Raw genomic sequence first — 57671 nt, forward strand, 5'->3', positions numbered from 1 at the left:
ACATCATGGTTTATCTGGCGGTCGCCGCCGTGCCGCTGGTCCACCTGTTCCTCTACCGCAGCCGCGCCGGTCTCGTCCTGCGCGCGGTGGGGGAGAACCACACGGCCGCCCATGCGCTGGGCTACAAGGTCCTGCGCATCCGCTTTTTCGCCGTGCTGTTCGGCGGCGCCATGGCCGGGCTGGGCGGTGCCTTCCTGTCGATGGACTACACGCCGATGTGGGCGGAGAACATGACTTCGGGCCGCGGCTGGATCGCGCTGGCGCTGGTGGTCTTCGCCACCTGGAAGCCGGTGCGCGCCATGCTCGGCGCCTGGCTGTTCGGCGGCGTCACCATCCTGCAGCTGCATGTCCAGGGGCTGGGCATCGACGTGCCGTCGCAGCTCTTGTCGATGCTGCCGTATCTGGCTACCGTTCTGGTCCTGGTGCTGATTTCGCGGGACGTCGCCCGCATCCGCCTGAACGCGCCGGCCTGTCTGGGAAAACTGTTTCATCCCGATGCTTGACGCGTCGTTTTGAAAACGAAACAAAGCCCATATCTCACGACATCAAGAATAAGGAGCGTCGACGTGAACAGAAGGACGATGGGCAAGACGGTGCTGGGTCTGGCCGGTGCCGCGATCGCGCTGAGCGTGGGGCTGGGTGCCGGCATGGGCTCCGCCTTCGCGCAGGAGAAGCTGAAGGTCGGCTTCGTCTATGTCGGCCCGGTCAGCGACCATGGCTACAGCTATCAGCACGACCAGGGCCGTCTGGCCGTGGAGAAGGCGCTGGGCGACAAGGTCACCACCACCTTCGTCGAGAATGTGCCGGAAGGCGCCGACGCCGAGCGCGTGATCGAGCAGCTGGCGGCCAGCGGCCACAAGCTGATCTTCACCACCTCCTTCGGCTTCATGAACCCGACGCTGAAGGTGGCCAAGCGCCATCCCGACGTGAAGTTCGAGCATGCCACCGGTTACAAGCGCGCCGAGAACGTCGCGACCTATTCCGGCCGTTTCTATGAGGGCCGTACGGTGGTGGGCGCCATCGCCGGCAAGATGACCAAGTCGAACATCATCGGCTACATCGGCTCCTACCCGATTCCCGAGGTGGTCGGCGGCATCAACGCCTTCACCATCGCGCTGCGCGAGCAGAACCCGAAGGCCGAGGTCCGCGTGGTCTGGGTCAACAGCTGGTACGATCCCGGCAAGGAAGCCGAGGCGGCCAAGGCGCTGATCGACCAGGGTGCCGACATCATTGTCCAGCACACCGACAGCCCCGCCCCGATCCAGACCGCGCAGGAGCGCGGGCTGTGGTCGGTCGGCCAGTCGTCCGACATGACCCGCTTCGGTCCGAAGTCGCACCTGACCGCGATCGTCGAGGACTGGAACGGCTACTATGTCGACCGCGTGAAGGCGGTTCTCGACGGCAGCTGGAAGCCGATCGACACCTGGGGCGGCATCAGCACCGGCATGGTCGAGCTGGCCCCCTACAACCCGGCGATTCCGGCCGACGTCGTGAAGATGGCCGACCAGATCAAGGCCGACATCGTGTCCGGCAAACGCCACTCCTTCCAGGGTCCGGTCAAGGACCAGTCCGGCAAGGTCGTGATCCCGGAAGGCAAGTCCGCCACCGACGAGCAGATCCTGAAGATGGACTGGTACGTCGAAGGCGTGCAGGGCAAGGTTCCGAAGTAAGCGTCGTACGGCGCTTCCGACCGGGGGGTGATAATCTCCGGTCGGAAGCGCCGTCCGTTTTTACAGATACTCGCCCAGCAGGCGCAGGAACGGACGCGCTTCCTGCAGGACCAGGATGGTCTGGTGGAACAGGTCCTCGGGCGAGGCGTGGTGTTCCAGCCGGATTTCCGAGAACAGGATGATCTTCTGTCCGCCCTGAACGATGAAGCGGACATGCGGCAGTCCTTCGATCCCGCGCAGGACCGCCAGCAGGGCGCGGCGGCGCTCCGGAGCCTGGGCCGTGTAGGGCACGTGGCCGACATCCGCCCAGATCTGGCAGATCGAGCCGCCGCCGTCCTCCGGCCCTTCATGCCGGACGGCGACGTTGAAGGGCAGCCCGTCGGCCATGAAGGTCAGCTTGCAGGGACGGGGCGGCTTGGCGATGCCGAGAACGCCCTCGGACGTCATCTCGATCGAACCGGGATTGATGGGCAGGGCGCCGTCCGGCACTTCGGCCAGCGATTGAATGGTCTTCAGATCGGGAACGGACAAGGCGGCACGCTCGGCTTCAGGGGCAATGGAGACGACAGCATGGGCTCCGCCCGCTAAAATTCTGTAAAGGCTTGCAACGCACAGCTAGAATGGCTGTTCGCTGTGGTCTGAAAATACGAAGAAAGCAGGCGATGTCCGCCATCGATACCGTCGTCGTCCCCATCCACCGAGCCGGCTGGCCCTTCATCGCCGGTTTCGCGGTGGTCTCCCTGATCCTGGGTCTCGCCGTCTGGGCGCCGCTCGGCTGGATCGGCCTGGTGCTCACCCTGTGGTGCGCCTACTTTTTCCGCGATCCCGACCGGGTGACGCCGACGCGGCCCGGACTGCTGGTCAGCCCCGCCGACGGGCGCGTCACCATGATCGTCCAGGCGGTTCCGCCCAAGGAGCTCGGCATGGGGGACAAGGCGCTGACCCGGATCAGCGTGTTCCTCAACGTGTTCAACGTCCATGTCAACCGCGTGCCGGCCGACGGCACCATCGTGGCCGCCGAATACCACAAGGGCACCTTCGTCAATGCCGCGCTGGACAAGGCGAGCGACGAGAACGAGCGGATGGCCTTCCGCCATCGCCTGCCGGACGGGCGCGAGATCGCCTATGTCCAGATCGCCGGCCTGGTGGCGCGCCGCATCCTGTGGTGGGTCAAGGCCGGGCAGCAGGTGAAGGCGGGCGAGCGCTTCGGCCTGATCCGATTCGGCAGCCGCACCGACATCTATCTGCCCGACGGCGTCGCCCCGCTGGTCTGCGTCGGCCAGACCGCCATCGGCGGCGAGACGATCCTGGCCGACCTGGACGGGACCGAAGCGCAGCGGCAGGGGGATGTGCGGCGATGAAACGACCGCCCGTCTTCCGCCAGCAGATCTTCCGCCCACACCGGGCGCGCCGTCCCGGCCGGCCGCACCCGCGGCTGAAAGGGCTGTCGATCAACCACCTGTTGCCGAACGTCCTGACGGTGCTGGCGCTCTGCTCCGGCCTGACCGCGATCCGATTCGCCATGCAGGAGCGGTGGGAGCCGGCGGTCATCGCCATCGTCATCGCCGCCATCCTGGATGCGCTGGATGGCCGGATCGCCCGCCTGCTGAACGGGCAGAGCAAGTTCGGGGCGGAACTGGACAGCCTGTCCGACGCCATCAGCTTCGGTGTCGCCCCGGCCTTCATGATGTATCTTTGGGGGTTGAACGGCGCGGGCAGCCTGGGCTGGATCGCCGCCATGGCCTATGCCGTGTGCTGCGCTTTGCGGCTGGCGCGCTTCAACTCGCGGCTCGGCGTGGTCGACCTGCCGCCCTGGGCCTACAACTACTTCACCGGCGTTCCGGCGCCGGCCGGTGCCGGCCTCGTCCTGCTGCCGATGATCCTGGGGTTCGAGATCGGTCCGGAGTTCCCCGGCCATCCGGCCGTCATCGTGCCGTGGACCCTGCTGATCGGCGGGCTGATGGTCAGCATCCTGCCGACCTTCTCCTTCAAGGGTGCCCGGGTTCCGGCCCATTGGGTGGTGCCGGCCCTGGCCGGCGTCGGGCTGCTCGCCGCGATGATGGTCAGCCAGCCCTGGTGGACACTGTCCATCGTCGGCATCGCCTATATGGTCAGCCTGCCATTCTCCATCGCCCAGTTCCGCAAGCTGCAACGGGCTGCGGAACTTATGCGCACGGAGATCGGCGAGCCGCCGGAGATGCAGGGGACCGAGGTGCAGGCTCAGGCTTCGGAAGCCGTGACGCCCGAGGACGAGGCGCGGAAGCCGGTCTGACCGGCTTCCCCTTTTCTTATTCTGCCGCGACCAGTTCCGCAAACCGCTCGGCTGCCACAGCCGCCTCGGCAGCCAGCTCTGATACGCTGACGCGCACCACCATCGGGATTTGTCCCAGGCACCGGCCGACATGGTCGGTTTCCGCCTGGGGCAGATCGCCGATCTCCATGGCGATGTCGAGCATGTCGCCGGTCAGCCGGCTGTGCAGGGCCAGCGGGACCAGGCCGCGCTTGGCGACATATTCCAGAACGCGGGGCAGGGTGCCGGGATCGGCGTCGGCCACCAGGGAGAAGACGACCCGGCGGCCGGGTGCGGTGACACGCGCGTCCGAAGCGGACACGGGGGCGGCTTTTGAAGAATGGCTATGCGCGGAATCGGTGGTCAGGGTGCTGGACATGGCGTGATCGGGCCTTCAGACGGTTCTGCGGACTGGACGAGCGAAATCCCCGGCTCTCAAAGGAGAACCGGGCCGCTAATTCGCAGAATGCCGTCGATGCGATGCACGTTCATGGACAGGAGCCTAAGCGGCCCGCCGCCGTCCGTCAACAGGGACGAACTCGCCGAAAGATCGGACGTGTCGCGTTCGGGGAGCGCCGGTGGGGCGGCATCCCTCCTTGGTGGTGGCAAACCGTCACGTTCGAGCCGGACAGGAACAAAGTCCAGGGGATCCCGTTGAGGTTCCGCTTGTCCGTCACAAATGCTCCATCATAAGGGAGAGGGCCATGCTCGGCACCATTCTGCTCATCATCCTCATTCTGATGCTTCTCGGCGCCGTTCCGGCTTGGCCGCACAGCCGCGGCTGGGGCTATGGTCCCAGCGGCATCCTCGGCGTGCTGCTGATCGTTCTGATCGTTCTGCTGCTGATGGGTCGGATCTGATCCGCACCCTGTCGGTCTGATGCTATCTGCCCGATGGGCGGCGGGGCCGGCGGAGTGCGAACATCAGCCATCCGACCGGTCCCAGCATCAGCACCATCACCAGCCACCCGGCGCGCGGCCCGAAGGGGCAGCGCGACCCGGCCGGCGGCCGCCAGCCGCCACCCCGGCGCGACAAAGCCACATGCAGCAGCGGCAGCCCGTACAAGGCGAACAGGATCAGCCAGGGGATCGCGGCCCAGGGAATCATGGCGGAAAGATCGGCATTCATCCTCCGACGATAGCATCGATCTCCAGTCTGTTGCGACCGATCGTCACGTCATAATGCGCATGCATGCAGCCTCGGTTGCGCTGCACACAGGGCAACGAGGTTGAAGCCGGTGGGGACTTTCGGCTAGGGTCGTCGACAAGATCGTCCGAAGGGCCTAGCCATGGCACTGGAAATCGAGCGGCGCTTTCTCGTCCGCAAGGATGTCCGGCATCTCTGCCGGAATGGCGTCCGAATGGTCCAGGGATACCTGCCGTCCGACGGCGCCAGCACGGTCCGCGTCCGCATCGCGGAAGACCGGGCGACTCTCACCATCAAATCGCTGAAGCGTGGAGCGTGCCGGGACGAGGTGGAGCATCCGCTGGACCTGGATTTCGCACGCCAGCTTCTTCTCCACGGCTGCGAAGGCCGGGTGATCGAAAAGACACGCTACCGCCATCGCCAGGACGGCCTGTGCTGGGAGATCGACGTCTTCGACGGCGAGAATTCCGGCCTCGTCATCGCGGAGGTCGAGTTGGAGACCCCTGACCAGACGGTGCCGCTGCCGGACTGGATCGGTGCGGAGGTCACCACGTTGCGTGCCTATGGCAACTCCGCCCTTTCCCGTGCGCCGATCCGGCGCTGGTCCGCCGCCGCCTGAAAGGTCGCGTGTGCGGGCGCGACCAGAGCGGCGATAAGCCAGCAGAGTGGGTCAGGCCGTGCGCACCTTGTTCAGGAAACCCTGAACCTCGCCACGCAGGCGGTCGGCCTGGGTCGCGAGAGTGCGGCTGGCATCCAGAACCGCATCGGCGGCGCCGCCAGTCTTGGTGGCGGCGGTCGTCACCTCGGCGATGTTGCGCATCACCTGCTGGGTGCCTTCTGCCGCCTGCTGGACATTCTGGGCGATCTCGCGCGTGGCGCTCCCCTGCTGTTCCATTTCGAGCGCGATGTCCGTCACCGTGCCGCTGATCGCGGTCACGGCGTCGGAGATGGTGCGGATGGCCTCCACCGCGCTGGTGGTGGCGGTCTGCATCTCGGCGACCTGGGCGGAAATCTCCTCGGTCGCCTTGGCGGTCTGGCCGGCGAGGTTTTTAACCTCGGTCGCCACCACGGCGAAGCCCTTGCCGGCCTCGCCGGCGCGGGCGGCTTCGATGGTGGCGTTGAGCGCCAGGAGGTTGGTCTGCTCGGCGATCTCGCCGATCAGGCCGACAACCTGACCGATGCGCTCGGCGGCCATCGACAGACCCTCGACGATGCTGTTGGTCTGCACCGCCTTGTCGGCGGCCCCCGACGCGGTGGCGGAACTGGCGTTCAGCTGACGCGAGATTTCAGCGATGGATGCCGACAGCTGTTCCGCCGCCGCGGCGACGGTCTGCACGTTCGCGGTCGCCTGCTGCGAGGCGGTGGCGACGGCGGTGGATTTCGCGGTGGTCAGCGCCGCATCAGACGACATCTCCTGAGCATCGCGGCCCAGCGAGCCGGCCGATTCGGTCAGCGAGGTCACCACGCCCGACACCGCCTGTTCAAAGCCGTTGGCGAATTCGTTCATCGTCCGGCGGCGGTCGGCGTCGATCTGGACGCGCATCTCCTCCCGCTCGCGCTCCATCCGCCGCATCTCCAGGGCGTTGTCCTTGAAGATGGTCATGGCGGCGGCCATGTTGCGCAGCTCGTCCTTGCGGTCGCCACCGGGAATGTCGACGCTCAGGTCGCCTTCGGCGAGCCGGCCCATGGCGCCGGTCATGGCGTGCAGCGGGTGGGTGATGGCGCGGTCGATGATCCAGGCCATCAGTGCGCCCAGCAGCAGCGCCACCGCCGCACCGATGGCGATCACCATGCCGGCGCTGGCGCGGCCGGCCTCGCGATCCTCGCGCTGCAGAGTGACCAGTCGGCCAACCTGACCGCTGACCGCGGCCGATGCCTTGGCCATCGCCGCCGAAGCGTCGTGCTGCTTGGCGACGGCGGAGGACAGCGCGGTGAATTCCGAATCGAAAGCGCGGGCGGCCTCGGTGATGGCGGCGATCAGCGCCCGCCCCTCCCGATCGACCAGGACGGCACCGGCCTGTCCGGCGATGGTCAGGATCTCCTTCACCGCGGCGGCGGCCGCGACTTTGGCGTCCGCCGAGCCGGTCAGCAGGAAATCGCGCTGGGCCAGCATCGCCGATTGGGCGTCCTGCACCAGCCGCATCGCCAGACCGCGCAGCATGACGGCCTCGTTCACCTCGCTTTGGGCGTATTTCGAGGCTTCGGTCAGCGCTTCGGTCACCATGGCCTGGTTCTTCTGGAGTTCCACGGCCCGCTCCTGCACGCCGCGGGCGGCCTCGTCCAGACCGGCGGCCACGCCGACCTCGGTCAGTGCGGCGATGCCCTTGCCGTGCAGGGCGCGCACGGTGTCATGGTAGGCGCGGGCGTCGCCGGCGATCCGTGCGGCGGATTCCTCGTCATTGGTACCGACGAGGTCCTTGGCGACGGTGTCGGTGATCTGCACCAGCTCGTCCAGCGCCGCGACGATGCGGTCCGCCAGGGCCTGATCGGCGTTGCGGCGCAGATCGCTCTGCTGGCGCCGGACCTCCAGCACCCGCTCGATGACACGGTTCGCGCGCTCCGCCGTGTCCATGCTGTGGCGCAGCTCGGTGTCGGCGTCGCGCTTGCTGGCCATATTCAGGTCATAGCGCTCCGATTGCTGCTTGCCGATCTTCTCGGCGATCTCACGCAGGGCACGGGCGCGCATTTCCATGCTGGCGGTGCGGGCGTGCGCCTCACCGTCCTGGGCGACGAAATTGTTGAAGGCGGCGCGGTAGCCGTCGATGCCGGACAGCACCTCGTCCAGGAGCCGGCGTCCTTCGCCGTCGGTCAGGGCGGCGCGCGTCTGCTGCGCTTCGGCCTGCAGGGCGTCCAGCATGCCCGGGACATTGGTCGCGGCCTTGGCGTCGCGTTCGGTGACGAATCGCGCTTCCTCCAGCCGCACCGACTTCAGCCTCGTGTCGAGGTCGGCGGTATGGGCTTCCAGACCGACCCGTTCGGCGTAGGTGCTCAGGCTGTTCCAGCCGACGAACGCCACGCCAACCGTCAGGAGCAGCACGGCGGCAAAGCCAAGTGCGATCCGCGTTCCGATCGTCATGGATTATGGACTCCCCGATGGCATCGCAAGTGGCGATGCTTCTCCCCGTTCATTGGGACGATTGAACCACAGGACGCTTTATGTCCGGTTTGATTCAAGTCAGGAATCCCACTTATTTCAGAAGCGGTCGGGCATCCAGCACGGTGCGCCGCGAAATAGGCGGTGCAAACGGTCGATCATCTTTTCTTCACCATGAAGCAAACCAGCTCTCCAAAGTGTGCGAGCGCTTGCATGCCCCGTGAACAGACTGGCGAAAGCCGCGGTGCCGATCCGAGCCGGCGGATCAAGGACTTGCTCTGTTTTCGAGATATTTCCAACAGAGCTGACAACCTCAAGGTGGTGACGCTCGCAATTGCCAAAAATAGAATCATCATTTATCTCAAAAATGGCATACTCTTGTATGTCAGTTGAGTAACCTCTCGCCTCCAAGGCCATGCCGACATCGAGGGGACGGACCAGCCACTCCTCGCGGCATTCCAGCGCCACACCATCGCCGGCAAGCAGCGCAAGCGGGTCATTCGGACCGCCGCGCCATGTCACCCGGTCCACTTGAGCCCTGAAACCGGCCAGCATGGTCATGACCGGTTTCAGCGACCGCGCGGAGGGCAGGCAGAGATCGGCGACGTCGAGGCGCCGATCCAGCGGCGGCGTCACCGCGATGTAACCATCCTGATTGCGGTAAAGCTCCGACGGCTCGCAGTCCGGGCAGAGAGCGAGCGTCCACAGCGCCTCGGTCCTCTCCGGCAGGCCGTTCTGCTCCTTCAGCAGAGGTTGGCGGAGCATCGCCAACGGCACGGCGTCGAGCGGGTCCGCCGGCCACAAGCCGCTTGCGGCAGCCCCCGATTGTGCAAAGGCCGACGGCGGTGCGCTCCAGCGGCAGGTGACGCCGCCACGGCCAAAGCCGAGCCGACGGTAGAAGGGAAGGGTCGCCGGGCAGAGCACCGCCAATGCCGCCCCGGCTTGGCGTCCCTCCCTCAGCAGGGCCTGCATCAGCGCATTGCCAAATCCGCTGCCGCGCAGGGCTGGATCGACCGCCACCATGGCGATGGCCTGCACCGGGACCGGCCGGCCGCCGAACCACTGGTTCATCGTCCAAAAAGCGGCGCAGGCGGCCAGCGTGGTTCCGGTGGACCGCGGAACGCGCAGGACGCGGATGCTGTCCATGCCGAACAGGCCGGCGTAGCGGTCGAACAGGTCGCGCGACAGCCCGAAGCCGAGCCGCGCCAACCGGGCGACGGCGCTCAACTCCTCCGGCTGGGCCGGCCCGTACTCATGATGGTGGGCGATGAGGGTGACGACCGGCCTCCACTCGTTGAGCGGCCGGCGGGACCGCCGCGCGGGCTTCGTGCAGCAAGGATGCGAGCCTGTTCATATGACAATGAAACAGCGTTGGCGGCAACAGGGTGAGCGGAGGACGGTGACCGTGTGGAGAAAATGCCGTTCAGGCACCCGTGCCCGTCGCGCCGCTCAATCTCGCTGCCGCCCATCCGGCCGCCTCGCGCACCACATCGCTGACGTCCTGTGCCAGGGCCTCAGCCACCGGGCTCAGCGACGGATCGCCGCTGTTGCCGATGGCGACGAGGACATTGCGGACGAAGCGGTCGCGGCCGATGCGCTTGATCGGGGAGCCGCTGAACACCTGCCGGAAGCCGGCATCGTCCAACTGCGCCAGATCGGCCAGCCGTGGCGCGGTCAGTTCCGCACGCGGCAGGAAGGCGGGTTCAAGGGTCGCGCGGGCGAACTTGTTCCAGGGACAGGCGGCAAGGCAATCGTCGCAGCCATAGATGCGGTTGCCCATCAGCGGCTTGAGGTCGTCGGGGATCGGCCCCTTGTGCTCGATGGTCAGATAGCTGATGCAGCGCCGGGCGTCGATCTGGTAGGGCGCCGGGAAGGCGGCGGTCGGGCAGGCGACCTGACAGCGGTCGCAGGATCCGCAGCGGTCACGCGCCGGCGGGTCGGGCGGCAACTCCAGCGTCGTGTAGATTTCGCCCAGGAACAGCCAGGAGCCATGGTCGCGCGACACCAGATTGGTGTGCTTCCCCTGCCAGCCCAGCCCGGCCTGCGCCGCCAGAGGCTTTTCCATCACCGGGGCGGTGTCGACGAACACCTTCACGCCGGCCTTGGTCTGGTGCGCCAGCCATTGCGCCAGCGTCTTCAACCGGCCTTTCACGAGATCGTGGTAATCGCGGTTGCGGGCATAGACCGAGACGATGCCGCGGTCGGGATGCTCGGCCAGACGGCGCGGGTCGTCGTGCGGGGCGTAGCTGGTGCCCAGCGCGATGACGGTGCGCGCCTCGTCCCACAGCGACTGCGGATGGCTGCGCTGGTCGCTGCGCTCGGCCATCCAGCCCATGTCGCCGTGCCGGCCCTCGGCAACGAACTGCGCGAGACGCTCGCGCGCCTCCGGCCCCAGTGCTGCCGGGGCGAAGCCCACCGCGTCGAACCCCACCGCCAGCGCGCGGTCGCGGATGGCGTCCCGCAGCCGCACCGGGCCGGCGGAAGACAGCGGAGCGGGCTTAGCCGCGGCCACGGTAGGTCGGCACGTCCTGCGACGGGATCCAGACGCCCTTGGGCGGCTCCCCGGTCTGGAAGAACACGTCGATCGGGATGCCGCCGCGCGGATACCAGTAGCCGCCGATGCGCAGCCAGACCGGCGACAGTTCGTCCACCAGCCGCTTGCCGATGCCCACCGTGCAGGCCTCGTGGAAGGCGCCGTGGTTGCGGAAGCTGGTCAGGAACAGCTTCAGCGACTTCGATTCGACCAGCCAGTCGCCGGGCACATAGTCGATGACCAGATGGGCGAAGTCCGGCTGGCCGGTGATCGGGCAGAGCGAGGTGAACTCGGGTGCGGTGAAGCGCACACAGTAGGGGGTGCCGGGGTTCGGGTTCGGCACCCGCTCCAGCACCGCCTCTTCCGGCGTCCTGGGCTGGGTTGTGGAGCCGCCGAGTTGGGTCAGGCCGGCATAGATGTTCTCACTCATCGGTCTTTTCCTCCGCCACCCGCTCGGCTTCCGGCGGGGCGCTGTCCTTGTCCGCCTCCGGCGGAGCACTGTTATTACCCGCCTTCGGCGGATCGCTGTCTTTAGCCGCCTTCGGCGGGCGGCCCTGCTTCGGCGGCTTGCCGGGCTTGGCAATGGGGTCCACGGTGGCTTCGATGTCGCCCTCGTTCATGCGGGCCTCCATGGCGCCGGCGACCTCCTCGAAGGTGCCGTCCGCGATGGCCTGCCGCATCGTCCGCATCACGTCCTGGTAGTAATGCAGGTTGTGCCAGGTCAGCAGCATCGGCCCCAGCATCTCGTCCGCCTTGAACAGATGATGCAGATAGCCCCGGCTGTAGCTTCGGCAAGTCGGGCAGCCGCACTCGGCATCGAGCGGGCGCTCGTCATGGGCATGGCGGGCGTTGCGGATGTTGATGGTGCCGCGGCGGACGAAGGCCTGACCGGTGCGGCCCGACCGCGTCGGCATCACGCAGTCGAACATGTCGACGCCGCGCCGCACCGCGCCGATCAGGTCGCTCGGCCGGCCGACGCCCATCAGGTAGCGCGGGCGGTCCTTGACCATCAGCGGCTCGGTGAAGTCGAGCACGCGGAACATCGTCTCCTGTCCCTCGCCGACCGCCAGCCCGCCGATGGCGTAGCCGTCGAAGCCGATGTCGGTCAGGGCGGCGACGCTCTCCGCCCGCTGCTCCGGATAGACGCTGCCCTGGACGATGCCGAACAGGCCGTAGCCGGGCCGCTCGACGAAGGCGTCCTTGCTGCGCCGCGCCCAGCGCATCGACAGGCGCATGGAGGATTCGGCCTGCGCCTCCGTCGCCGGAAAGGGCGTGCATTCGTCCAGGCACATGGTGATGTTGCTGTCCAGCATGTGCTGGATCTGGATGGAGCGCTCCGGCGTCAAATGGTGGCGGCTGCCGTCCAGATGCGATTTGAAGGTGACGCCTTCCTCCGACATGGTGCGCAGGTCGGACAGGCTCATCACCTGGAAGCCGCCGCTGTCGGTCAGGATCGGCTTGTCCCAATTCATGAAGCGGTGCAGGCCGCCCAACTGCGCCACCCGCTCCGCCGTCGGGCGCAGCATCAGGTGATAGGTGTTGCCCAGCAGGATTTCCGCACCGGTGGAGGCCACCGCGTCGGTGGTCATCGCCTTCACCGTCGCGGCGGTGCCGACCGGCATGAAGGCCGGCGTCTCGATGGTGCCGTGGGCGGTGGTGACGCGGCCGCGCCGCGCCCGCCCGTCGGTCGCCAGAAGGTCAAAGCCGATGCCGGTCATGTTGGGTCCGTCCTGTGCAGCAGCGAGGCGTCGCCGTAGCTGAAGAAGCGATAGTCGGTGTCGATGGCATGCCCATAGGCCGCCCGCATGCGGTCATAGCCGGCGAAGGCGCAGACCAGCATGAACAGGGTCGATTTCGGCAGGTGGAAGTTGGTCCACAGGAGATCGACGATGCGGAAGCGGTAGCCGGGGGTGATGAAGATGTCGGTGTCGCCGCTGAAGGGGACCAGCGTCCCGTCCGTCCGGCCCGCCGTCTCCAGGATGCGCAGAGCCGTGGTGCCGACCGAGACGATCCGGCCGCCGGCCTTGCGAGTCTCGTTCACCGCGGCGGCGGTGTCGGCTGAGATCTCGCCCCACTCGCTGTGCATCTTGTGGTCGGCGATGTCGTCGACCTTCACCGGCAGGAAGGTGCCGGCCCCGACATGCAGCGTCACCGGCACCCGCCGCACGCCGCGCTCGTCCAGCGCCGCCAGCAGGTCGGGCGTGAAGTGCAGCCCGGCCGTTGGAGCGGCGACGGCACCCTCGCGGGCGGCGAAGACGGTCTGGTAATCGGCGTTGTCGCCCTCGTCGGCCTTGCGGCGGATGTAGGGCGGCAGCGGCATCCGGCCATGGCGGTGCAGCGCCTCCATGAGATCAGCCCCGCCGGCGGAGAAGCGCAGCCGCACCTCCATGCCGTCCTTGGCGATCACCTCGGCGCTGAAGTCATCCGCTATGACGATGGTGTCGCCGGGCTTCAGCCGCTTGCCGGGTTTGGAGAAGGTTGCCCATTCCCGTTCGCCCAGCCGCTTGTGCAGCGTGATCTCCACCGCCACCTCGCCGCGCCGGCCGTCGAGCCGGGCCGGGATGACGCGGGTGTCGTTGACGACCATCAGGTCGCCCGGCTGCAACAGCGCCGGCAGGTCCCGCACGATGAAGTCGCGCAAGGTGGAGCCCACCTCCAGCAGGCGGGCGGCGTCACGCGGCCGGACGGGATGCTCGGCGATCCGGTCGGGCGGCAGGTCGAAGTCGAAATCGGCGGTCTTCATGGGAGGGGCAAGCTATAGACTGAACCGCCCCTCGTTGTGAAGGGACAGGAACGGGACACAGTCCTGCTGGCCCGGCCCCGTTCCGATCCGCAGCCTTCTCACGCCGCGCGCAGCTGCGACAGGAACTCGGCAAGCTGACGCTCCATCGCCACCGCTTCCTGCGATAGGGTGGTGGAGGCGTTCAGCACATTCTTGGCGGCGGTGCCGGTTTCCCCCGCGGCAGCCGACACGCCGGTGATGTTGTGGTTCACGTCGCGGGTGCCGGTGGAGGCCTGCTGGGCGTTGCGGGCGATCTCCCCGGTCGCGGCGGCCTGCTGCGAAACCGCTCCGGCAATGCCGGATGATATCTCGTTCATCGATTCTATGACGCGCGTGATGCCCTGGATGTCGGAGACGGCCTCGCCGGTGGCGGCCTGGATGGCGGTGATCTGGGCGGAGATCTCCTCCGTCGCCTTGCCGGTCTGGTTGGCGAGATTCTTCACCTCGCTCGCCACCACGGCAAATCCCTTGCCGGCCTCTCCCGCCCGCGCGGCTTCGATGGTGGCGTTCAGCGCCAGCAGGTTGGTTTGCGAGGCGATGGAGTTGATCAGCTGGACCACGTCGCCGACCTGCCGGGCCGCGGCAGCCAACCCATCGACCTTGGCGTTGGCATGCCGTGCGCGTTCCACCGCCTCTTCTGCGATGCCCGTCGACTGCGATACCTGGCGGCCGATCTCCCCGACCGATGCCGACAGTTCCTCCGCCGCCGCGGCGACCGTCTCGACGCTAGCCGATGTCTGCTGGGTTGCGGCGGCGACCGCTTCCGACCGGAGATTGGTCTGGTCCGCCGTGTCGGTCATCATCTTCGCGGCCTGTTGCAGCACCCGCGCCTCGTCGGCGACCGTACGCAGAATGCCGCCTATTCTCTGTTCCAGCCGGTCGGCCAGTTGGCGCATGGCCTGGATGCGCTCTTCCTCCGCCCGCAGGTCGGCGTTGCGCTGCTCCTCCTCCAGCCGGCGTTTTTCGATGGCATTGCCTTTGAAGACGACAAGCGCCGATGCCATGGCTCCGATTTCGTCGGATCGACCTTGAGCCGGCACGATCACGGCGGTATCGCCGTCGGCCAGACGATGCATCGCGTCGGTCATGGCGGACAGTGGACGGGTGACGCCGCGCGTCATCATGATGGCGGTGCCCAGACAGGCGGCCAACCCGATCAGGCCGCCGGCAATCACCACCAGCTTCAGCGAATCGACATCGGCCCGCACGGTGTCGATCGACCGGTTCAGCTTGGCGATCTCCGCGGCGGCGGCCGTATCGGTCTTGCTGACCAGCGCTTCCAGACTGTCGGTGATGGCTTCCGCCGTCTTGTCGAACTCGCCCATCAGACGGTTGCCGCCAGCCGGACCGTCGGCGATGAACGCCTCGGCCATCCGCTTGCCGGTGTCGTAATAAGGGGCGAACGCGCCTGCCGTCTCGCGCAGCGCCTCCTGAATGTCGGTCAGGCCGAGCGTGGAGGCGAGCGCCGCGGCACGCGCGATCTCGGCCCTGAACCTTTCGGCATGCTCGGCGGCCTTGGCCGGACCGTCATCCAGCCCGTCGAGCCCGCGGGTGGCGGACACATCGGTCAGCCATTGCTGAACCTGAATGACGTGGATCTGGATTTCCTTGATCGACTTGACCAGTTCCAGACCATTTTCGGTCACGCGGTCGGACGAGCTTTCCATGGTGTTCAGCGAGTCGTGCTCCTCGCTCACCGTCATCCAGGTCGCCGCCATCGAGAACAGCAGGATGGCTGCAATCAGGGCCATTGCGATCGACAGTCTGCGCTTGATCGACATTCCTATGTTTCCCTCGCTGAAATCCGCTGATTTGGATCAGGCCGGACGAAGCGGAGGGTCGACGGACCCGCTGTCAGGCATGCTGTTTTTGAATAAGTGATCAATAACGATGCTGTCGAGCGGTTCCGTTCGCGTTCAAACAGAAAGCCATAAAAATCCGTACAGGGTTCAGAAAGATTTCCGGATGGTTTTGTCTTTATATTGATTGGTCAGTCATTGAGTGAGCGGCCGGGGGTAATTGCGATTTATTCTCAGTCCGCTGGAGGCAATCCTTGGGCCGTCAGCGCTTCCTCCTGCCGCGCCGCCAGCGCATTCACGTCGAAGTCGCGGATCAGCCCCTGGAACATCTGGTACCAGTTCAGCTCCGCTTTCAGATGCAGGAAGACCGAGCCCAGCCCGACCGCGGCGCGGTCCATGAAGACGAACTCCCGCGGGATTTCCACGCCGCCGACGCGGCGCAGTTCGGCATGGACCTTGCCCGCCGTCTCGCGGCCGTAATGGCCGCCGTTGGTCTCCTCGATCTTGCGCTGGCGGTCCTCCATGATCGGGGCATAGACGAAGCGCGCCCAGATGTTCAGCACGTCGACCAGCTCGTTCGACGGGTTGACGAAACCCCAGGTGCGGTAGGCCTCCACCGCCTGCTCGCGGTTGTCGGTGCGCAGCGCATTGTAGAGGTCGATCACGCCCTTGACGAAGCTGGGCTTGAAGACGCGGATGCAGCCGAAATCGAGCAGGTTGATCGAGCGGTCGGGCCGGACCGTGTAGTTGCCCAGATGCGGGTCGCCGTGGATGACGCCGTAATTATAGAAGGGCACATACCAGGCCCGGAACATGTTCATCGCCAGTTCGTCGCGCGCCTCCGGATGTTCGGCGACGAAGTCCAGGATCTTGCGGCCATGCACCCATCCCATGGTCAGCAGCCGCTTGCTCGACAGCTCCGGCACCACGTCCGGCACATGGACGCCGGGCGTGCCGGCCAGCATGGACTGATAAAGGCGGGTGTGCTTCGCCTCGCGCTCGTAATCCAGCTCCTCGCGCAGGCGGGCGCCGATCTCCTTCTGGATCTGGCGGGTGGAGATGGCGCTGTCGGTGCGCTCGAAGATCGCGAAGATCAGGCCAAGCTGCCGCAGGTCGGCTTCCACCGCCGAGGCCATGTCGGGATATTGCAGCTTGCAGGCAAGCTCCCGCCCGTCCGGCCCGATGGCCTTATGGACCTGACCCAGCGACGCGGCGGCGGCGGCGGTGTGCTCGAAGCTCTGGAAGCGCGACTGCCAGCTGGGGCCAAGCTCGCTCGCCATCCGACGCTTGACGAAGGGCCAGCCCATCGACGGCGCGTCGGCCTGCAACTGCGCCAGTTCCTGGGTGTATTCCTTCGGCAGGGCGTCGGGGATGGTCGAGAGGATCTGCGCCACCTTCATCAGCGGCCCTTTCAGCCCGCCGAGTGCGGCCCGCAGTTCCGCCGCGTGGCGCTCCCGCTCCACGCGGATTCCCAGCACGCGTTCGCCCGCCAGCCGCGCGGCCAGCCCGCCAACGGCGGTGCCGACCCGCGCATACCGCGCGACCCGTCCGCCCCATGTGTTCTCATCGTGTTCCGGCATGCCCACAAGGTGGGTTCGCCTCCGGCAAAAGGCCAGCCCCCGCCCGTTCGGAGACCGCCGACGGACTGCCTCCGAAAGGCGCTGCGACGCAGCATGCGATTTTCTTGACAGCTCTGTGAAAGGAGCGCAGGCTTCCTCTTACAGTAATCAACACCGAGGTGAAGTGAGCGAGCATCGGAAACGCCTTACCGTTGAAGCGGTTAGCTTGAGCGGAACAGTAGAGACCGATACCAGGGAGGGTGAGTAAGATCATGACTCCACCGGCGCTTACCTGATTACGCCGATCTGTTCGGCCGATATGACTGAGGTTTCAGTTCCGAATTCTTTCGCCTGATTGGCGACTTCATCCGGGCCGTAGATGCCCGCTGCGAAAGCCCTCGCTTCCTATCGGAGCGAGGGCTTTTGTTTTGCCAGGAGCGTAATTCCCATCCCAGGGCGGGAAAGAACACAGATCCCGGCAATACGTTTCAAACGATACTGTTTGCATATGAAATCAAATCCCGCTATCCACGGAACCGAACGGTGCGGCAGGACGCCGCAGGTCGGCGTGCGCACCCGTCACACGAAAAGAGGATGGGGAGGATCGCATGGGTCGGTTGCTAAAGCCTTTCGCGCTGGCGGCGCTGCTCGCGACGACGGCGTTGTCCGCTGCCGCGGTGTCGGCTCAAGCCCAGACCGCCAAGCCGGTGCGAATCGGCGTGCTGGCGGACGAGGCCGGGTTCGCGTCCGACATCGGCGGCAAGGGTGCCGTGCTCGCCACCCGGATGGCGGTTGAGGATTTCGGCGGCAATGTGCTTGGCCGGCCGGTCGAGGTGCTGTCGGCCGACATGCAGAACAAGCCGGACGTGGCCTCCAACATCGTCCGCAGCTGGTTCGACGTCGACGGCGTCGACATGGTGACCGACATTCCGGTCTCCTCCGTCGCCCTGGCGGTGCAGGCGGTCGCGCGCGAAAAGAAAAAGGTGCTGATGATCAGCGCCGCGACAACCACCGAGCTGACCAATTCGCAATGCTCGCCCTACAGCATCCACTGGGCCGACGACACCGCGTCGCTGGCCGTTGGCACGACCAAGGCGGTCGTGCAGTCGGGCGGCACCAGCTGGTACTTCATCACTGCCGACTTCGCCTTCGGCACGGCGATGGAGAAGGCGGCGACCGACGCGATCAAACAGGCCGGCGGCACCGTCGTCGGCGGCGTACGCCATCCGATGGGCACCAGCGATTTCGGCTCCTACCTGCTGAGCGCCCAGGGCAGCGGCGCCAAGGTGGTGGCGCTCGCCAATGTGGGGGCGGAGACCATCGGCACCATCAAGCAGGCTGGTGAATTCGGCCTGACCGAGTCCGGCCAGCGGCTGGTCGGCTATATCGTCTTCATCACCGACATCCATTCGCTGGGTCTCGACCTCGCCAAGGGGCTCTATGTCACCAGCGGCTTCTATTGGGACCGCAACGACCAGACCCGGGCATGGTCCAAGCGCTTCTTCGAGCGCCACGGCAAGATGCCGACCAAGGAGCAGGCCAACACTTACCTCGCCACCCTGCATTGGCTGAAGGGGGTGAAAGCGGCGGGCACCACCGAGTCCGAGGCGGTCACCGCCGCGATGAAGGCGATGCCGACCGACTATTTCGGCACCCCCGGCAGCATCCGCAAGGACGGCCGCGTGCTGTACGATCTTGAGCTGTACCAGGTGAAGAGCCCGGCGGAGAGCAAGGCGCCGTGGGACTATTACAAGCAGGTCCGCAGCATTCCGGCGGCGGAAGCCTTCCTGCCGGTTGAAACCAGCAGCTGCCCCTTTGTGAAAGCCCAGTGACTGGCGCAGAGGTGACCTGCGGGTCGCCGCCGGCGGAAACCGAGTCGAGAGGGGTTCCCGCCGGACTGCGATCCGGGTTACACTCCGCTCTTTAGGCGCTGCGGGGACGGTACGTGGATCTACAGGTGCAAAGCGAGCGGCAGAACGACACCGGACGGTTGCGTTCGTCGGCGCTGGTGCGCCCGGTCTTCGCCGCGCTGGACCTCGGCACCAACAATTGCCGCCTGCTGATCGCCAAGTCGGCGCCGGGTGGCTTCCGCGTCATCGACGCCTTTTCCCGCATCGTCCGCCTGGGCGAGGGGCTGAGCCGCAACGACCATCTGTCGGAGCCCGCGATGGAGCGCACCATCGCGGCTCTGCGCGTCTGCGGCTCCAAGATCGAGCGTCGCGGCTGCACCGCCGTCCGCGCCGTCGGGACCGAGGCCTGCCGCCGCGCCAGCAACACCGCTGCCTTCGTCGAGACGGTGGAGCGCGAGACCGGTATCCCCTTGGAAATCATCTCCAGCGAGGAGGAGGGACGGTTGGCGCTGGCCGGCTGCGCCGCATTGCTGGAGCCGACCCATCCCTATGCCATCGTCTTCGACATCGGTGGCGGCTCGACCGAGCTGATGTGGCTGCAGGTGGAAAAGGGCAGGGCGCCGCGCCTGCTCGACCAGACCTCCATCCGTTGCGGCGTCATCGGCCTGACCGAGGAATATGGCGGCCCCAACGTCACCCGCGCCAACTACATCCAGATGGTGGAGGCGGTCGCCGACGCCATCGCCCCGTTCGAGGCGCGCAACCGCATCGAGAGCCGCGTCGCCGCCGGCAAGGTGCAGATGCTCGGCACCTCGGGCACGGTGACGACGCTGGCCGGCGTGCATCTGGGGCTGTGCCGTTACGACCGCCGGGCGGTGGACGGCAGCTATCTGCGGGTCGACCACGCCCGCGCGGTGATCGACCATCTGGTCGCACAGGATTTCGACGGCCGCGCCCGCCATCCCTGCATCGGCCAGGACCGTGCCGATCTGGTGGTCGCCGGCTGCGCCGTTCTGGACGCGCTGTGCGACGTCTGGCCGGTGGAGCGGCTGCGCATCGCCGACCGCGGCTTGCGGGAAGGAATTCTGGTGGACCTGATCGGGGCCGCCGGCGAATGAACCGGTAACGACACCGGATGTATGATCGGGCAGGTGGGGAAGGATTCCCGCCTGTGCCGGATGACCGAGGAACAGCAGCGATCATGACCGAAAAGACTCCGTCGACGCGTCCGGGCGGACGCCGTGCCACGGTCCGTGTGAAGACCGCCGGCAAGCGCACGGAATCCTCCAAGCGCTGGCTGGAGCGCCACCTGAACGACCCCTATGTGGCCGAGGCGACCAAGCGCGGCTACCGCTCGCGCGCGGCGTTCAAGCTGTTGCAGCTGGACGAGAAGTTCCGCCTGCTCGCCCCCGGCAAGCGCGTGGTCGATCTCGGCGCCGCCCCCGGCGGCTGGACCCAGATCGCGGTGGAGCGGGTGCAGGCCGCGAAGGAGGGTTGGAAGGTCGTCGGTCTGGACATCCTGCCGATGGACCCGGTTCCCGGCGCCACCACCATGCAGGCCGACTTCCTGGAAGAGGGGGCGGCCGAGAAGCTGAAGGACGCGCTGGGCGGCCCGGCCGATCTGGTGCTGAGCGACATGGCCGCTCCCACCACCGGCCACCAGCAGACCGATCATCTGCGCATCATGGGTCTGGCAGAGGCCGCCTACGATTTCGCGGAGGAGGTGCTGGCCCCCGGCGGCGCCTTCGTCGCCAAGCTGTTCCAGGGTGGGGCCGAGCGCTCCCTGCTCGACCGGCTGCGGCGCGACTTCGCCGTGGTCAAGCACGCCAAGCCGCCGGCCAGCCGCGCGGAGTCGTCGGAGACCTATGTGGTCGCCACCGGCTTCCGCGGCGGCAACGTGAACGACTGAATAGGCCGTTTTTCGCACTTGCATAACAGATGCTGTGTGCGCACGGGTTCACAAGCCCATGGTCTTGTGTATAAGTGCGCCACGTTTATCTTCCGGGAGATTAGACACATGGCGCGCGACACCAAAATCCGCGAAGCCCTGACCTTCGACGACGTCCTGCTGGTTCCGGCCGAAAGCTCGGTGCTGCCGAACGACGTGGACACCCGGACAAGATTGACGAAGACCATCGAGCTGGGCATCCCGCTGATGTCCTCGGCGATGGACACGGTGACCGAGAGCCGTCTCGCCATCGCCATGGCCCAGGCCGGCGGCATCGGCGTCGTCCATCGCAACCTGACCATCGAGCAGCAGGCCGAAGAGGTCCGCAAGGTCAAGCGGTACGAATCGGGCATGGTGGTCAACCCGATCACCATCACGCCGAACGCGACGCTGGCCGACGCTCTGGAACTGATGTCCTACCACAAGATCTCCGGCATCCCGGTGGTCGAGAGCCGTGACGCGCGCGGCAGCGGCAAGCTGGTCGGCATGCTGACCAACCGCGACGTCCGCTTCGCCGACGACCCGCGCCAGCCGGTCAGCGAGCTGATGACCAAGGAACTGGTGACCGTTCGCGAGGGCGTCAGCCAGGACGAGGGCAAGCGCCTGCTCCACCAGCACCGCATCGAGAAGCTGCTGGTGGTGGACGAGGACTACCGTTGCATCGGCCTCCTCACCGTCAAGGACATCGAAAAGGCCCAGGCTTATCCCAATGCGTGCAAGGACGATAAGGGCCGCCTGCGCGTCGCCGCCGCCACCGGCACCGGCAGCGACGGTCTGGCCCGTGCGGAGGCCCTGTTCGACGCCGGCGTCGACGTGCTGGTGGTCGACACCGCGCACGGCCATTCGCTGAAGGTGCTCGATCAGGTTCGCGCCGCCCGCGCCCTGTCCAGCTACACCCAGGTCATCGCCGGCAACGTCGCCACCGCCGAAGCGGCCAAGGCGCTGATCGATGCCGGCGTGGATGCCGTCAAGGTCGGCATCGGTCCGGGCTCCATCTGCACCACCCGCATCATCGCCGGCGTCGGCGTGCCGCAGCTGACCGCTGTGATGGATGTGGTGGAGGAGTGCGAGAAGCACGGGATTCCCGTGATCGCCGACGGCGGTATCAAGTATTCGGGCGATCTGGCCAAGGCGATTGCTGGCGGTGCCAGCGTCGCCATGCTGGGCAGCCTGTTCGCCGGCACCGACGAAAGCCCGGGCGAGGTCATCCTGTTCCAGGGCCGCTCCTACAAGAGCTACCGCGGCATGGGCTCGGTCGGCGCCATGGCGCGCGGTTCTGCGGACCGTTACTTCCAGCAGGAGGTTTCGACTATGAAGCTGGTGCCGGAAGGCGTCGAGGGCCGCGTCCCCTACAAGGGTCCGGTGTCGGCGGTCATCCACCAGCTGGTCGGCGGCCTGCGCGCGGCCATGGGCTACACCGGCAGCGCTTCCATCGCCGAGATGCGCGAGAAGTGCCAGTTCGTCCGCATCACCAACGCGGGCCTGCGCGAAAGCCACGTCCACGACATCACCATCACCAACGAGTCGCCGAACTACCGGCAGGGCTGACGGTGACTTCGGGAGCGTCGCCGCCGGCAGTCACCCGGCGGCGACGCTTCCCTCCGCCACCATCTTCCAGGGCTGCCACCCGCCCAGCCGCACGCCGACCGCAAGGCTGGTGAAGGGGATCCGCAGTTCGATGTCCCGCGGCTGGAAGAAGGTCAGCCGTTCCGGTTCACCCCGGTCGTCGAATTCCAGCCGGGCGCCTTTCGGTTCGGGCGCATACTCGTCGCTCATCACCTGCCAGATTTCCAGGTCGCTGCCATGGTTGGTGATCTTGTACTGGCCGCAGCGCCAAGTCGCCGCCTCGCCGACGCTGCCCTCCACGACCTTCTTGTCGCCTTCCATCCGCACGTCGCCGACCCCGGCGGCCTCGCCCTTCATCGACGGGCCCTGCCGTTCGGCGCGGAACCCCAGCCGCAGCCAGGCAGAGCGGCTGTGCGGGATCAGCCGGCGCACAGTGCGTGCGTCGTCCGCTACGAAATGGTCGGGGTCGTCATAGAGGATGCGGTCCAGCGCGGCGGAGACGATCATACGGTCGTCGATGCGCAGGTCCGGTGCGGTGGCTTTGCTCATCAGGCCAAGGGACTCCGAAGGGTGTGCCCATAGTATATAGGGACTTATGCCGCCCGTCGCCCTGATGAGGTCCGCGCCCCGACAGACTCCCGAAACCGGTTCCCAAGCGCTATCCTGCGCGGCCCTTCTCCGGAAGCTCCCGATTCGTCACGAGACGCGCCATGCAGGACCTGTTCGACACGCCGCCCAATCCCCGCAGCATCGCCGTCGATGCCCTGACGCCGGACCAGGCGGCGGCGGAGTTGGCGGCGCTGGCCGCCGAGATCGCCCACCATGACCGGCTCTATCACCAGCAGGACCAGCCGGAGGTCTCCGACGCCGACTATGACCTGCTGGTCCGCCGCAACCTCGCCATCGAGACCCGCTTTCCCGAGCTGCGCCGCGCCGATTCGCCCAGCCTGCGCGTCGGCGCCGCTCCAGCCGCTGGCTTCGGCAAAGTGCGTCATGCCATTCCGATGCTGTCGCTGGGCAACGCCTTCGCCCCCGAGGACGTCGCGGAGTTCGATGCCCGCGTCCGCCGCTTCCTCGGCCTGTCCGACGATGCGCCGCTGACCTTCGTGGCGGAACCGAAGATCGACGGGTTGTCCTGCTCGCTGCGCTACGAGAAGGGCGAGCTGGTTCTGGCCGCCACCCGCGGCGACGGGGCGGAGGGCGAGAACGTCACCGCCAACGTCCGCACCATCCGCGACGTACCGCACCGCCTGCCGGCGCCCTTCCCCGACGTGCTGGAGGTCCGCGGCGAGGTCTATATGAGCCGCGACGACTTCCTGGCGATGAACGCCGCCCGTGCGGAGAAGGGCGAGCAGCTGTTCGCCAACCCGCGCAACGCGGCGGCCGGCAGCCTGCGCCAGCTCGATCCCTCCATCACCGCGTCCCGGCCGCTCTGCTTCTTCGGCTATGCGCTGGGCGAGCTGTCGGAGCCGATCGCCGAGAGCCAATGGGGCATCCGCGAGCGGCTGAAAGGCTGGGGCTTCCAGTTGAACCGCCCGGCCGAGCTGTGCGACGGCAAGGACAAGCTGCTGGCCTATTACGAGGGCATCGGCCGGCGGCGCGCCGGTTTGCCCTTCGACATCGATGGTGTCGTCTACAAGGTCGACAGCCTGGAGCTACAGCAGCGGCTGGGCTTCGTCAGCCGCGCGCCGCGCTGGGCCATTGCCCACAAGTTCCCGGCCGAACAGGCGCAGACCCGGTTGAAGGAGATCACCATCCAGGTCGGCCGCACCGGTGCCCTGACACCTGTGGCGGAGTTGGAGGACATCACTGTCGGCGGCGTCGTCGTCAGCCGCGCCACCCTGCACAATGAGGACGAGATCGCCCGCAAGGACATCCGCGTCGGCGATCTCGTGGTGGTCCAGCGCGCCGGCGACGTCATCCCGCAGGTGGTCGAGGTGGTGCTGTCGCAGCGCCCGGCCGACTCGGCCCCCTATGTGGCGCCGGAAACCTGCCCGGTCTGCGGCAGCCTCGCCATCCGCGAGGCGGGCGAGGTGGTGCGGCGCTGCACCGGCGGCCTGATCTGCGCTGCCCAGGCCAAAGAGCGGCTTCGCCATTTCGTCTCCCGCGACGCCTTCGACATCGAAGGGCTCGGCGAGAAGATCATCGAGGAGTTCTGGGACGAGGGCTTCATCAAGTCGCCGGTCGACATTTTCACCCTTGAGGGCCGGGTCGAGCTGATCGGCCGGCCGGGCTGGAAGGAGAAGTCGGTCCAGAACCTGTTCAAGGCCATCCAGCAGCGTCGCGATGGCATCGACCTGCATCGGGTGATCTACGCGCTCGGCATCCGCCATGTCGGCGAGGTGACGGCCAAGTCGCTGGCCCGCCACTACAAGACGATGGGGGCTTGGGTCGACGGCATGCTGGCGGCTGAGCAGGCGATGCCCGGCCGGGAATGGCGCGATCTGCATACATTGAACGGCGTCGGTCCGGTCACCGCCGACACCATCCTCGCCTGGTTCGCCGATCCCGAGAGTGCGTCCAAGCTCGACTTCTATGCCGGCAACGATGCGCTGCGGCTGGAGACCATCATCGGTTCGCTCGGCATCAAGCGGCTGAACAGCCGGGCTGCCCAGGCGCTGGCCACCCGCTACGGCACCCTGTCCGACTGGCGGGCGGCGATGGAGCGTGCGGTGGCGCAGGCGCCGGGTCAGCCCTGGCTCGATCTGGTCGCCACCCCCGATGTCGGCGAGGTGGCGGCCGAGGAATTGGCCGGCTTCTTCGCGGAGGAGCGCAACCTCGTCATCGTCCGCGGCCTGATGGAACGGCTGACCGTGCTGGAGGCCGAACTGCCGAAGGCCAGCAACTCCCCCATCGCCGGCAAGACGGTGGTCTTCACCGGAACGCTGGAGCGGATGACCCGGTCGGAGGCGAAGGCCCGCGCCGAATCGCTCGGCGCCAAGGTGGCGGGCTCCGTTTCCGGCAAGACCGACTATCTGGTCGCCGGGGCGGATGCCGGCAGCAAGGCGGCCAAGGCCAAGGAGTTGGGCGTCGAGATCCTGACCGAAGACGAGTGGCTGGCCCGGATCGGTGGCTGACCGACGCCGCATCGGACCTTCGCCAAAATGTCGCATCCCCGTTCGACCGGATTGACGGACGGGGATTGGCGGAGTGAGATCAGGAAACGCTTATAGTCAGAAGCGGAACGATGCCGGACAGGTGGACCGCCCCGAAAACGGGACGGCGCCGACGGGCGGTCAACGCCCGCACCCGCCTGCCCGGCTGCCAACGAAGGGGACGAAGGAAACGCCATGGAGCCAATTCAGTGGTCGCGCTGGATGAGCGTGGGCAACGACGCACTGGACGAGGATCACCGCGTCCTGATCGCCATCGTCAATAAGCTGTACGATGACGAGAGCCGCCAGGACCCAGCCCTGATCGAAGCCATCCTGGATGAGTTGATCGCCTACACCCGCCATCACTTCGCGGAGGAGGAGGCGCAGATGGAAAAGCTGAACTACCCGACCTTCGCCGCCCACAAGGCCCTGCACGACCGGCTGACCCGGCAGGTCGAAAGCTACCGCGACGAATTCCGCGCGGGTGGCAGCAGGATCAGCGGCGAAGAGGTGTTCCTGTTCTGCTCCGACTGGCTGGGCAAGCACATCCTCAAGGAGGACACCCGCTTCGGAGAATATGCCGGCACTGGGGCGGAGATGGTGGCGGGGTAGGAGGCCTTCCCGTCCCGGAAGGAGGGGGCTCGCGGCACCTGCGCAGATCCCAGATTAAGAAAATTACCTAAAATACTGAAATAAATCGGAAAACAGGAAATATCCACCAAATTGCGCAGGGCGCCCGCTCCGAGAGGGGAGGGCGCTTTTCCTTTGCGCGAATCGCCGCGGCGGTGGGGGAGGGGAGTGCGCCAAAGAAAAAGCCCTCCCCGGTGGGGGAGGGCAGGGGCAGACCTCTCGAAAAGACCATCCCGGAATGATGATGGCAATCAGGCGACCGCCAGCTGCTCCAGGCCGCGGCGCGCGACCGGCAGCGACATCGCCGTCTCGTAGCGCCAAGCACTGCGGTCGGCGAACAGCGCACGCAGCAGCTGGTTGTTCAGGGCATGGCCGGAGCGCACGCCGTGGAAATGGCCGACGATCGGCGCGCCGGCCAGATACAGGTCGCCGACGGCGTCCAGGATCTTGTGGCGCACGAACTCGTCCTTGAAGCGCAGGCCCTCGGCGTTCATCACCGTATCGCCGGAGATGACCACCGCATTGTCCAGCGAGCCGCCACGGGCGAGGCCCATCTTGCGCAGCCCCTCGACCTCGTGCAGGAAGCCGAAGGTGCGGGCGCGGCTGATCTCGTCCTTGAAGCTGTCCGGATCGATCTCCAGGGCACGGGCTTGACGGGAGATGGCGGCGCTGTCGAAGTCGATCTCGAAGCTGTAGCTGGTCGCGTCGTCCGGGGTGAAGGACGCGCTCTTGACGCCGTCGCCGATGGCGACCGGCTTCAGGATGCGGATGAAGCGGCGGGGCGACTTCTGCACGGCGATGCCGGCCTGCTCGATGGCGGCGACGAAGGGAGCGGCGCTGCCGTCCATGATCGGCACCTCGATGCCGTCCAGCGAAACCACGGCGTTGTCGATGCCGCAGCCGGCCAGCGCCGACATCAGATGCTCGATCGTGCCGACGGTGGTGCCATGGTCGTTGCCGATCACGGTGCACAGGCGGGTGTCGACAACCGTGTCCCAGCGCGCCGGAATGACGGCGGCCGCACCGCGCAGGTCGCTGCGCAGGAAGGTGATCCCGGAATTCGCATCGGCCGGCGAAATCGTCAGCGTGACGATGACGCCCGAATGCAGCCCGACGCCGGCGATGGTCACCGCCTTCTTCAGGGTCTGCTGGAACATGCCGTCCACGTTGCTGCGATTGTTGGCCACGATGTCTTTTCCATCTTGGTCGTGAAGGAGAGGTTTCCGGCGATCCGCGCCGCTTGATCTTGGGAGATCATCGCGTCGGCGGCTTTCGCTTTCGACCATGCTGATAGGTAACACCGGGGATCGGAAATCGGCAAATCACTCATTGTTACCGTTTGTTGCAGGGCAAAAGTGGTGTGCAGCACAAGCAATCAGTTGTTTGAAGCAAGTAGCGGGAAATAAAAAATCCCCGGCGACGCACGACGGCATCACCGGGGTCCGAAAGGTTCGGTCAGGTTGTGGAGCCGCCGGCGCCGCGATTAGGAGGCTGCGGCGACGGCGGTTATCTCCGGCTTTCGCCGGGATCGGCCGGCCGTCCTGCCCAACACCATGTCGCTCAGGACGGCCAAGATCGGTTCAGGTCCGGCCGCTCAGTTGGCCTGACGGCGCAGGAAGGCCGGGATGTCCAGTTCTTCCTGTTCGCCCGGCTTTCCGTCGGCCCGCGGGGCCGGAGCCTGCGCCTGCGGGGCGGCGGGGTAGCCCGGCGCATGCTGCGGAGCGGACTGCTGCGGCGGATAGACCGGTTGTTGCTGCTGCGGCGCCGGATACTGCTGGCCCGCCGGATAGCCCTGGTGGGGAGCCTGCGGCGGCTGCTGCGGGTAGGCGGGCGGCTGCTGCGGATAGCCCTGGGGGGCCGGCTGGTACTGCTGCGGGGCTGGCTGCGGCTGATAGGCCTGCGGTGCGGGCTGCTGCTGCACCGGCTGCGGCGCCGGTTCGGACTTGCGGCCCAGGCCGGTCACCAGACCGAACAGGAAGTTGCCCTTGCGGGCCGGCGCCGGCTCCGGCGCAGGCGCCGGGGCCGGACCGACGGACAGGCCGCCCGGATGCTGTTGGCCGGGGTGCTGCTGGTGGCCCTGCGGGGCGGCGTGGTGATGCTGCGGCGCCATCGGGGCCGGCTGCGGCTGGAGTTGCGGCTGCTGGTTGCCCTGCATCTGCGGCGCCTGCGGGGCGTGCTGCTGGTGCGCCGGCTGCTGCGGGGTCGACAGCGGTGCGGCCCCGACGGTCACCGGCTGGCGCGGACCGGCGTCGGCCGGCTTCGGCGCGAAGAAGTGGCCGCCCTGGTTCTCGCCATGCAGCGGACCGGCGGCCGGCTTCGGCGCCTCGACAGGCTGCTGGCCATACTGCTGGGCCGGCTGCTGCTGGGCCGGGTCGTGCTGGATGGCGGCGGCACCGGCAGTGACCGGCTGCGGCGTGCGCAGGCCGGCGGCGGCGCTGGGAATGGCCGAGCCTTGGGCGGCGGCCGGAGCCGGGGCGCCGGTCAGGTTGCCGGGAGCCCCCGGCTTCTTGGCGCGGTCGCCGACCAGCGACAGGTTGACCGGGTGCAGGGTGCGCGGGTTGCTCATCGCCGCGGCATCGATGCCGGTGGCGACGACCGACACGCGCATCACGCCGTCCAGCGAGCTGTCGAAGGTCGAACCGAAGATGATGTTGGCGTCGGGATCGACCTCGTCACGGACGCGGTTGGCCGCCTCGTCGACCTCGAACAGGGTCATGTCGTAGCCGCCGGTGATGTTGATGAGGACGCCGCGGGCACCCTTCATCGACACGTCGTCCAGCAGCGGGTTGGAGATGGCGGCCTCGGCGGCCTCGATGGCGCGGCGCTCGCCGCCGGCCTCGCCGGTGCCCATCATCGCCTTGCCCATCTCGGTCATGACGGACCGGATGTCGGCGAAGTCCAGGTTGATCAGGCCGGGCATCACCATCAGGTCGGTGACGCCGCGCACACCCGAATGCAGAACGTCGTCGGCCATCTTGAAGGCGTCCGCGAAGGTCGTCTTCTCGTTGGCGATGCGGAACAGGTTCTGGTTCGGGATGATGATCAGGGTGTCGACATACTGCTGCAGTTCGGCGATGCCGCCCTCCGCCAGCCGCATGCGGTGACCGCCCTCGAAATGGAAGGGCTTGGTGACGACGCCGACGGTCAGGATGCCGCGCTCGCGGGCTGCACGCGCGATGACCGGGGCCGCACCGGTGCCGGTGCCACCGCCCATGCCGGCGGTGATGAAGACCATGTTGGAGCCTTCGAGATACTGGACGATCTCGTCGATCTGCTCCTCGGCCGAGGCACGGCCGACATCCGGCTTGGAGCCGGCGCCCAGGCCGCGGGTGGTGCCCGTGCCCAGCTGGATGCGCTTCTCGCACAAGGAACCCTTCAGCGCCTGCGCATCGGTGTTGCCGACGACGAAGTCCACGCCTTCCAGGTTCGACTTGATCATGTTGTTGACGGCATTGCCGCCGGCCCCGCCGACGCCGAAGACGGTGATGCGCGGCTTCAGTTCGGGCTCGATCTGGGGGATGGTCACGTTGATCATTCTATTCAGGCCTCCACAACCTGTTTTCGTTGGGTTTGATGTTTGATATGCCGCGACCGGCGCCCGGTTGTGTCCGGTGTCTGTCCGTTCGGGAATCGGTGAATGGCGGTGGGGCGAATCATCTAGAGATTCTCCCGCAGCCACAGGCCGACGCGGCCGAGGAGCCCGGTTGACGCGACCGCCTCTTGGCCGGTCACCATCAGCTCCGTCGGGTTGCGGACGGCGTGTAGGAGAAGGCCCGCCACCGTTGAGAAGGCCGGTCCGCCATGCGCCTCGTTGAGGCCGGCGATCCGGGTGGGGCGGGCGATGCGGACCTGCTTGTCGAGGATCGGGGCGGCCATCTCGCGCGTGTTGGGCAACTGGCTGGCGCCGCCGGTCAGCACGACGCGCCGGCCGACCAGATGGGAATGGCCGGACTGCTCGATGGCGCTGCGCACCTCTTCGAAGATCTCTTCCATCCGCGCCTGGATGATGCTGACCAGGAAGGAGCGCGGGTGGCTGGCGGTGCCGCTGCCGCTGCGCTCGTCCTCGCCGATCTGCGGCACCTCGATCATCTCGCGCTCGTCGGCCGGGTTCACGCGGGCGCTGCCATACAGCACCTTCAGCCGCTCGGCATGGACCAGCGGAGTTGCCAGCCCGTGCGCGATGTCGTTGGTGACGTGCCGGCCGCCGAGCGGCACGAAGCCGGTCCACACCAGATTGCCTTCGGCGAAGATCGAGATGGTGGTGCCGCCGCCGCCGATGTCGACGCAGGCCGCTCCCATCTCCATCTCGTCCTCGACCAGACAGGCGAGGCCGGAGGCGAAGGGGCTGACGACGATGGACTCGATGTTCAGGTGACAGCGGGCGATGCAGGCGTGCAGCGTGCGGATGGCGCCGGCTGCGGCGGTGACGACATGCAGCTGTGCGCCCAGCGTGTGGCCGCTCATCCCCTTGGGATCGCGGATGCCGCGGCTGCCGTCTAGGGTGAAGCCAAGCGGGATGGTGTGGATCAGCGCCTGATCAGGACCGGCCTGCAAAGTGCGGGCATGGGCCATGGCGCGCCGGATGTCGCCCTCCGTCACCTCCTGGCCGGAGACCGGGACGGTGGCGGTGAAGGCATGGGAGCGGGGATGGCCCATCGACAGGTTGACGACGACGTCATGCACCGTCTCGCCGGCCATCTGTTCGGCCGCATGCACGGCGGCGCCGATCGAGGTCTCCGCCGCCTCCATGTCGATGATGGTTCCGGCGCGGATGCCCGTGGCGATCTGGTGGCCGACGCCGATCACGCGGAGGGAGCCGGGCTCCTCCATCCGCGCGATGACGCAGCACACCTTCGTCGAGCCGACGTCCAGCGCCGTGACGATCCCGCCACGGGCCGGCCGCTTCGGCTTCTTGGCACCGTTGAATCCCATCCCGAACATGCCCCCCAAGACTTTCCCTCGACTCCTGTCCACCGGCGACGGGCGCTTCCCCACAAGCGCCTGTCGTCACCGGGGCTTCAAGATTTCTTGCCGTTCTTCTTCTTCGTGTCGTCCTCCCAGCCCGGAAGCTGGGCGGTGGCGGAGGTCTGGATCGCGGCCTTGTCGGGCAGGCGCAGGTCGATGGCGACGATGTCGCGGTCCAGCACATGGCTGGCCGTGTGCATCTGCTCCAGTTGGCGCAGCGCGCGGCGCATCTCGGCATTGCCTTCCGGCAGCTTCACCGTCACGCCGTTGCCGAGCTGCAGGTTCCAGCGGCGGTCGCTGATCCAACTGGCGGATGACAGCATCGGCGCGATGGTCGGGGCGCCATCCAGCGCCGACAGCAGGGTGTGGACCTGCTGCGGGGCGTTGGCGCCGATCACCTGCGGCAGAGTTTCGATCCGCTGGTTGCCGCGGCGCGCCAATTCCGCCGCGTCGGCCAGCGGACGGCCGGCGCGGTCGATGACGGTGAACTGGCGGTCATGCTGCCAGATCGCCATCGGCTGGCGCTCGGACAGGCGGATGTAGAGGAAGCCGGGCAGCCGCCGCTCGATCGAGGCGGACGACACCCAGGGCAACTCCTCCAGCCGTTGCTTGGCATCGGCAAGGTCGATGGACAGGATCGGCTCGCCACGGCGCACGCCCAGCGCGTCGAGCACAACGTCGCGCTCGGTCTCGCTGCGGCCGACCACCAGGATCTCCGACAGGCGGAAGCCCATGTCGCCGGTCAGGCGGATGACGCTTTCCTGCGCCGCCTCCATCGTCTCGGCCAGATTGCCACGCTTCCAGGTGGAGCCGGCGGCACCGACCAGTCCCAGCACCGGCACCAGCACCAGCGCCGCCTTGACGGCGGAGCGGGTCCAGCGCGGCCAGGCACGCCGCCGCTTGCCTTTTTCCGCCGACGCGGCCATGGCGCGTGGCGGGGTCGGCATCTCGTCCCGGGCGCGCGCGCCGGCGGCGGCGCGAAAGTCCGGGTCGGCCATCAGGCGAGCTGACATGCGGCGTTCTCCACGAGCCAGCCGACCAGCGCGCCGTAGGTGATCCCCACATGCGCGGCCTGTTCGGGCACCAGCGACAGGGGCGTCATGCCCGGCTGGTTGTTGATCTCCAGGAAATACAGACCGTCCGTTCCCGGCCGGCTGTCATCCCAGCGGAAGTCGCTGCGCGACACGCCCCGGCAGCCCAGGGTGTCGTGCGCCAGCACCGCCAGCCGCTTCGCCTCCTCCGCAACGACCTCGGGGATCGCGGCGGGGACGGTGTGGACGGCATGTCCGGCGCTGTATTTCGCGGTATAGTCGTAGAGCTGGGCCTGGAAGACGATCTCGGTCACCGCCAAAGCACGGTCACCCATGACGCCCACCGTCAGCTCGCGACCGGGGATGAACTCCTCGACCAGCGCGCGCTCGCCGAAAGTCCACGCGTCGCCGACCGGGCTGTTCTGCCCCTCGCGGACCAGGGTTACGCCAACGGTCGAGCCTTCGTCCACAGGCTTGACGATATAGGGCGCAGGCATGGGGTGGCTGCCGCCGGTGATCTCCCCGCGGGACAACACCATCCCCTTGGGCGAGCGGACGCCGACGGTGTCCAGCACGCGTTTGGTCATCGCCTTGTCCATGGAGATGGCGGCGGCCTGGACGCCCGAATGGGTGTAGGGCAGGCCCAGGAACTCCAGCACGCCCTGGATCGTCCCGTCCTCGCCGCCGCGGCCGTGCAGGGCGTTGAACACCACGTCGGGGCGCGGATTGCTCAGGGCGTGCATCAGCCCGCCCAGGTCGCGCTGCACGTCGATGGCGGTGACGCGGTAGCCTTCCTCCTCCAGCGCCTTGGCGACGCCGGCCCCGCTGACCAGCGACACCTCGCGCTCGGCCGACCAGCCGCCCATAAGGACGGCGACATGCTTCTTGTGGGCGTGGAGAAGGGCTTCGGTCATTGGGCGGTGCTTCCTTCGGCGGGAATGCCGATGCGCTTGATTTCCCAGTCCAGCGTGACGCCGCTGGTCTCGAATACGCGGCGGCGGACTTCCTCGCCCAGCGCTTCCAGTTGGGCGGCGGTGGCCGTGCCGTTGTTGATCAGGAAGTTGCAGTGCTTTTCCGACACCTGGGCGTCGCCGATGGACAGGCCGCGGCAGCCGGCCTTGTCGATCAGTTCCCAGGCCTTGTGGCCCTCAGGATTCTTGAAGGTCGAGCCGCCGGTGCGGGAGCGGACCGGCTGGCTGTCGGCGCGCTTGTCGGAGATCTCGGCCATGCGCCGCGCGATCTCCAGCGGGTTGCCGGGCTCGCCGCGCAGGACGGCACCGGTGAAGATGCAATCGTCCGGGGCCGCGCTGTGGCGGTAGGTGAAGCCCATGCCGGCATGGCTGAACTCCAGCCGCCGGCCGTCGCGCGCCACCGCGATGGCGGAGACCAGCACGTCGGCCAGCTCGCGGCCATAGGCGCCGCCGTTCATGCGGAGCGCGCCGCCGACGGTGCCGGGGATGCCGGAGAGGAACTCCAACCCGGCGATGCCGGCGTCGCGGGCGACCATGGCGACATTCAGGTCGAGCGCCGCTGCCCCGGCGGTCACGGTCATTCCGTCCGCGGTGATGTCGGTGAAGCCGCGGCCGAGCCGGATGGTGACGCCCGGCACGCCGCCGTCCCGCACCAGCAGGTTGGAGGCGACGCCGATCACCGTCACCGGCACCTCGGCCGGCAGGGCGGCCAGGAAGTCGGCGAGGTCGTCGGCATCGGCCGGGCGGAACATCACCTCCGCCGGCCCGCCGACGCGGAACCACGTCACCGGCGCCAGCGGGGCGTCGGCGGTCAGCCGGCCCCGCACCGCGGGCATCCGCTGGATCAGGTGGCCGTTGGGCCGATGGCTGTCAGCCGGGCTCATGCTGGGCGCTGCCGTCATCGCGTCGCGCCATAGAGGGAGGCCAGCTCACCCGGCAGGGCGTTCGCCCATTGGGTGATGTTGCCGGCGCCCAGGCAGACGACGAAGTCGCCGGGCTTGGCCATCTCGCGCACCACCTGCGCCAACTCCTGCTGGCTGTGCAATGCCACGACATGACGGTGGCCGTGCATGCGCAGGCCCTCGACCAGGCTGTCGCGGCTGACGCCCTCGATCGGCGCCTCGCCGGCGGCATAGACGTCGGCGACGATCACGGCGTCGGCGTCGTTGAAGCAGGTGCAGAACTCCTCGAACAGGGCGGCGAGGCGGGAATAGCGGTGCGGCTGGACGACGGCGATGGTGCGGCCGGTGCCGGCGGTGCGCGCGGCCTTCAGCACCGCGGCGATCTCCACCGGATGGTGGCCGTAATCGTCGATGACGGTGATGCCGTTGGTCTCGCCGGTCTTGGTGAAGCGGCGCTTAACGCCCTGGAACTTGGCCATGCTGTCGCGCATCACCACGTCGGGCAGGCCCATCTCGTTGCCGACGGCGAAGCAGGCCAGCGAGTTCTGGACGTTGTGCGGCCCGTACATCGGCAGGCGCACGCCGGCGATGGCGCGGCTCTCGCCGGTGTGGCGGTCGTAGATCAGCACGTCGTACTTGGCGCCGTCGGGGCCCAGCTCGACGTTCACCGCGCGGATGTCGGCCTGCGGCGAGAAGCCGTAGGTGACGATGCGGCGGTCCGACACGCGCGGGATCATCGCCTGCACCTCGGGATGGTCGATGCAGAGTGCCGCGAAGCCGTAGAAGGGAATGTTCTGGACGAAGCTGTCGAAGGCGGCCCGGGCGTTGTCGAAGGTGCCGTAGAAGTCCAGATGCTCCGGATCCATGTTGGTGACGACGGCGATGCAGGCCGGCAGCTTCACGAAGGTGCCGTCGCTCTCGTCCGCCTCCACCACCATCCAGTCGCCGGTGCCGAGCCGGGTGTTGGAGCCATAGGCGTTGATGATGCCGCCGTTGATGACGGTGGGGTCGAGGTTGGCATGCTCCAGCATATGGCCGACCATCGAAGTGGTAGTGGTCTTGCCATGGGTGCCGCCGATGGCGATGGCCCATTTCAGGCGCATCAGCTCGCCCAGCATCTCGGCGCGGCGGACCACCGGCACCAGGGCCGCGCGGGCGGCCACGACCTCCGGATTGTCGCGCTTGACGGCGGAGGAGACGACGACGACGGCGGCGCCGGCGATGTTCTCGCCGCGATGGCCGACGAACACCTTGATGCCCAGTTCGCGCAGGCGCTTGACGTTGGCGTTCTCGGCGAGGTCGGAACCCTGGACGGTGTAGCCCAGGTTCCGCAGCACCTCGGCGATGCCGCTCATGCCGATGCCGCCGATGCCGACGAAGTGGATGGTGCCGATCGAGAGGGGGAGGGCGCGCATGTCAGGCTTACTTTCCGCGGCGAAGCATCAGGCGAAGGGTGGCGTCGACCGCCCCGTCGGACAGGTCGTTGGGGAGGGGCTGCGATCCATGGATCATCGACAGGCGGTCACGCAGGAAGCCGCCTTCGGCGAGGAAGCGCGGCACCAGCGGGCAGCCCGGACGGTTGTACCAGCCGCCCTCGGTCCGAGTCATGTCCGCCGGCCAGTCCTGCAGCGGCCGCGGCGTCGGCCGGGTCAGATTCCGCATGGGTTTCATCATTCCGCGGCCCCCTTGGCGCTGGCACCGGCGGACGGGCGCCGGGCGTGTTGGGATTGGTCGTGGTCGGAGCGGGCGTGATCGTGAGCGGCGGGGCCGCCGTCCAGCATCGCCAGCACGGCGTCGGCCAGCGCGGTGGCGGCGTCGGCGGTGCCCCAGCCATGGGCGGCGCGGGCTGCGGCAGTCAGCGCCTGCGGATCGGCCAGCAGGGCGGACAGCTGCTTGGCCAGAGCCTGTGCGGTAAAGGAGGGCTGCGGCACCAGCCAGGCGGCGCCGGCTTCCGCCAGATGGCGGGCGTTGGCGGTCTGGTGGTCGTCGGTGGCGTGCGGGTAGGGCACCAGGATCGCCGGACGGCCGACGCAGGTCAGCTCGGCGATGGTGGAGGCCCCGGCGCGGGTGACGGCGAGGTGGCAGGCGGCCAGCCGCTCCGGCACATCGCGGAAGAAGGTCTGCAACTCCAGCCGGGCGAGGCCCAGCGGTTCCAGCGCGTCGCGGGCGGCTTCGAGATCCTCCGGGCGGCATTGCTGCGCCAGATGGATGCGGGCGCGCATCGCCTCGGGCAACAGGGCCAGCGCCGCGGGAATCACCTCCGAGAAGATTCGGGCGCCCTGGCTGCCGCCCATCACCAGCAGGCGGACGGGACCGTCGGCGCCGGGTGCCTCGTAGGGGGACAGGCGGCGGGCGGCGACGGCCGGGCGGACCGGGTTGCCGGTGCGGACGATCTTGACGCGCTGCGCCTCGCCCAGCTTTTCGATGTCGGAGAAGGCGACGGCGATGCGGCTGGCCCCGGCGATCAGCATCCGGTTGGCGCGGCCCAGCACGGCGTTCTGCTCGTGCAGCAGGGCCGGCAGCTTCGACTGGATGGCGGCATAGACGGTGGGGACCGACGGGTAGCCGCCGAAGCCGACCACGGCGGCGGGGTCGAGCCGGCGCATCAGCGCCCGCGCCTCCAACAGGCCGAGGCCCATCTGCAGGGCGGCCTTCAGCTTGCCGACGATGCCGGCGCCGGGGGAGGCGGCGCGGATGCGATGGACCGGCACCTCCGGCAGGTTCTCGCCGAAGGCATGGCCGCGCTTGTCGGTCACCAGCGTCACCGCCCGGCCACGGGCCAGCAGCTCGCGCGCCAGCGCCTCGGCCGGGAACATGTGCCCACCGGTACCGCCGGCGGCCAGCACGATCACCTTGTTGGCGTTGGCGTCGAATCCCGCAGGGAAGCCCGCATTGGAGCCGATCGTGCTCAAGTCGGTCGGCCTCCTCATTCCGCGGGGCCGAAGCGTTTGCGTGTCAGTGCCAGAACCATACCCATGCCGAACCCGAGAGCGAGCAGCGAAGAGCCGCCGTAGGAGATGAACGGCAGGGTCATGCCCTTGGTCGGCATAAGATGCAAGGACGAACCCATGTTGATCGCCGCCTGAAGCCCGAACTGGATCAGAAGACCGGCGGCGGCCAGCAGGACGAAATAATTGTTGTCGTTGAAGACACGGGCGAACCCGCGCAGAACGACGAAGGCGAACAGAACCACCAAGCCCAGGCAGAAGATCAGGCCCAGCTCCTCGCCTGCGACCGCGAAGATGAAGTCGGCATGGCTGTCGGGCAGATAGAACTTCACCGTGCCCTGTCCGGGGCCGGTGCCCATCAGCCCGCCGTTGGCGAAGGCCTCCAGCGAGCGGTTGACCTGATAGTTGTCGCCGGCATGCGGATCGAGGAAGCGGTTGATGCGGCTGGTGACGTGCGGCAGCGTGTAATAGGCGCCGACCAGCCCGACCACGCCCAGCCCGCCGAGCCCCATCACCAGCACCAGGTTCAGACCGGCCAGGAAGAACTGGGTGAACCAGACGGCGGAGACGACGAAGGTCATGCCCAGGTCGGGCTGAAGGATCAGGCCGGCCATGGTGAGGCCGTAAAGCGCCATCGACACCAGCGCGCCGGGGAAGCCGGGGTTGGTGCGCGACAGCGAGAACAGCCAGGCGGCGACCACGGCGAAGGCCGGCTTCACGAACTCCGACGGCTGGATCGACAGGCCGGGGACATGGATCCAGCGGCGGGCACCCTTGATCTCCACGCCCACCACCAGCGTGGCATAGACCAGCGCCACCGAGATCAGGAACACCGCCAGCGCCACCCGCCGCACGCCGCGCGGGCTGAGCAGAGAAACGCCGACCATGATGACGATCGCGGGGATCAGCATCATCACGTGGCGTTCGACGAAATAGAAGGTGTCCTGGATGCCGATGCGCTCGGCCACCGGCGGGCTGGCCGCGGTGATCAGGACGGTGCCGAGGAACATCAGCAGGGCGACGGCGCCCAGCTGCCAGCGGTCGACGGTCCACCACCAGCGGCCGAAGATCGATTGGTCGGTACGGTCGAAGGTGATCATGCAACGCCCCCGCTGGTGCCGTCACCGGTGCTCTCATGCGCCGCGACGATGTTCGCGACATAGACCGCGAAGGCTTCGCCGCGCTTCTCGAAATTGGCAAACTGGTCCCATGACGCGCAAGCTGGGGACAGCAGCACGCAAGCGCCCTCCAGCCGTTCCGCCAGGGCCAGTCCGGCCGCCTTCGCGGTCGCAACATCCAGCGTTCCACAGCGTGTATAAGCAACACCCTGCGCGTCTAGCCATGCGGCGAATTGTTCCTGTGCCTCGCCGATCAGGAAGGCGTGGCGGACGCGGCCCATATAGCGTTCCAGACCGTTCAGCCCGGTGTCCTTGGCCTGTCCGCCGAGGATCCAGTAGATCGGGTCGAACGTCGCCAGCGCCTTTTCGGTGGCGTCGGCGTTGGTCGCCTTGCTGTCGTTGACGAAGCGCACCCCGTCCAGCGTGCCGACCAGCTGCTGCCGGTGGGCGAGGCCGGGGAAGGTCGCCATCGCCGCGACGATGGCCGGCACCGGCAGGCCGGCGGCCTTGCAGGTGGCGAAGGCGGCGGCGGCGTTCTGCCAGTTATGGGCGCCCAGCAGGCTGGGCAGGCCCGACAGCTCCACGACCCGAACCGCCTCGCCGTCGGTGTCGTCGACCAGCCAGCCGTCGGCGGCATAGACGCCGCCCGCCACCGGCCCCTGGGCGGAGATCGGCCAGATGCGCTGGTCGCCGGCGGTGGCGAGGTCGGCGTGGATCTTGCGGCAATGCTCGTCGTCCACCCCGATCACCGCGGTGCGCGGCCAGGTCTGGCGGTGGAAGATCAGCTTTTTGGCGGCGATGTACCCCTCCATCCCGCCATGGCGGGCGAGGTGGTCGGGCGTGATGTTCAGCAGGACCGCGATGTCGAAAGTGATCGAGTGGGTCAGCTCCAGCTGATAGCTCGACATCTCCAGCACGCAGGTGCCGCCCGACCCGATCGGATCGAAGGTCAGCACCGGCGTGCCCAGATTGCCGCCCACCGCGGCTTTGCGGCCGGCGGCAGCCAGGATGTGGCCGATCAGGGTGGTGGTGGTCGATTTGCCGTTGGTGCCGGTGATGCCGATGAAGGCGCAGTCGCGCTCCGCCCGGCCCAGCAGCTCGATGTCGCAGATAAGCTCGATCCCCAGCGTGCAGGCGCGCTCGGCCACCGGATGCGGCTTGGGGTGGGTGTGGGGGATGCCGGGCGACCAGACGATGGTGGTCAGGTCCGACAGGTCGGCGCTGGCGAGATCGACCACGGCGAAGCCCTCGGCCTCCGCCGCGGTGCGGGAGGCGGGATTGTCGTCCCACACCCGCACCTCGGCCCCGCTGTCGCGGAGCGCGCGGGCGGTGGCGAGGCCGGACTTGCCCAGCCCCATCACCGCGACGGGCAGCTCCTGCATGTAGAACAGGTCGATCATCGCCGGTGCCCCCCTCAGCGCAGCTTCAGCGTGGACAGGCCGACCAGCGCCAGGATCGAGGCGATGATCCAGAAGCGGATCACCACGGTCGGTTCCGCCCAGCCCTTCTTCTCGAAGTGATGGTGCAGCGGCGCCATGCGGAACACCCGCTTGCCGGTCAGCTTGAAGGAGGCGACCTGCACGATCACCGACACCGTCTCCAGCACGAACAGGCCGCCGATGATGGCCAGCACGATCTCATGCTTGGTCACCACGCTGACCGCACCCAAGGCACCGCCCAGCGACAGCGACCCGGTGTCGCCCATGAAGACCATGGCCGGCGGGGCGTTGTACCATAGGAAGCCCAGCCCGGCGCCGACCAGCGCGCCGCAGAACACCGCCAGCTCGCCCGAGCCCGGCACATGGTGGATCTGGAGATAGTTGGCGAAGATTGCGTTGCCCGACAGGTAGGAGATCAGGCCGAAGCAGCCGGCGGCGATCATCGTCGGCACGATGGCAAGCCCGTCCAGCCCGTCGGTCAGGTTCACCGAGTTCGAGGCGCCGACCATGATGAAGGCGCCGAAGGGCACGAAGAACCAGGACAGCTGGACCAGGAAATCCTTGACGAAGGGCACCGCCACGCCGCCCGACAGCGGCGGTGCCGACACCCACATGATGAGCGCCGAGGCGACCAGCCCGATTGTGATCTCCCAGCCCAGGCGGAAGCGGCCGGACAGCCCCTTGGTGTTGCGCTTGGTCAGCTTCAGGTAGTCGTCGCCGAAGCCGATCAGGCCGTAGCCGATGGTCACCAGCAGGACGATCCAGATATAGGCGTTGGTCAGGTCGGCCCACAGCAGGGTGCTGACCGTCATGGCAATCAGGATCATCAGGCCGCCCATGGTGGGCGTGCCCTTCTTCTTGAAATGGCTCTCCGGGCCGTCGGCGCGGATGGGCTGGCCTTCGCCCTGCTTGCGCTTCAGCCAGGCGATCAGGCGCGGAAAGAAGACGAAGCTGATGACCAGCGACGTGATCACGGCACCACCGGTCCGGAAGGTCAGGTACCGGAACAGGTTGAACGGCGAAAAGACGTCGGCCAGACCGAAGAGGAGGTTGTAGAGCATTTGGGTCCGTCAGCCTCGCGGGGCCTGCGCGGATTGCGCGGCCGCCTGCGGCTGGTTGGTGGTTCGGGAGGCGGCTTTGTCCTCGCTTTCGCGCCCGCTGTCGAGTGCCGCGAGCGCATCGACGATCAGACCTGTACGACTGCCCAGGGACCCCTTGACCATGATGACGTCGCCGCCCTTTACGGTCCCGGTGACGATGGGGGCCAGCTCCACGCTGGTTTCGGTCCAGGCGCCGCGCATCGCCGCCGGCAGGCGGTCGAACAGCGTCTTCATATGCGGCCCACAGGCATAGACGGCGTCGACATGGGCGTTGCGCAGCGGCTCGGCCAAACCGATGTGCAGCGCGTCGGCGCGCGCGCCCAGCTCCCGCATGTCGCCCAGCACGGCGATGCGCCGGCCGCCGGCACCGGGGTCGATCTTGCCCAGCACCTCCAGCGTCGCCGTCATTGCGGCGGGGCTGGCGTTGTAGCTCTCATCGATCAGGGTGAAGGCGCCCTGCGGCAGCTGGATGCGCTTGCGGGTGCCGCGCCCCTTGACCGGCGGCAGGCTGGACAGCGACCGGGCGGCGGCGGCGACATCGGCGCCCAGCGCCTTCACCGCCAGCAGCACCGCCAGACTGTTCATCACCCAGTGCCGGCCCGGCTGCGACAGGCAATACTGCACCCGTTCGCCGCGGATCAGCGCGGTCACCGCGCTGCAGGTCGCATGCAGCGAGCAGTCGACCAGCCGGGCGTCGGCCTCGTCATGGGCGCCGAAGCTCCAGATGTCGGTCAGCCCCTGGCGGCGGGCGGCGGCGGCCAGCCGGCCATACTGTCCGTTGTCGCGGTTCAGCACGGCGATGCCGCCGGCATCCATCCCCTCGAAGATCTCGGCCTTGGCATCGGCGATGGCCTCGACGCCGGAGAAGAACTCCAGATGCACCGCCTCGATGGTGGTGATGACGGCGACATGCGGCTTGACCTGCCGCGACAGCGGCCCGAGTTCGCCGGCATGGTTCATCCCCAGCTCGAACACGCCATAGCTGCTGTCGGCAGGCAGGCGGGCAAGCGACAGCGGCACGCCCCAATGGTTGTTCAGGCTGCCTTCGTTGGCGTAGGTCGCCCCTTGCGCCGACAGGACATGGCGCAAGGTCTCCTTGGTCCCGGTCTTGCCGACGGAGCCGGTGACGCCGACGAAGCGTGCGCCGCAACGCGCCCGCGCCACCACGCCCAGCGCCGCCATCGACTCTAGCGTGTCGGCCGGGGCGAGCAGCAGCGGTGCGCCTTCCGGGAGATTATCCGGCAGATGGTCGACCATCGCAGCGGCGGCACCGGCGGCCAGCGCGGCGCCAACGAAGGCGTGCCCGTCGAAATTCGGCCCGCGGATGGCGACGAACAGGTCGCCCACCGCCACCTTGCGGCTGTCGATGGCGACGCCGGTCGCGGTCCAGGCGGACGGGCCGGCCAAACGCCCGCCGGTAGCGGCCGCCGCCTCATCCGCTGTCCAAAGGACCGTCCTGTCCCCGCTCATGCTCCAACCTCCGCTACGGCTTTCCGGGCCTCGTCCGCATCGTCGAACGGATGCACCTCGGTGCCGATCGTTTGTCCCTGTTCGTGGCCCTTGCCGGCGATGACCAGTACGTCGCCGGGCTGAAGCTGCCGCACCGCGGTGCGGATCGCTTCGGCCCGGTCTCCGATCTCCTCCAGCCGGCCGGCCAGATCCCCGGTGGCCCCAGCCAGCACCTGACCCCGCACGAAGGCGGGATCCTCGGTCCGCGGGTTGTCGTCGGTGACGATGGCGCGGTCGGCCAGTCTAGCCGCCAGAGCTCCCATCACCGGCCGCTTGCTGCGATCGCGGTCGCCCCCACAGCCGAACACCGTCACCAGATGGCGCGCGGCATGCGACCTCAGCGCCAGAAGCACCGTTTCCAGCGCGTCCGGCGTGTGGGCGAAATCGACGTAGACCGCCGCCCCGTTGGGATGGGTCGCGACATGCTGCAACCGGCCCGGTACGCCTTCCAGCGAGGAAAGGCTGTCCAGCGCCCGCCCGGCGTCACCGCCGGATCCGATGACCAGTCCCAGCGCGCAGAGCACGTTCCAGGCCTGGAACCGACCTGCCAGCGGCAGGTCGACCGTCACGTCGCGGCCGAGCACAGACAGGGAAAGGCGCTGGCCATGGGCCAGCGGCTCAACCCCGGTCACCCGAAGCTCGGTGCCGGCCAGACCATAGGACAGGACCCGGTGGCCGCGGTCGTTACAAATGGTGGCAAAATGTTGAAATTCCGGAGAGTCGGCGTTCAGTACCGCCACGGCCCCCGTCGGCAGGACGCGGTCGAACAGCATCGCCTTGGCGTCGCGGTACGCCTCCATGGTGCCGTGATAGTCCAGATGGTCCAGCGTCAGGTTGGTGAAGCCGGCGGCCTTGATCGCCACCCCGTCCAGCCGGAACTGCTCCAGCCCATGGCTCGACGCCTCCATCGCCAGATGCTCGATGCCGGCATCCTTGGCGGCGGCGAGATCACGGTGAAGCGACACCGGATCGGGCGTCGTCATTCCGCCATAGCCGTGCAGGCCGGGGCCGAGCAGGCCCAGCGTGCCCAGGCTGCCGGCGGGCAGGCCGAGGCGCGTCCAAATCTGGGCGGCGAACTGGACGGTGGAGGTCTTGCCGTTGGTGCCGGTCACCGCCACCACCGTCTCCGGCTGGCGCCCGCCATGGAAGGCGGCGGCCATGAGCGCGAAGGCGAGGCGGGGCTGCGGGTCGGTCAGCAGGAGGGCGGTGGAACCGGCTGGCAGTTCAGTGCCCTCGGGCGCCAGCACGGCGGCGGCGCCCCTGGCGAGCGCGTCGGCGATGAAGGCGCGGCCATCGGCCTTCACGCCGGGCAGTGCAGCAAAGACAAAGCCGGGCTTGACCGCCCGGCTGTCGGCGGTCAGCCCGGCGATGTTGGGGTCGGCGACGCCGCGGGTGGCGTCAGCGCGGCTTGGTCTGAGTTGGGAAAGACGCAACGGTGCTTCCCTTCGCGGGGGGTGGAGCGGTGACGGGCGGCAGCGACTGCTGCCAGTTGGTGGAACCGGCGGCGTTCAGGTAGGTGGAGTTCAGGATCTCCGGCGTGTTCTCGTCCACCATCGGCACATTCAGCAGCGGGCCGATCTGCTTGACGATGCGGCCCACCGCCGGGGCGGCGACCCAGCCGCCGGTGGCGTAGCCGTAAGTCTTCTTCGTCGCCTGCGGTTCGTCGACCAGCACATAGACGATGTAGCGCGGATCATTCATCGGGAAGGCGCCCAGGAACGACGACATGCGCGAGTTCTTCTGGTAATGCTTGCCCTTTTGCTTGTCCGCCGTGCCGGTTTTTCCGCCGACGACATAGCCCTTCACTTCCGCCGATTTGCCGGTACCCTCGGTGACGACGAAGCGGAACATGCGTCGCATCATGTCGGAGGTCTGGCGCGACACCACCTGCTCGGTCGGAATCTCGCCGTCGGGCTGGCGCTTCAGCAGCGTCGGCTTGTGGAAGAGGCCGCCGTTGATGACGGACGCGGCGGCGGCCACCGTGTGCATCGGGCTGACGGAGATGCCGTGGCCGAAGGAGATGGTGTAGCTGTTGACCTCGCGCCACGGGTTGGGCACCAGCGGCCAGCCGCTTTCCGGCAGCTCCAGCCCGGTGGGCTTGGTGAAGCCCATCTTGGTCATGAAGGCCTTCTGCGCCGCCACGCCCACCTGCTGCACCATGCGCACCGAGCCGAGGTTGGAGGAGTGCTGGAACACTTCCGCCACCGTCAGCGCGCGGTGCAGGTTGTGGTAGTCGTTGATGGTGAAGCGGCCGATCTTGACCGGGTGCGCCGCGTCGAACATGTCCGACACCCGGATCTTGCCGGTGTCGAATGCCAACGCAGAGTTGAAGATCTTGAAAGTCGAACCCATCTCGTACACGCCGAGCGTAGCCCGGTTGAACAGCGTGTCCGGGACCAGGCCGGTCGGATCCTGCGGGTCGAAATCGGGCAGCGAGACCATCGACAGCACTTCGCCGTTGCGCACGTCGAAGACGATGCCGGCGGCGCCGATGGCGCTGAATTCCTGCACCGTGGCGGCCAGCTCCTTCTTCAGGACATGCTGCAACCGCAGGTCGATGGACAGCTGAAGCGGCGTGCCGGGCTCCTCGGTCAGCCGCTTGTTGAAGCCCTGCTCCATGCCGGCAAGGCCGTTGTTGTCGATGCCGGTGAAGCCGACGATGTGCGAGGTCAGCGGGCCGGCCGGATAGAAGCGGCGCTCCTCCCGCTCGAACGCGACGCCGGGGATGCCGAGGCGGTGGACGGCGGCCTGCTGCTTCGGCGTCAGGTTGCGCTTCAGCCAGACGAAGCGGCGGTCGCCGCTCAGCTTGCCGAGGACGTCCTTGTAATCCAGGTCGGGCAGGGCGCCGACCAGCTTCTGCGCGGCCTCTTCCGGGCGCGAGACCAGCTTGGGGTCGGCATAGAGCGACTGGGTGACCAGTGAGGTCGCCAGCAGGTTGCCGTTGCGGTCGGTGATGTCGGCGCGGTTGGTGGTGGTGTCGCCCACCTCGAGCGCGACATGCTGGCGCGGCTCGCCGCCGCCGGCGAGCAGCGTGGCCATCGCCAGCTTGACGCTGATGGCGGTGAAGACGGTCGTGACCACGGCAGCCGTCACCATCAGGCGGTAACGGCTCTGCTCCAGCGCGACCGCCAGCGAGGTCCGCGGCTTGGCGGACGGCTGCGGGGCCGGCTGGGGAAAGGGCGAGGGTGCCGGCGGCGGCACATAGGTGCTGCCGGTGCTGGCTCCCGGCTGGCCGTAGCCGGCCGGGCCGCCGTGGTCGTGACCGATCATCGATTGGCCCCCAGGCGCGCAACGAGCAGCCCGAGGCTGTCGGTCGGCTTGGGCTGATAGGGCTGCTGCGCGGCCGGAGCCGCGGCGGCAACCTTAGGTGCCGGCGCCGGGATCGGGCGGGAGGCCAGTTCGGTCGGGCGCGCGGTCGGGGCGTTGGGTGCCAGCTTGCCGGCGGCGGCCGGCGCAGCCGGAGTCGCCGACTTCTCGGTAGGCACACGGGCGGAGCCGGGCACCAGGGCGGCCGGCTTGATCCGGTTGGCGCGGGACGGGTCGGCAAGGGCAGCGCCGGAGGGCAGGGATGCCGGCACGACGACAGGCGCGCGTTCCAGCGCCTTTTCCATCGGCAGCGGCTTCGCCAACCCGACCGGCGCGCTGACCGGAACGATTCCGGCAGCGGCGTTGTTGTTGGGAGCGGCGGGCACGCGGGCGGCGGCCAGCTGGGAATTGCCGGTGCCGGGCGCGCGGACCATCGGCGGCAGCGGAGCGCCGGGCATGGCCTTGCCGGGCAGGGCCTGGGCCGGCGGCGGGACCGCGTCGGCCGGGCGCATCGGGATCATGTCCATCGCCATGTACTGGCGCGGCTCGGTCGGCTGCAGCGTCAGATAGGCCTGGGCCATCTGCTCCAGCTTGGTGGGGTCGTTCAGGTAGCTCCATTCAGCCTTCAGGACCTGGATCGACTCCTGTTCCAGAATGATCTTGCGGTTCAGCCCGGCGAGCTTCTCCTCAAGATCCTGGACGTCGTAGCTGGTCTGGAACAGCACGCCACCGGCGGCCGCGATCAGGCCACCCCAGAACAGCCAGGTCTTGCCTTTCATGCTGCCTCCTTGCCGGACGCCGGGAACGCGGGCGCCTCGGTACGTTCAGCCGCGCGCAGCCGGGCGGACCGGGCGCGGGGATTGTTACGGGCTTCGGCCTCGCTCGGGTCCACGGGTTTCCGGGAGAGCAGGCGGAAGGATGGGTGATGCGCCGCGACCGCGGTCACGGGCGTGTGGCGGGACGGGGAGGGCGGCGGCGAAGAGCGTTCCCGCAGGAACGCCTTGACCTCGCGGTCCTCCAGCGAATGGAAGGAGACGACGGCGAGACGCCCGCCGGGCGCCAGCAGCGACTCGGCGGCGGACAGGCCGCGCCGCAGTTCGCCCAACTCGTCGTTCACATGGATGCGCAGCGCCTGGAAGGTGCGGGTGGCCGGGTCGATCCCGTCGCCCTTCCCCTTCGGCACGACCGAGCGGATGATGTCGGCCAGCCGGGCCGTGCGCTCGATCGGCGCCTCGCGGCGGGCGGCGACGATGGCGCGGGCGACGCGGCGCGCCATCCGCTCTTCGCCCAGGTGGTAGACGATGTCGGCCAGATCCGATTCGTCGGCGGTGTTGACCACGTCGGCGGCGGTCGGCCCATCCCGTCCCATCCGCATGTCGAGCGGGCCGTCGAAGCGGAAGGAGAACCCGCGCTCCGGCTCGTCGATCTGGGGGGAGGAGACGCCGACGTCGAGCGCCACGCCGTCGACCGTCCCGACTCCATGGTCGGCGAGCAGCCGGTCCATATCGCCGAATCGGCCCTCGATCACCTCCAGCCGTCCGGGGAACTCCTGGGCAAGCGCATGGCCGCGCTCGATCGCGGCGGGGTCGCGGTCGATGCCGATCACGCGGCAGGAGGCCGATTGCAGCAGGGCGCGGCTGTAGCCGCCGGCGCCGAAAGTGCCGTCCACATAGAGGCCGCCGTCGCGCGGAGACAGCGCGGCGATCACCTCGTCCAGCAGGACGGGAATGTGGATGCGGGTGTCGGTCATCAGGCGCCCTCCCCGCTCCGGCTGGCGGCGCCGCGGGACGCCTTGGCCACGATCTGGCTGAGGGAGATGTCTTTGCGCACGACCTGTTCGCGCAGTGCCGCCTCGTGGGCTTTCAAGGCGTTGGGTTCCCAGATTTGAAAGGTTTTGCGGCGGCCGATGAAGGCGGCCTCTTCGGTGATGCCGGCGAACTCCGCCAGCTCCTTGGGCAGGACGATGCGGCCTTCGGCGTCGGAGGAGACGGGGATCAGCTTTCCGAAGATGAAGGTCTCGATCATGTCGCGCTCGTCGGCATCGAGGTCGGGGGATTCGAGGCTTTCGGAGAGGACGTCGAGATAGTCCTGGTCGGCGCCTTCCAGCGCCTGGTGATTCAGCGAGGGCCAGAGATAGACGGTGCTGGGAGCCGACGTCTTGGCAAGCGACTGCCTGAACTGTGCCGGGATGGACACACGCCCTTTCCTGTCAACTTTGTTGACGTATGTGGACAGGAAAACGGCCATAGGCCCGGCGATCCCCCCTGCTATCCCCCGTGCGCGGTCGGGTGCTCCGCGCTAGCCCCGCTTGGCCCATTCAGCTCCCGCCCCCGGTGTTAACCAGAATGGGTAAGAGCCCCCCTTAAATGGGCGTTCTTGGGATAGCATGGGACGGCATGGGCGTCAACGCTCCCCCGAGTATTCAGACGGGGGTGTCAAGACTTTTGGGTCATACAGTGGCATCCGGGCAAGTTGGTGTACGAAATCTCAGAATCTTCGCAGTATTCCGCTGGACTCTCGCGATGCGCATGGAGTTATCCACACAGGTTCTTCGAACGTTCCAAAATTTTAAGAAAATGCTATATACGCATGGTTTGTCTCACCGTGGAATCGACCCCCTCGGACGGCATAGAACCTTGGGTGGGAAACAAAGGTTCGGCATGGGACAGCATGGGAAATTGCCCCACAGTTATCCACCGGCTGTGGATTAGTCTGGGGAAAATGTGGATGTGACCGTGCACATCCTGGGGATGACGGCGGAAAAGCCCGGCGGACTGCGGGGTGCCGGGGGAGGGGCGGTCGCATCCACCCTGTGGATGACATCGCAGACCGCTCCTCTGCCACCCGCCTGCCGCCCACGCCGTCCCATGTCCGCCCGTCGAAAGGAAACGAGCGAGGGCAAACGGGAGCCGCCATGGGATCGGCCGCCCCTATGGGGAGCCGATTTGGGACGGGCTGGGCAAAAGAGGTGGGAAAGTGCCAGATGGCCTGTAAGCCGGGTTCTGTATCCCGCCCCGAGGGGCAGGCGATGGCCATTCGTCTGGGACGCCGGTTGCCCGGACGCCTCGCGCGACCAACCCGAGCGGCGGCGCGGAAACGCGCTTGACCCACGCCCGTCCCGTTGCGGGGACGGTGGTCGGGCCGCTCCTATTCGGTCTTGCTCCCGGTGGGGTTTACCGTGCCGTCCCCGTTGCCGGGTCCGCGGTGCGCTCTTACCGCACCCTTTCACCCTTACCTGCGTCGAAACGCCGGCGGTTTGCTTTCTGTGGCACTTTCCCTAGGGTCGCCCCCGCCGGCCGTTAGCCGGCACCGTGTTTCCGTGGAGCCCGGACTTTCCTCCCCCGGTCGAAACCGAAGGCGGCCATCCGGCCATCTGGCGCGGTCGTTCATATAGGGAAGCGGCCGTGGGGGCAAACCCCAAATCGCGGGCTCCGACCGTTACCGTCCGGTCAGTCGCAGCAAAGCGCGCAGGCGGCGCACCGTCTCAGGGTCGGGAAGGCCCGTCAGGCAGTCGGGATTGAAGTGGCGCTGGAAGGCCAGCAGCGCCCTCGGCTCTGCCGGGTCGTACCCATAGCGTCCCAGCAGTGCGGCGACCTCCCCTGTGTCGGCGGGGCCGTCGTCGGCCTGGGACGGCGTGGGCCAGAGCCCGATCCCGTGGGCGGCAAGGCCCGGCCAATCGAACAGCTCGCCCGGATCCTCCTTGCGGGCGGGGGCCACGTCGCTGTGGCCCAGCACATCGGCGCCGGCGATGCCATGCCGGGCGACGATGCCGAGGCAAAGCTCGGCGACCGCGGCCATCTGCACCGGCGGGAAGGGCCGGTAGCCGAACTCGTGGCCGGGATTGACGATCTCCACGCCGATGGAGCGGCTGTTGACGTCCCCCGCTCCGCGCCAGCTCGACCGGCCGGCATGCCAGGCCCGCCGGTCCTCCGGCACATGGGCATAGACGGTGCCGTCCTCGTCCACCGTGTAATGGGCGCTGACCTGGGATGCCGGGTCGCACAGACGCTCCAGCGCATGGGCGGCGGTGAGCATGCCGGTGTAATGCAGGATCAGCAGTTCCACCCCCGCACCGTCGGCACGCGGGCCGTGGTTGGGGGAGGGGAGGTCGATCCGGCGGAAGCGGCTCATGTCGGCATCAGGTCGGGTTGGTGACGGTCTCGCTGACGGTGCGCGGACGGCGCTTCACGATCACCGCAACGCCGCCGATGGTCAACAGCCCGCCGATGGCGAGGTTGATCGTCACCGGGTCGCCCATCAGCAGCACGCCGCTGGCGACGCCGAAGACCGGCACGGTCAACAGATAGGGCATGGTCTGGTTGACGGAATAGCGTCCCAGCAACGGATACCACAGCCCGTAGGCGATGATGGTGACGGCGATGGCCATATAAGCGATGGACGCCCAGCCGACCCAGGTCGAATTCGCCAGCGCCGCCATCTGTCCATGCTCCGTCAGCAGCGACAGGACCAGCAACTGCGGCATGGCGAACAGTGCCATCCAGCCGTTGACGGCGAAACCGTTCACCGCCCCGATCAACTTCATCTGCACGCTCGCCACCGCAAAGGCAAAGCTCGCGGCCAGGATCAGCAGCAGCGAATGGAGCGACTCGCCCAGCCGCGGCTCTCCGGCGATCACCGCCACGCCGGCGAAGGCGGCGGCCATGCCGATGCCGCGGCGCCAGCCCAGCTTGTCCTTGAACACCAGCGCCGCCAGCAGGGAGGAGAATGGCACCTGCACCTGTGCCGCCAGCGAAGCGGTGGCGGCATCGATCCCTTTGAGTCCGCTGAACATCATCGGGAAATGGATGCTGCCCAGCGTCACCGACAGCAGCGCGATCTTCCACAGCTTGTCGCGCGGCACGCGGAAGAAGGGGATGATCAGCACCGCCACCAGGGCGAAGCGCAGGAACATCACGAACAGCGGCGGAAATTCGGCCAGCGCCCATTTCGCCACCACGAAGTTCAGCCCCCACAGCGCCATCACCACCAGCGCCTGGAGCGTGTGGGCAAAACTCATGCCCGCCCGCCTTCCAACTCCTCGCGCATCGCCTCCAGCTCCAGCCAGCGCTCCTCCGCCGCGGCCAGCGCCGCCTGCTTGGCGTGCAGCTGCTCGCTGGTCTTCTGGAACTTGGCGGGATCGCGGGTGAACAGGTCGGGATCGGCCAGCGCCTTCTCCAGCTTGGCGATCTCGCCCCCCAGACTGTCCATGCGGGTGGGCAGCTCGTCCAGCTCGCGCTGGTCCTTGTAGCTCAGCTTGCCGCGTGGCTTGGCCGCGGCGGCCGGTGCCTGGGCGGCCGGCTTCGGCTTGGCGGATGCTGCGGCGGGAGCCGCCTTGGCCGGACGCTGCACCAGATAGTCGGAATAGCCGCCGGCATATTCGGTGGCGGTGCCGTCGCCCTCCAGCGCGATGGTGGCGGTCACCAGCCGGTCGAGGAAGTCACGGTCGTGGCTGACCAGCAGCAACGTGCCCTGATAGTCGCCGAGCACATCCTCCAGCAGATCCAGCGTGTCCATGTCGAGGTCGTTGGTCGGCTCGTCGAGGATCATCATGTTGCTGGGCTTGGCGAACAGCCGGGCCAGCAGCAACCGGTTGCGCTCGCCGCCCGACAGCGCCTTGACCGGGCTGTCCAGCTGCCGGGTGTCGAACAGGAAATCCTTCATGTAACCGGCGACATGGCGCGACACGCCGTTGACCACCACCGCGTCGCCGCCGAAGGGGCACAGCACCTTGCGGATGGTGTCCTCCGGGTTCAGCCCCTCGCGCCGCTGGTCGAAATAGGCGGTGTCGAGGTTGGTGCCCAGCTTCACCGTGCCCTCGTCGGGATCGAGCTGGCCGGTCAGCATCTTCAGCAAGGTGGACTTGCCTGCGCCGTTCGGCCCGATCAGGCCGACCCGGTCACCGCGCAGGATCCGGGTGGAGAAGTTGCTCACGATGGTCTTGCGGCCGTCGGGCGTGTCGAAGCCCTTGGAGATGGCGGTCGCCTCGATCACCAGCCGGCCGCCGCGCTCGGCCTCGGCGATGGCGAGCTTGGCCTGCTGGCCGCCCTTGATCTGCTCCGCCCGCCCGGCCCGCAGGTCCAGCAGGTTGCGGACACGCCCCATGTTGCGGGTGCGCCGGGCGGAAATGCCCTCGCGCAGCCACTTCATCTCGCTCTCGATCTTGCGGTCCAGCTTGTGGGCGGCCGCCTCCTCCGACTCGAACACCTCGGCCTGCCAGGTCTCGAAGTCGGAGAAGCCGCGGTCGGTGGCGCGCACCGTGCCGCGGTCGAGCCACAGCGTCCGCTTGGCCAGCCGGTTCAGGAAGGCGCGGTCGTGGCTGATCAGCAGCAGGCCGCCACGGAAGGACAGCAGCTCCTCTTCCAGCCACTCGATGGTGGGGAGGTCGAGATGGTTGGTCGGTTCGTCCAGCAGCATGACGTCGGGGTTGCCGACCAGCGTGCGGGCCAGCGCGGTGCGGCGCGATTCGCCGCCGGACAGGGTGCGCGGATCGAGGTTGCCGTCCACCTGGAGCCGGTCGAGCACGGCGTCGACACGGTGCGCCTCGTCCTGTTCGTCGGCGGGCAGGCCCTGCACGACATAGTCCTGGACGGTGGCGCAGCCGGTGAAGTCCGGCTCCTGCGGCAGATAGGCGAGGCGGGCGCCCGGCTGGACGAAGACGGTGCCGCCGTCGGGTTGGATCATCCCGGCCAGCACCTTCATCAGCGTCGACTTGCCCGACCCATTGCGTCCGACCAGACAGGCGCGGTCGCCGCGGCCGATGGACAGGTCGATGCCGTCGAACAGCGGACGGCCGCCGAAGGTGACGGAGACGCCCTGGAGCGCCGTGATGGGTGCGGGAGGAGCCATGGACCGTTCGTGCGCCGGAAAATCGAGGGAAGGGGATGGGTTATAGCGCGCCGTCCCCCTCCACCGCGACCCGGAAAAACGGTTGGGCGGGTTGCGCCCGGTGGAACCGCCCCCGGCTTCAGGCTGGGATCAGGTGGATACCGGGGCGATGGCGGTCGGCGCCGGCACCTGCTGTTCCTGCATCTTGAAGCCGAAATAGGTGCCGTTGCTGATGCCGGTAAGGGCCAGCAGGTTGGCCGACAGTTCCGGCATGCCCAGTGTGCGGGTGACCTCGTAGAGGAAGGTGATGCCCCAGCACCCCGGTCCAGGCCAGCAGTTGCAGGCGATGGATGTTGTAGCCGGCGGCATCGCTCAGCAGATCGGGCAGCAGCCCCTGGGTGGGCGGATAGATCTGCTCCAGGCTGGCGGCCATCGCCGTCCGGTCGGGTGGGGTGGCCGCGGCTGCGGCGATGTAGAGGGCGGCATGCTGCTGGCGCCGGGTCTGGTCGTCGTTCAGCCGGCGGTCCTGGAAGACGGCCAGGACCGAGGTGCCGCCGACGATCCCCATCAGCGCCATGGTGCCGGTGGTGATGGTGTCCATCGACCCGGTGATGGTCAGGATGGCGGCGTAGGAGGCGGTGACGATCCCGCTCCACCACAGAAGCTGGAAGCGGGCGAGGCTGTAGGGTGCCCGGTAGTCGGCCGGCATCGGCACGCCGGCAATCGGAGTCATGGCATCGGTGCGTCCGAAATGGCGGAAGAAGGCGAACAGGAACACCGCCGCCACCAGGGCGAACCACACCGCCGCCAGCCCGAGGTCACGGTCGCTGGCGCCCTGGATGGACACCATCTGCGGCGCGGTCGTCATGCCGCCGGTGGCCGGACCGAAGGCGACCGGCAGGGTCTTGGCCCCGGCGAGGTTGAAGAAGCCGCTGAAGGCGGTCTGCCAGGAGGCCCGCCGCTTCGCCGCATCGTCGCCGTTGCCGGCGATGGAGGTCGAGGCGGTGCCCGTCAGTTCGCCCTTGGCGGAGCAGGCGAAGCTGGCGCGGGCGCAAGGAATGGTCTGGCCGTTGGCGACCAGGACCAGCGCTTGCGCGTTCAGCGTTGCCGCCTGCGTGGGGCAGTCGGTGCCGACAGGCGGCGTTCCCAGATTCAGCGCCAGCGGCTGGCCCAGCACCACCGTGGCGTCGCCAAGTGTTGCGGGGGCCGTCACCTGCGCCTGAGCGCCCCACCCCATGGCGATCGTCGTTCCCAATACAGCGGCGAAGACCGTCCGGATGATCGTGCGTCGCATCGTCGTGTCGTCCCCAAAGCACGCGGGCAACCGGTTGCCCGCACCGTCGGGGACGATACGTCATGAAACGAGATAAAGACCACGGCAAAGCAATTTGAAATGACCGTGCTCAGCAAAGATTCGCGACAGGTCATGATAGGGCGGCGGCACCTTCCCGTTCCCGGCGGATGCGGTCGTAGGCGGCATTGATCAGCGCGAGCTTCTGGGTTGCCAGATCGATGAATTCCTGTGGCATGCCCTGGGCGATCAGCCGGTCCGGGTGGTGTTCGCGGACCAGCGCCCGGTGTGCGGCCTTGACCGCGTCGTCGCCGGCCAGACGCGCCACGCCGAGCACGGCATAGGGGTCGGTTTCCGTCGGGGTGCCGGCCAGATGGTGACCGGCGACGATGCGGCGGAAATCGGCCTCGTCGAAGCCGAAGATCACGGCGACGGCGTGCAGATACTCCACCTCGGTCTCGTGCAACTCGTCGTCGGCCTCGGCGATCATCAGCAGGCTGTCGAGCAACTCCTCCAGCACCGCGTGCTTGTCCTCGAACAGCTTGGCGATCTGGCGGGCATATTCCTCGAACCCGCGGGTGTCGCGGCGGGCGAGGTCGAAGACCCGGCCGACATTGTCCAACTCCTCCGGGGGGACGCGGAACAGCCGCTTGAAGGTGTCGACCTCCACCCGCTTCACCACGCCGTCGGCCCGAGCCATCTTGGCGGCCAGCGCGATCACGCCGATGGTGAAGGCGACGGTCTGCTTGGCCGCTTCGGCTTCGGCATCGCTCATGCCGCGGCGCGGTTGCTCGTCCGCGCCGCAGGGCGACCACAGATCGACTGCATGCCCGGCCAGACCGCCCAGCAGGACGCCGAGCGGACCGCCGGTGAACAGGCCGGCAGCGCCGCCCAGGATCTTGCCCCAGATGCTCATGTCATGCCCTTTTGTGCACAGGCCACCCCACCCGTGACCGCAGCATAGCGGCCGGGAAAGGGCAGGCCAACTGTGGCTTGCCGGCAACAGGCCAGCATTGTTGGTATCGCGAATTTCTAATAAGCGCTTGCGAATCCCGCCGGCCACGCCATGTTGCAATGCAACAAAAGGCGCCGGAGAGAGCGCCGCTCGCGATAAGACGGTGCCTGCTGACGGCGGTGCCGGGTCCTGGGGAAAAAACGTTCTGCACGAATGCGTTTTCGGAATTCGAGAACCGTGAGCAGAGCCATGCCTGTCATCCGCAAGATCATGCCGACCGAGCTGCCCCAGTACCGGGCGCATCTTCTCCGCCTCGACCGCACCGACCGTTATGCCCGCTTCGCCGGCACCCTGTCGGACGAGGCGGTGGAGCGGCATTGCGCGGCAATCGACTGGGGACGGACGGTGATTCTCGGCGCGTTCGAGGACGGTGTTCTGCGCGGTGCCATCGAACTGTGCGGCGACCGCCTCCTCTGGCCGGAGCAGGCTGAATTCGGCATCAGCATCGAGTCGGGATTGCAAGGCAAGGGCGTCGGCAGCACGCTCGTCCGCCGCATCCTGACCGTCGCCCGCAACCGCGGCATCCGTCATGTCCATATGGTGTGCCTGGCGGAAAATTCCCGCATGCGCGCCCTGGCCCGCCGGTTTGGCGGACGGCTGGCGCTCGACGGCGGCGAGATCGCCTCGATGTTCGAGCTGCCGGCGCCGAACCAGTTCTCCATCGCCCTGGAGGCCTTGGAGGATGGCAGCGGCGCCTTCAACAGCATCCTGTCGGGCAACGCCATCCTGGCCCGCCTGTCCACCCGTCCGTCGGAGCGGCTGGCCGCCTGACGGCGACATTCGTCCGGCCGGTCGGCTGTGGTCCTGTGTTCTTTCCGCCGCGTCCCTCTCCCCTGATGGGGGCCGGGCACGCAAGCTGTTGAAATTCGCTGCCGGATCGCGAAACTCCGGCCCACGCGCGGTGCGGTTGCCGCGCATGGACTTCGGCGGGTGCGACAATGAGTGGGACGAAGAGCGGGACGGTGACCGGTGCGGCGGAAACCAAGCCGGCCCGGTGGCAGTTCTGGGTGGATCGCGGCGGCACCTTCACTGACATCGTCGGCCGCCGGCCCGACGGGTCGGTCGTGACCCACAAGCTGCTGTCGGAAAATCCGGAGCGCTACACTGACGCCGCCGTCCAGGGCATCCGCGAGCTTCTGGGGCTGAAACCGGGCCAGCCTATCCCGCAGGACACGGTGGAGGTGGTCAAGATGGGCACCACCGTCGCCACCAACGCCCTGCTGGAGCGCAAGGGCGAGCCGACCGTCCTGCTGATCACAGAAGGTCTGGCCGACCAGCTGCGCATCGGCCATCAGGCCCGTCCGAAGATCTTCGCCCGCCGCATCGATCTGCCCGACCAGCTCTATTCCCATGTGGTGGAGGTGCCGGAACGGGTGATGGCCGATGGCCGCGTGCTGAAGCCGGTCGACCTGCATGCCGTCCGCCGCGGGCTGGAGGAGGCCTACCGCCGGGGCTTCCGCGCCGCCGCCATCGCGCTGATGCACGGCTACCGCTATCCCGAGCATGAGCGGCAGGTCGCCTCGCTGGCCCGCGCGGTCGGATTCACCCAGGTGTCGGTCAGCCATCTGGTCAGCCCGCTGATGAAGCTGGTCGGCCGTGGCGACACCACGGTGGCCGACGCCTACCTCTCGCCGGTGCTGCGCCGCTATGTCGACCGGGTCGCCAACGATCTCAGCGTCGATGGCGCGCCGGTGCCGCTGATGTTCATGCAGTCCAACGGCGGCCTGACCGACGCCCGCCGCTTCCAGGGCAAGGACGCCATCCTGTCGGGTCCGGCCGGCGGCGTGGTGGGCGCGGTGCGCACCGCCGGCATGGCCGGCTTCGACCGGGTCATCGGCTTCGACATGGGCGGCACCTCGACCGATGTGTCGCATTATGCCGGCGAGTACGAACGCGCCTTCGACGCGGTGGTGGCCGGCGTGCGGGTGCGCGCGCCGATGATGCACATCCACACGGTGGCGGCCGGCGGCGGTTCGCTCTGCGTCTTCGACGGCACCCGCTTCCGCGTCGGGCCGGACAGCGCCGGCGCCAACCCCGGCCCCGCCTGCTACCGCCGCGGCGGTCCGCTGACCGTCACCGACTGCAACGTGATGGTCGGCAAGATCCAGCCGCGCTTCTTCCCCAATGTCTTCGGCCCCAACGGCGACCAGCCGCTGGACGCCGAGGTGGTGAAGGCCCGCTTCACCGAGCTGGCCGCCACCGTCAATGCCAAGCTCGGCACGACGATGACCCCGCAGGAGGTGGCCGAAGGCTTCCTGCGCATCGCCGTCGACAACATGGCGAACGCCATCAAGAAGATCTCGGTCGAGCGCGGCTACGACGTCACCGGCTACACGCTGAACGGCTTCGGCGGGGCGGCGGGCCAGCATGTCTGCGCCGTCGCCGACGCGCTGGGCATGACGCGGGTGTTCCTGCACCCGCAGGCCGGCGTGCTGTCCGCCTACGGCATCGGTCTGGCCGACACCGTCGCCATCCGCGAGCGTGCGGTGGAAGGGCCGCTGAGCGATGCGGTGGTCGACCGGCTGACCATGCTGTTCACCGATCTGGAGACCGAAGGACGGGCCGAGCTGACCCGCCAGGGCGTGGATGCCGGGCGGCAGGCGATCAACCGCCGCGTCCATCTCAAGGCCGCCGGCTCCGACACCACCCTGACCGTCGCCTTCGGGTCGAAGGTGGCGATGACCAAGTCCTTCGAGGAGGCGCACCGCCGCCGCTACGGCTTCCTCACCCCCGGCACCGCGCTGGAGGTCGAGTCGGTGACGCTGGAGGCGGTCGGCCTGACCGACGTTCTGGAGGATCCGGAGCTTCCCGCCACCACCGCGGTGCTGCCGCGCCGGCTTGCCACCGTCGCCATCCATAGCGGCGGCCAGCGCCGCGAGGCGCCGCTCTATGACCGCCGTCAGCTTCAGCCCGGAAACCGTGTCGTCGGTCCGGCGATCCTGGCCGAGGCGGTCTCCACCACCGTGGTCGAGCCCGGCTGGATGGCCGAGGTCACCCGCAAGAACCATCTGGTGCTGTCCAGGCTGGAGCCGGCGGCCCAGCGTCAGGCCGCCGGCGTCAAGGGCGGGGCCAAGGTTGATCCGGTGACGCTGGAGGTCTTCAACAACCTGTTCATGTCCATCGCCGAGCGGATGGGCGTGACGCTGGAGAAGACCGCCCGGTCGGTGAACATCAAGGAGCGTCTGGACTTTTCCTGCGCCCTGTTCGACCGCGATGGCGGCCTGATCGCAAACGCTCCGCACATGCCGGTCCATCTGGGATCGATGGGCGAGAGCGTGCGGGCCGTCAT

Annotated in this window: 49 protein-coding genes and 1 other RNA gene (2 of these 50 running past the window's edge); 14 read left to right on the plus strand and 36 right to left on the minus strand. The window is 67.9% G+C overall.

From position 1 onward, the window contains the following. Positions 1-503: the 3' portion of an ABC transporter permease gene (locus tag TSH64_RS09430; RefSeq protein WP_109052092.1), read on the plus strand. The gene continues 427 nt to the left of window position 1, outside the view; the window shows 503 of its 930 coding nt (coding positions 428-930); its start codon lies beyond the left edge, outside the window; its stop codon occupies positions 501-503. Positions 504-581: 78 nt separating this feature from the next. Beyond that, the gene (locus TSH64_RS09435) at positions 582-1670 is read left to right on the plus strand and encodes a BMP family ABC transporter substrate-binding protein (protein ID WP_109096520.1); all 1089 of its coding nucleotides are present in this window, start codon (positions 582-584) and stop codon (positions 1668-1670) included. 60 nt (positions 1671-1730) lie between these two features. Here the strand turns inward: TSH64_RS09435 and TSH64_RS09440 are convergent, their stop codons facing one another. After that, complete coding sequence (locus tag TSH64_RS09440) at positions 1731-2201, minus strand: hypothetical protein (protein WP_109096521.1); 471 nt, start codon at positions 2199-2201, stop codon at positions 1731-1733. A gap of 89 nt (positions 2202-2290) precedes the next feature. Between TSH64_RS09440 and TSH64_RS09445 the strand changes: the two genes are divergently transcribed. Next, entirely contained in the window at positions 2291-3031 is a 741-nt protein-coding gene (locus tag TSH64_RS09445) for a phosphatidylserine decarboxylase (protein ID WP_109052095.1), read from the plus strand. After that, positions 3028-3942 carry a phosphatidylcholine/phosphatidylserine synthase gene (locus tag TSH64_RS09450; RefSeq protein WP_109096522.1) on the plus strand — a complete coding sequence of 305 codons (915 nt, stop codon included), beginning with the start codon at positions 3028-3030 and terminating at the stop codon, positions 3940-3942. Before TSH64_RS09445 ends, TSH64_RS09450 begins: the two co-directional genes overlap by 4 nt. Positions 3943-3958: 16 nt before the next feature. Here TSH64_RS09450 and TSH64_RS09455 read toward each other — a convergent pair whose 3' ends face one another. After that, positions 3959-4282: a hypothetical protein gene (locus tag TSH64_RS09455; RefSeq protein WP_247872831.1), complete on the minus strand. Its 324-nt coding sequence runs from the start codon at positions 4280-4282 to the stop codon at positions 3959-3961. 382 nt (positions 4283-4664) lie between these two features. Between TSH64_RS09455 and TSH64_RS09460 the strand changes: the two genes are divergently transcribed. Next, a complete protein-coding gene (locus TSH64_RS09460) occupies positions 4665-4820 on the plus strand; it encodes a DUF3309 family protein (protein ID WP_042694949.1) in 156 nt (51 codons plus the stop codon). Between the two features lie 22 nt (positions 4821-4842). Here TSH64_RS09460 and TSH64_RS09465 read toward each other — a convergent pair whose 3' ends face one another. After that, positions 4843-5067, minus strand: coding sequence for a hypothetical protein (locus TSH64_RS09465; RefSeq protein ID WP_247872832.1), 225 nt, complete (start codon positions 5065-5067; stop codon positions 4843-4845). A 181-nt stretch (positions 5068-5248) separates the two neighbouring features. On the opposite strand from TSH64_RS09465, the gene TSH64_RS09470 reads away from it, so the two are divergent. Then, positions 5249-5725 carry a CYTH domain-containing protein gene (locus TSH64_RS09470; RefSeq protein WP_109096525.1) on the plus strand — a complete coding sequence of 159 codons (477 nt, stop codon included), beginning with the start codon at positions 5249-5251 and terminating at the stop codon, positions 5723-5725. A gap of 51 nt (positions 5726-5776) precedes the next feature. Here TSH64_RS09470 and TSH64_RS09475 read toward each other — a convergent pair whose 3' ends face one another. The 8 genes from TSH64_RS09475 to TSH64_RS09510 all read right to left on the minus strand — a co-directional run bounded on the left by TSH64_RS09475 (position 5777) and on the right by TSH64_RS09510 (position 16894). Further along, positions 5777-8182, minus strand: coding sequence for a HAMP domain-containing methyl-accepting chemotaxis protein (locus tag TSH64_RS09475; RefSeq protein ID WP_109096526.1), 2406 nt, complete (start codon positions 8180-8182; stop codon positions 5777-5779). Between the two features lie 117 nt (positions 8183-8299). Continuing rightward, on the minus strand, positions 8300-9469 hold the full coding sequence (locus tag TSH64_RS09480) for a GNAT family N-acetyltransferase (protein WP_282188146.1): 1170 nt from the start codon (positions 9467-9469) through the stop codon (positions 8300-8302). Between the two features lie 154 nt (positions 9470-9623). After that, positions 9624-10712 carry a tRNA epoxyqueuosine(34) reductase QueG gene (gene queG / locus TSH64_RS09485; RefSeq protein WP_109096527.1) on the minus strand — a complete coding sequence of 363 codons (1089 nt, stop codon included), beginning with the start codon at positions 10710-10712 and terminating at the stop codon, positions 9624-9626. Continuing rightward, entirely contained in the window at positions 10699-11163 is a 465-nt protein-coding gene (queF, locus tag TSH64_RS09490; RefSeq protein WP_109096528.1) for a preQ(1) synthase, read from the minus strand. The genes queG and queF overlap by 14 nt, the downstream gene beginning before the upstream one ends. Next, positions 11156-12451 (minus strand): tRNA guanosine(34) transglycosylase Tgt, encoded by a 1296-nt coding sequence (gene tgt, locus TSH64_RS09495; RefSeq protein WP_109096529.1) that lies wholly within the window; start codon positions 12449-12451, stop codon positions 11156-11158. The genes queF and tgt overlap by 8 nt, the downstream gene beginning before the upstream one ends. Further along, positions 12448-13476, minus strand: coding sequence for a tRNA preQ1(34) S-adenosylmethionine ribosyltransferase-isomerase QueA (queA, locus tag TSH64_RS09500; RefSeq protein ID WP_109096530.1), 1029 nt, complete (start codon positions 13474-13476; stop codon positions 12448-12450). Before queA ends, tgt begins: the two co-directional genes overlap by 4 nt. Before the next feature lie 98 nt (positions 13477-13574). After that, the gene (locus TSH64_RS09505) at positions 13575-15296 is read right to left on the minus strand and encodes a HAMP domain-containing methyl-accepting chemotaxis protein (protein WP_109096531.1); all 1722 of its coding nucleotides are present in this window, start codon (positions 15294-15296) and stop codon (positions 13575-13577) included. A 251-nt stretch (positions 15297-15547) separates the two neighbouring features. After that, positions 15548-16894, minus strand: a complete 1347-nt coding sequence (locus tag TSH64_RS09510; RefSeq protein WP_109096532.1) for an AarF/UbiB family protein — start codon at positions 16892-16894, stop codon at positions 15548-15550. A gap of 587 nt (positions 16895-17481) precedes the next feature. Here TSH64_RS09510 and TSH64_RS09515 point away from each other — a divergent pair. From TSH64_RS09515 to guaB, 4 genes are all read left to right on the plus strand, one after another. Then, positions 17482-18705 carry an ABC transporter substrate-binding protein gene (locus tag TSH64_RS09515; protein WP_109096533.1) on the plus strand — a complete coding sequence of 408 codons (1224 nt, stop codon included), beginning with the start codon at positions 17482-17484 and terminating at the stop codon, positions 18703-18705. A 113-nt stretch (positions 18706-18818) separates the two neighbouring features. Continuing rightward, complete coding sequence (locus tag TSH64_RS09520; RefSeq protein ID WP_109096534.1) at positions 18819-19841, plus strand: Ppx/GppA phosphatase family protein; 1023 nt, start codon at positions 18819-18821, stop codon at positions 19839-19841. Between the two features lie 83 nt (positions 19842-19924). Further along, a complete protein-coding gene (locus tag TSH64_RS09525) occupies positions 19925-20632 on the plus strand; it encodes an RlmE family RNA methyltransferase (RefSeq protein ID WP_109096535.1) in 708 nt (235 codons plus the stop codon). 108 nt (positions 20633-20740) lie between these two features. After that, positions 20741-22219: an IMP dehydrogenase gene (gene guaB, locus TSH64_RS09530; protein ID WP_109096536.1), complete on the plus strand. Its 1479-nt coding sequence runs from the start codon at positions 20741-20743 to the stop codon at positions 22217-22219. 30 nt (positions 22220-22249) lie between these two features. On the opposite strand, the gene TSH64_RS09535 is transcribed toward guaB, so the two are convergent. Next, on the minus strand, positions 22250-22786 hold the full coding sequence (locus tag TSH64_RS09535) for a hypothetical protein (protein ID WP_109096537.1): 537 nt from the start codon (positions 22784-22786) through the stop codon (positions 22250-22252). A 161-nt stretch (positions 22787-22947) separates the two neighbouring features. On the opposite strand from TSH64_RS09535, the gene ligA reads away from it, so the two are divergent. Further along, positions 22948-25314, plus strand: coding sequence for an NAD-dependent DNA ligase LigA (gene ligA / locus TSH64_RS09540; RefSeq protein ID WP_109096538.1), 2367 nt, complete (start codon positions 22948-22950; stop codon positions 25312-25314). A gap of 213 nt (positions 25315-25527) precedes the next feature. Beyond that, positions 25528-25944, plus strand: a complete 417-nt coding sequence (locus tag TSH64_RS09545; RefSeq protein ID WP_109096539.1) for a bacteriohemerythrin — start codon at positions 25528-25530, stop codon at positions 25942-25944. 269 nt (positions 25945-26213) lie between these two features. Here TSH64_RS09545 and lpxC read toward each other — a convergent pair whose 3' ends face one another. The 24 genes from lpxC to TSH64_RS09665 form a co-directional block, all read right to left on the minus strand. Beyond that, entirely contained in the window at positions 26214-27149 is a 936-nt protein-coding gene (gene lpxC, locus TSH64_RS09550; protein WP_247872834.1) for a UDP-3-O-acyl-N-acetylglucosamine deacetylase, read from the minus strand. 407 nt (positions 27150-27556) lie between these two features. Then, on the minus strand, positions 27557-29497 hold the full coding sequence (gene ftsZ / locus TSH64_RS09555) for a cell division protein FtsZ (protein WP_109096540.1): 1941 nt from the start codon (positions 29495-29497) through the stop codon (positions 27557-27559). A 122-nt stretch (positions 29498-29619) separates the two neighbouring features. Further along, a complete protein-coding gene (gene ftsA, locus TSH64_RS09560; RefSeq protein WP_109452450.1) occupies positions 29620-30894 on the minus strand; it encodes a cell division protein FtsA in 1275 nt (424 codons plus the stop codon). 86 nt (positions 30895-30980) lie between these two features. Further along, positions 30981-31940 carry a cell division protein FtsQ/DivIB gene (locus TSH64_RS09565; protein WP_109096541.1) on the minus strand — a complete coding sequence of 320 codons (960 nt, stop codon included), beginning with the start codon at positions 31938-31940 and terminating at the stop codon, positions 30981-30983. After that, entirely contained in the window at positions 31925-32872 is a 948-nt protein-coding gene (locus TSH64_RS09570) for a D-alanine--D-alanine ligase (RefSeq protein ID WP_109096542.1), read from the minus strand. The genes TSH64_RS09565 and TSH64_RS09570 overlap by 16 nt, the downstream gene beginning before the upstream one ends. Then, on the minus strand, positions 32869-33831 hold the full coding sequence (murB, locus tag TSH64_RS09575; protein ID WP_109096543.1) for a UDP-N-acetylmuramate dehydrogenase: 963 nt from the start codon (positions 33829-33831) through the stop codon (positions 32869-32871). Before murB ends, TSH64_RS09570 begins: the two co-directional genes overlap by 4 nt. Beyond that, positions 33828-35246, minus strand: coding sequence for a UDP-N-acetylmuramate--L-alanine ligase (gene murC, locus TSH64_RS09580; protein ID WP_109096544.1), 1419 nt, complete (start codon positions 35244-35246; stop codon positions 33828-33830). Before murC ends, murB begins: the two co-directional genes overlap by 4 nt. A 7-nt stretch (positions 35247-35253) precedes the next feature. Then, complete coding sequence (locus TSH64_RS09585) at positions 35254-35493, minus strand: hypothetical protein (RefSeq protein WP_244592762.1); 240 nt, start codon at positions 35491-35493, stop codon at positions 35254-35256. A gap of 8 nt (positions 35494-35501) precedes the next feature. Further along, positions 35502-36734 (minus strand): undecaprenyldiphospho-muramoylpentapeptide beta-N-acetylglucosaminyltransferase, encoded by a 1233-nt coding sequence (gene murG / locus TSH64_RS09590; RefSeq protein WP_109452452.1) that lies wholly within the window; start codon positions 36732-36734, stop codon positions 35502-35504. A gap of 23 nt (positions 36735-36757) precedes the next feature. Further along, positions 36758-37879, minus strand: coding sequence for a putative peptidoglycan glycosyltransferase FtsW (locus tag TSH64_RS09595; RefSeq protein WP_109096545.1), 1122 nt, complete (start codon positions 37877-37879; stop codon positions 36758-36760). Continuing rightward, entirely contained in the window at positions 37876-39297 is a 1422-nt protein-coding gene (murD, locus tag TSH64_RS09600; protein ID WP_109096546.1) for a UDP-N-acetylmuramoyl-L-alanine--D-glutamate ligase, read from the minus strand. The genes TSH64_RS09595 and murD overlap by 4 nt, the downstream gene beginning before the upstream one ends. A gap of 14 nt (positions 39298-39311) precedes the next feature. Beyond that, positions 39312-40397: a phospho-N-acetylmuramoyl-pentapeptide-transferase gene (gene mraY / locus TSH64_RS09605; RefSeq protein WP_109096547.1), complete on the minus strand. Its 1086-nt coding sequence runs from the start codon at positions 40395-40397 to the stop codon at positions 39312-39314. A gap of 9 nt (positions 40398-40406) precedes the next feature. Continuing rightward, positions 40407-41906 (minus strand): UDP-N-acetylmuramoylalanyl-D-glutamyl-2,6-diaminopimelate--D-alanyl-D-alanine ligase, encoded by a 1500-nt coding sequence (locus TSH64_RS09610; RefSeq protein WP_109096548.1) that lies wholly within the window; start codon positions 41904-41906, stop codon positions 40407-40409. Continuing rightward, positions 41903-43378, minus strand: a complete 1476-nt coding sequence (locus tag TSH64_RS09615; protein ID WP_109096549.1) for a UDP-N-acetylmuramoyl-L-alanyl-D-glutamate--2,6-diaminopimelate ligase — start codon at positions 43376-43378, stop codon at positions 41903-41905. Before TSH64_RS09615 ends, TSH64_RS09610 begins: the two co-directional genes overlap by 4 nt. Beyond that, on the minus strand, positions 43344-45215 hold the full coding sequence (locus TSH64_RS09620; protein WP_109096550.1) for a penicillin-binding protein 2: 1872 nt from the start codon (positions 45213-45215) through the stop codon (positions 43344-43346). The genes TSH64_RS09615 and TSH64_RS09620 overlap by 35 nt, the downstream gene beginning before the upstream one ends. Then, complete coding sequence (locus TSH64_RS09625) at positions 45212-46030, minus strand: hypothetical protein (RefSeq protein WP_109096551.1); 819 nt, start codon at positions 46028-46030, stop codon at positions 45212-45214. The genes TSH64_RS09620 and TSH64_RS09625 overlap by 4 nt, the downstream gene beginning before the upstream one ends. After that, the gene (gene rsmH / locus TSH64_RS09630; RefSeq protein WP_109096552.1) at positions 46027-47001 is read right to left on the minus strand and encodes a 16S rRNA (cytosine(1402)-N(4))-methyltransferase RsmH; all 975 of its coding nucleotides are present in this window, start codon (positions 46999-47001) and stop codon (positions 46027-46029) included. The genes TSH64_RS09625 and rsmH overlap by 4 nt, the downstream gene beginning before the upstream one ends. Next, the gene (locus tag TSH64_RS09635; RefSeq protein ID WP_244592763.1) at positions 47001-47447 is read right to left on the minus strand and encodes an MraZ family transcriptional regulator; all 447 of its coding nucleotides are present in this window, start codon (positions 47445-47447) and stop codon (positions 47001-47003) included. Before TSH64_RS09635 ends, rsmH begins: the two co-directional genes overlap by 1 nt. A gap of 779 nt (positions 47448-48226) precedes the next feature. Continuing rightward, an RNA gene (gene rnpB / locus TSH64_RS09640) (RNase P RNA component class A) lies at positions 48227-48628 on the minus strand. A gap of 61 nt (positions 48629-48689) precedes the next feature. Continuing rightward, the gene (locus TSH64_RS09645; RefSeq protein ID WP_109096553.1) at positions 48690-49382 is read right to left on the minus strand and encodes an N-acetylmuramoyl-L-alanine amidase; all 693 of its coding nucleotides are present in this window, start codon (positions 49380-49382) and stop codon (positions 48690-48692) included. Positions 49383-49389: 7 nt separating this feature from the next. Next, entirely contained in the window at positions 49390-50268 is an 879-nt protein-coding gene (locus TSH64_RS09650; RefSeq protein ID WP_109096554.1) for an EamA family transporter, read from the minus strand. After that, positions 50265-52097 (minus strand): ATP-binding cassette domain-containing protein, encoded by a 1833-nt coding sequence (locus TSH64_RS09655; protein WP_109096555.1) that lies wholly within the window; start codon positions 52095-52097, stop codon positions 50265-50267. Before TSH64_RS09655 ends, TSH64_RS09650 begins: the two co-directional genes overlap by 4 nt. Positions 52098-52215: 118 nt before the next feature. After that, on the minus strand, positions 52216-53370 hold the full coding sequence (locus tag TSH64_RS09660; RefSeq protein ID WP_247872835.1) for a hypothetical protein: 1155 nt from the start codon (positions 53368-53370) through the stop codon (positions 52216-52218). Positions 53371-53500: 130 nt separating this feature from the next. Next, positions 53501-54283 carry a TerB family tellurite resistance protein gene (locus TSH64_RS09665; protein ID WP_109096556.1) on the minus strand — a complete coding sequence of 261 codons (783 nt, stop codon included), beginning with the start codon at positions 54281-54283 and terminating at the stop codon, positions 53501-53503. A gap of 288 nt (positions 54284-54571) precedes the next feature. Here TSH64_RS09665 and TSH64_RS09670 point away from each other — a divergent pair, with 288 nt between their 5' ends. Both TSH64_RS09670 and TSH64_RS09675 read left to right on the plus strand, forming a co-directional pair. Then, positions 54572-55153 (plus strand): GNAT family N-acetyltransferase, encoded by a 582-nt coding sequence (locus TSH64_RS09670; RefSeq protein ID WP_109096557.1) that lies wholly within the window; start codon positions 54572-54574, stop codon positions 55151-55153. Between the two features lie 167 nt (positions 55154-55320). Beyond that, positions 55321-57671, plus strand: the 5' portion of a protein-coding gene (locus tag TSH64_RS09675) for a hydantoinase B/oxoprolinase family protein (RefSeq protein WP_109096558.1). Its footprint extends 1318 nt past the window's final position; only the first 2351 of its 3669 coding nucleotides appear in the window; the start codon lies at positions 55321-55323; its stop codon lies beyond the right edge, outside the window.

The organism is Azospirillum sp. TSH64, assembly GCF_003116035.1.
In the GTDB taxonomy this organism is placed as follows: Bacteria; Pseudomonadota; Alphaproteobacteria; order Azospirillales; family Azospirillaceae; genus Azospirillum.

Bases quoted from the DNA above. Each gene is read 5' to 3' on its own strand.
- TSH64_RS09660 (WP_247872835.1), bottom strand. From the start codon at position 53,370: ATGCGACGCACGATCATCCGGACGGTCTTCGCCGCTGTATTGGGAACG.
- TSH64_RS09610 (WP_109096548.1), bottom strand. From the start codon at position 41,906: ATGAGCGGGGACAGGACGGTCCTTTGGACAGCGGATGAGGCGGCGGCC.
- ftsZ (WP_109096540.1), bottom strand. From the start codon at position 29,497: ATGATCAACGTGACCATCCCCCAGATCGAGCCCGAACTGAAGCCGCGC.
- murB (WP_109096543.1), bottom strand. From the start codon at position 33,831: ATGACGGCAGCGCCCAGCATGAGCCCGGCTGACAGCCATCGGCCCAAC.
- TSH64_RS09460 (WP_042694949.1), top strand. From the start codon at position 4,665: ATGCTCGGCACCATTCTGCTCATCATCCTCATTCTGATGCTTCTCGGC.
- TSH64_RS09625 (WP_109096551.1), bottom strand. From the start codon at position 46,030: ATGAAAGGCAAGACCTGGCTGTTCTGGGGTGGCCTGATCGCGGCCGCC.
- TSH64_RS09670 (WP_109096557.1), top strand. From the start codon at position 54,572: ATGCCTGTCATCCGCAAGATCATGCCGACCGAGCTGCCCCAGTACCGG.
- ftsA (WP_109452450.1), bottom strand. From the start codon at position 30,894: ATGGGATTCAACGGTGCCAAGAAGCCGAAGCGGCCGGCCCGTGGCGGG.
- TSH64_RS09655 (WP_109096555.1), bottom strand. From the start codon at position 52,097: ATGGCTCCTCCCGCACCCATCACGGCGCTCCAGGGCGTCTCCGTCACC.
- TSH64_RS09510 (WP_109096532.1), bottom strand. From the start codon at position 16,894: ATGCCGGAACACGATGAGAACACATGGGGCGGACGGGTCGCGCGGTAT.
- mraY (WP_109096547.1), bottom strand. From the start codon at position 40,397: ATGCTCTACAACCTCCTCTTCGGTCTGGCCGACGTCTTTTCGCCGTTC.
- TSH64_RS09465 (WP_247872832.1), bottom strand. From the start codon at position 5,067: ATGATTCCCTGGGCCGCGATCCCCTGGCTGATCCTGTTCGCCTTGTAC.
- TSH64_RS09565 (WP_109096541.1), bottom strand. From the start codon at position 31,940: ATGTCAGCTCGCCTGATGGCCGACCCGGACTTTCGCGCCGCCGCCGGC.
- TSH64_RS09445 (WP_109052095.1), top strand. From the start codon at position 2,291: ATGGCTGTTCGCTGTGGTCTGAAAATACGAAGAAAGCAGGCGATGTCC.
- TSH64_RS09570 (WP_109096542.1), bottom strand. From the start codon at position 32,872: ATGACCGAAGCCCTTCTCCACGCCCACAAGAAGCATGTCGCCGTCCTT.
- TSH64_RS09665 (WP_109096556.1), bottom strand. From the start codon at position 54,283: ATGAGCATCTGGGGCAAGATCCTGGGCGGCGCTGCCGGCCTGTTCACC.
- tgt (WP_109096529.1), bottom strand. From the start codon at position 12,451: ATGACCGGCATCGGCTTTGACCTTCTGGCGACCGACGGGCGGGCGCGG.
- queA (WP_109096530.1), bottom strand. From the start codon at position 13,476: ATGAAGACCGCCGATTTCGACTTCGACCTGCCGCCCGACCGGATCGCC.
- TSH64_RS09435 (WP_109096520.1), top strand. From the start codon at position 582: ATGGGCAAGACGGTGCTGGGTCTGGCCGGTGCCGCGATCGCGCTGAGC.
- TSH64_RS09475 (WP_109096526.1), bottom strand. From the start codon at position 8,182: ATGACGATCGGAACGCGGATCGCACTTGGCTTTGCCGCCGTGCTGCTC.
- TSH64_RS09470 (WP_109096525.1), top strand. From the start codon at position 5,249: ATGGCACTGGAAATCGAGCGGCGCTTTCTCGTCCGCAAGGATGTCCGG.
- TSH64_RS09645 (WP_109096553.1), bottom strand. From the start codon at position 49,382: ATGAGCCGCTTCCGCCGGATCGACCTCCCCTCCCCCAACCACGGCCCG.
- TSH64_RS09450 (WP_109096522.1), top strand. From the start codon at position 3,028: ATGAAACGACCGCCCGTCTTCCGCCAGCAGATCTTCCGCCCACACCGG.
- TSH64_RS09650 (WP_109096554.1), bottom strand. From the start codon at position 50,268: ATGAGTTTTGCCCACACGCTCCAGGCGCTGGTGGTGATGGCGCTGTGG.
- TSH64_RS09545 (WP_109096539.1), top strand. From the start codon at position 25,528: ATGGAGCCAATTCAGTGGTCGCGCTGGATGAGCGTGGGCAACGACGCA.
- ligA (WP_109096538.1), top strand. From the start codon at position 22,948: ATGCAGGACCTGTTCGACACGCCGCCCAATCCCCGCAGCATCGCCGTC.
- TSH64_RS09595 (WP_109096545.1), bottom strand. From the start codon at position 37,879: ATGATCACCTTCGACCGTACCGACCAATCGATCTTCGGCCGCTGGTGG.
- TSH64_RS09585 (WP_244592762.1), bottom strand. From the start codon at position 35,493: ATGCGGAATCTGACCCGGCCGACGCCGCGGCCGCTGCAGGACTGGCCG.
- TSH64_RS09505 (WP_109096531.1), bottom strand. From the start codon at position 15,296: ATGTCGATCAAGCGCAGACTGTCGATCGCAATGGCCCTGATTGCAGCC.
- TSH64_RS09535 (WP_109096537.1), bottom strand. From the start codon at position 22,786: ATGAGCAAAGCCACCGCACCGGACCTGCGCATCGACGACCGTATGATC.
- murD (WP_109096546.1), bottom strand. From the start codon at position 39,297: ATGATCGACCTGTTCTACATGCAGGAGCTGCCCGTCGCGGTGATGGGG.
- TSH64_RS09515 (WP_109096533.1), top strand. From the start codon at position 17,482: ATGGGTCGGTTGCTAAAGCCTTTCGCGCTGGCGGCGCTGCTCGCGACG.
- guaB (WP_109096536.1), top strand. From the start codon at position 20,741: ATGGCGCGCGACACCAAAATCCGCGAAGCCCTGACCTTCGACGACGTC.
- TSH64_RS09525 (WP_109096535.1), top strand. From the start codon at position 19,925: ATGACCGAAAAGACTCCGTCGACGCGTCCGGGCGGACGCCGTGCCACG.
- TSH64_RS09620 (WP_109096550.1), bottom strand. From the start codon at position 45,215: ATGATCGGTCACGACCACGGCGGCCCGGCCGGCTACGGCCAGCCGGGA.
- murC (WP_109096544.1), bottom strand. From the start codon at position 35,246: ATGCGCGCCCTCCCCCTCTCGATCGGCACCATCCACTTCGTCGGCATC.
- rsmH (WP_109096552.1), bottom strand. From the start codon at position 47,001: ATGACCGACACCCGCATCCACATTCCCGTCCTGCTGGACGAGGTGATC.
- queF (WP_109096528.1), bottom strand. From the start codon at position 11,163: ATGAGTGAGAACATCTATGCCGGCCTGACCCAACTCGGCGGCTCCACA.